Source organism: Neobacillus drentensis (assembly GCF_021560175.1).
Classification (GTDB): domain Bacteria; phylum Bacillota; class Bacilli; order Bacillales; family Cytobacillaceae; genus Neobacillus; species Neobacillus drentensis_A.
The window spans coordinates 5,831,724-5,889,394 of sequence record NZ_CP091110.1; the positions used below are offsets into that span (position 1 = coordinate 5,831,724).

A 57,671-nucleotide genomic window follows, 5' to 3' on the forward strand; every position below is an offset into this window, starting at 1 on the left:
ACCCTGTCCATTTAATACCTGGGAAAGATTTGGTCCAAGCTTCTCTTTATATACAGTATGGATAAAGTTAAAAGTGTCTGTCAGGCCTTGGCTTTTTACAATCCACTTTTTCGAATCGTTATCATATAGAGGGGTTTCTGTGCCATATAGCAGCATTTCAAAGGTTTGCATCGAGGTTGCTTCTCCAGTTGCTTTGCCTGAGTTCATCCATAATGGTGTCACACCAGGCAGCTTGTCTTTTATCGTTCTAGCCGCTTGCAGGATATCATCCCACGTTTTAGGCTCCCATGGAACCGGAAGACCGGCTTTTTGGAATAGATCCTTGTTATACCAAAGTCCCCGGGAATCGGTGTTGTAAGGCACTCCATAAATTTTCCCATCCTGAGCCATTACACCTTTTTTTACACTGTCATTATAGTTGCTCCAGTCGCTCCAGTCCTTGATCTTATTATCAAGTGGCTCTAAATAGCCTGCACTTGCATCTGAATTCACCATAAAGGTATCCTCTGTGACGATGTCAGGTGCCGTATTGGGAGATTTCAGCATTAGAGCAATTTTGGCAAAATAATCACCTTCTGAAACATTAAGCGGAGCAAGTTGAACATCTACCTTAGGGTGATCCTTTTCAAACTGAGGAATGATCTCTTTATTGAGCCAATCTGTTAGCCCTTTGTTTGTTCCTCCCCCAGATCGGTAGGTGATTTTGACTACTTGTTTATCACTGCTGTTTGAGGATGCACTTTGATTTGAACACGCTGAACTTAATAAAACACTGCCGGTGATAATGGAAACAGCCGTAATTTTCTTCAACATCTTTCTGTTCATAACTCTCTCCCCTTTTACCCTTATTTTCATAATAGAAAACGGTTACAAAAGTGATCAAAAAAATAGGATGATTATTCAGCTTAGTAGTTCATTCCTCCCTTAACTTCATTTACCAACTTAATATATCAAAAGCATAATTGATATATTAAGTATATGTCAATATATTAATTGATTTTTCTTTATATTCATAAAAATAAGTACAAAAGCACTATATAACAAAATTAACTCTCTCCTCTTCTTAATTTTCCAAGTATCTATTGCCTTATTTTTTCATAAAACTCTTTTATTTTCATATAGAGAAGAGAGACATTTGTAAAATATATGATAAGCCCAGATTGTAACAATTTGTACTATATGGTATATTTGATATATCAATTATCAGGAGTGAGAACAGATGGAAACTCCGTTATATGAAAAAATTTATTTAAACTTATTAAATCAGATTGAGAAGGGTCAATTAAAACCAAGGGATCAAGTTCCCACTGAGAAAGAATTGGCCGACCAATATCAGGTCAGTAGAATAACTTCTAAAAAAGCGCTTGAGAAATTAGTGCAAATCGGAGCGATCGAACGTATCCGCGGCAAAGGTTCCTATGTATCTCAAACACTTCCAGATTTCGGAACCATGCATCCAAGGACTAATTCAGAACAGAGAGACCTTGAGAATCAAGAAATGAATGAGTTAATAGGACTAATCATTCCTGAATTTTTTAAGGATTGCTTTGGCAGGCAAATAATGAGTATGATTGAGAAACGCTGCTCGGAATTGAAGTTTAACTTATTAGTGAAGCTGACATATGGAAGCCAGGAAGCGGAGGAAGAAGCCATTAACACAATGGTTCAGCAGCAGGTGAAAGGGATCATTATTTTTCCAGTTCACGGGCAGCATTATACAACAAGCTTGCTGCGATTGGTTCTGGAGGGTTTTCCTCTTGTCTTAATCGACAGATATTTAAAAGGAATCCCAGCTTGCGCCGTTTATACGGATAATCATACGGCAGCTCAAAATCTCACAGAATTTTTGTTCTCGCGGGGACATGAGCATATAGCTTTTGTTTCACCACCAGAGGAATACACATCTTCCATCGAAGAGAGAATTCAAGGATTTAAAACTGCTTATTTGCAAAAGGAAATTGCCGTTAGCCCAAACTATATCCTAACAGATATGTTTAGTACATTGCCGACGTTTGATCGATCAGCAGAGTTTGTCGAGGATCAAATTAAGCTGCGGAATTTCATTCAGGAAAATTCGCATGTCACTGCATTTATTGCCTGTGAGTATGAAATTGCCTGTGTACTTGCACAAGTACTAAAATCACTTGGGAAATCGATTCCGGATGACTACGCCATTGCCTGCTTCGACCATCCCGCCTGGTTATATAATGATATGATTTTCACTCACATCAAACAAGATGAGGAGGCAATCGGATCCCAAGCAGTCGAATTACTACTAAAACAAATCCAAGGGCAAACTGTTCCCATACAAAATATGGTAGATTACAAGTTGATCGAAGGAAATACCATATAGAAGCATAGGGACGGTTCTTGTGCTTCGTAGTCAGACCCGTTAGGAGAAAGGCGTGAAGTCTTAACAACTGGCCACAGGGACGGTTCTCTTGGTTACGACCGCAAGAACTATCCCTGTGTTCTTTCAAATCCGTTCTTTTTTATACCTCTAATTAATATAATGACTTAGTTAGCTTATATTCAGAGGTGAACATTTTGGAGATTTTTGGATTGTCTTTTGCGGCTCTTTTGGAGGTTATTTTAATCAATATTGTATTAAGCGGGGATAATGCAGTTGTAATCGCAATGGCATCACGTAATGTTCCAAAGAAGCAACAAAAGAAAGCCATCTTTTGGGGAACATTTGGAGCTATTATTTTGCGGTTACTATTTGCAACAGCGATTGTATACCTACTAGCCTTACCTTTCGTAACTTTTATAGGCGGTCTTCTTCTAGTGTATATTGCCATAAAACTTCTACTAGGTAATGATGAAGACGATCATAGAGAAGGCGGTTCAAGTTTAATTTCCGCTGTCAAAACCATTATTACTGCTGATGCCATCATGTCTCTTGATAATGTCCTAGCTATTGCTGGTGCGGTTGAAGGAAATATAGCCGGTATAATGATTGGAGTTATTGTTAGTATCCCTCTTGTTGTTTTTGGCAGCCAATTCATATTAAAAGCAATGGAAAAGTACCCAATCATCTCTTATGCTGGAGCTGGAATATTGGCTTGGACAGCAGGTGAAATGATGGTTAGAGAACCAAAATTAGAGTCTATTCTTCCAGACGATTTCCATTTATTGATTCCTACCGCTATTACCGTTCTCGTCATATGTTTGGGATATTTATCCAATAGGATAAAAACAGCTAAAGAATGTTAAGAAAAAGTGAATTGGAATATATCTATTTCAACTTTGCCTTATTCATATAGAATTAGATAATGGTTCCCCCGATCATTGACAACCTCAATAGAAGAGAAAAAACAGTTAAAAGAATGGATTGATTCATTTAAACAATGAAAAATCCATTATCGGATAAGAGAAGATTTTCGTAAGGAATGGAAAGATATAGAAAGACAAGGTTAGAGGCGACAATATTTTGTCGTCTTTTTTGTTGGGTAAAATTACTACATAAACCGTCCCTATGACATTTATTGTATGAATAATCTCTTTGTTACAAATCTGACATATTTGTAATCCCAGTGTCATATAATTTATCAATCGCCTAGGAAGGAGGATGAATCAATGGATAATCGGATTTTCTTGTTTCTGACTACCATTTTATCTGGTTTTGCACTTATAAAAGTTCCTTTAGCTGATTCATTCCTTGAAAGTATTTCACCTGTAACAAATGTCCTTGGCATTCTAACCGTTCTTGTCTTCTCACTCGTCTTAATTTATAAAGGTGTAAAAAGTTTATTCCAAAAATAAAGAGGAATCAGATGGGAAGCACTCTATATGGGTGCTTTTCTCATTTATTGCTCTATACACCACATATGCAAACAATCTCACCCGTTCGTCAAACTCCGGGCGTTACCTGATTTGAAACAAGATCTGTCTCTAGTCACAAAAAAAAAGCATGAGACTCCCCTGGATTATGGTAAAAAATTTGGATGTATTTCATCATTTAAAAGAAAACAGCTTAGAGTTTCACCTCTAAGCCGTTTTCATAGAATGGGTCCCCCACCCTTATTTTTTAATTGTTGAGATATATTGTTTCACAACATCATAAACATATTCTTGGTTTGCTGCTGCAGTATTAGGATTATAGGCCCCGCCATTTGTTTTATTGTTAGAGAGGATTCTAATACCTAAGAAAGGTACATCATAAGCATCGGCAATTTGGGCAGCTGCGGCACCTTCCATCTCTTCTACAGATGTACCGTACCTTTCATGAATCCAGTTAATACGGTCCACTTCATTGTTCCAAAAGTCTGCAGACCCAATCGTACCTTCCACAACCTTACCTTTCGTATATAAGTGCTTTACCGCATTAGCTGCTGCAAGTAGATCTTTATCCCCTTCATAGTAACGAACCTTATCGGCATTCGCATCTGCTCCGCTTCCTTCAGAAGCCATTAAGTCCATTGGAATCCATTGACTCGGGTCCATTCCCTCACCAGCATTTTTCGTTTCTGTTTTTAAGGAACCGATGTTGGTTACTCTTTTTCCTAATACAATATCAAATACGTTTAAAGACGGATCATGTCCTCCAGATGTTCCTTGATTGATGATCGCAATTGGTTTATATTTTTCAATCGCCAGCGCGGTAACGGCTGCCGTATTTTCCATTCCCTTGCCTGTTTTTGCAACAATAACAGGATAACCATCAAGTTTTCCTTTATAGAATACAAAGGTTCCTGATTTTTCTACTTTTACTTTTTCTAATTTCTTCGCGAAATTCTCAGCCTCTATTGGCATTGGACCTTCAATAAGAATCGGTCTTGCCGCAGCTTCTACTTTCGTTTCATGTAGTAACGAAGACTTCCAGCCTGCGAGCATTGATAAGAGCAAGATCGCAATCGCTGTCCATGAAACATACTTGTTTAGAAATCCCTTTTTCATTCATTATTCCCCTTTTCTCTTGTTGTGGATGTACTCGTTGTTTTTTCCAAAGAAAAGGGTCTAGAGCGGTAGAACCTTTCTACCTCCTAGACCTACGAAAAGTCAAAGTATCAATAGTTTAGCAAAAAAACCCCTTCACTAAACATACATTGGCAGCCATAAAAAAAGATGGCGTGTTAGACAATACTTTAACTCGTAGTCTAGTTCTTACATTGGGAACCAGGTAGAAACGCTCAGACCCTATTTCTGAGTATATACGAGTAATGCTATTTAACATGATTACCTTACTAGATTAACAAATATTCAATAGATCCACAAGCAAAAGGTGAACATTAATTTAAAATAAAAAACATATTGTTCGTGTTTTATAGGTAAGTTTCGGATGCCGGTTTCTCTACTGTAGTATCTGTTGACCGCTCGTTCCATCTACCACTGGCGTTTTCCGGCTGGCTGGTAGTAAAAACGAATTATAGTGATTTTGGTTTTAAAAAGTATTTTCCGGGTATCTCAATATCGATAACGTTTTAATTTAATCCTATTACAATTAAACGGTAGGAAAAAGTGATACGAGGGGGAAATTTGTATGAAGTTACAAAGATTAATGAAGCTATTCTATCCTGTATTAATGATTTTCACATTGATATTACTGCCCTCACAGAGTTCACAAACATATGCAAAAACGAACATTACGAATCACCCAAAAGTAGAAAACGAAACAGCCTACATACCTTCCTTCAAACAGATTAATGGTAAATGGGTAGGGAAATTTGATTATATCCAATGGTATTTCGGCAAGTCTGCTGATAGAGAGTTTTTTAAGGATTGTAAATGCCAGAAGGATATGGATGGTGCCCCAGACGGCTACTGGATACGAAACGTTAATCCCAAGATACGCACCTTTACCATTTCAAATAATGCCCAATATATCTTACAGACACGTAGTTTATACGAAATCAAATGGAATGAAAAAGTAACTAGAAGTCAGTTTATTACTTTCTTAAATCAGAGGGATAAGCACCATCAGATTCCTTTTCATCTAGAGATAACAAATGGAGTTGTAACAAAAATTACAGAACAATATATACCTTAATATAATAAGCCCATTATTTCTATTAAAGAGATAATGGGCTTATTTATGTTGATCGATTTATTAAAATTATCCAGGCATAACAAAAAGGACAAAATAGGCCCCTTCTGCTTTAACCTATATCTTCAAATATTTTTTCAAATACCTCGCCATATAAAAACACTCCAAACGTCAGATTTTACTCTAACATTTGGAGCGCAATACATAGGGACCTTATTCTTTTACATTCACAAAGAATTTTCCGGCCGCATCTTAACGAAAGTTCTGTTCAATGAATTCTTGTTCTTCCTCGGGTGTAAACAGCCGTGTCGCAACTCCGATGGTCCCACCTTGAAGGGAAAGAATTTCGTTGTGTGCTTCCACCGCGTTTCCAAAATTCCCTTTGTTCCACTCGTTCAAGATCCCTAAATAAACGTCCTTGTTGTCATAATCCGTTTCATCTAATGTTTTTAGCAATTCGTCAATTCTTTCAGGTGTCATTTCGGTTGCTCCGTCCTTTTCATCTGCAGCAACCTTTTGGTGCGTCATACGGTGAACAATCCATTGGAATTCTCTTTCTGTAGGTATGTAAGTACCTTCAGTAATTTTCTTTTCAAGCTCGGCATCGTTTTCGATTTCCGTATCAAGCGAAGTCTCGGCATCAGCTACTATTTTTTCGCTCCCATTGCTAAACGCTTGATATATTAGGACACCGACAATAATGACCCCCAACACCGCAACAGTCGAAAGACCTATCAAAAGCCCTTTTAAAAATTTCTCCATTTACCCAACCCCCCTTTTTATACCTAATTATTTTAATTCTTATATTACGGATTTCAAAACAAATAGTTTCAAAAATATGGGTGGGCCCCTATTTTTCCCCAGCTAGAAATACCATTTTTTTAGCAATGATCCTTCCTTGTGCACCGAGGTAACTACCAGGAAGCCCATTGCCGTACGTCCGCATGGTCTTATTCTTATGAACAATCCTCTTGTTACAAAACTGACATAATTGTAATCCTAATGACATATATTTTATCAATCACCTAGGAAGGAGGAACAACCTATGGATAATCGTATATTCTTGTTTCTTGCTACAATTTTATCTGGTTTTGCACTTATAAGAGTTCCTTTAGCTGGTTCATTCCTTGAAGACGTTTCACCTGTAACAAATATCCTTGGCATTCTAACCGTTATTGTCTTCTCACTTGTCTTAATTTATAAAGGTGTAAAAAGCTTGTTCCAAAAGTAAAGAGGATTCAGATGGGGAGCACTCTATATGGGTGCTTTTCTCATTTATTGCTCTATATAACCACACAATATACAAACAATTAGCTTTAGTGGTCCAATCGCTCCTAAATCTGCCCAACCGAATGAAGTCTTAAGATAGGCAGAACAGTTCCATAAAAAAGAAGCATGAGAACCGTCCCCATGCTTCCACCCATCTACTTCTGTTCTAAAACACTGATAAATTCCTTCATATAATCAGGGAGATCCGGCGGACGGCGGCTTGATACGTGGTGGCCATCTGTGACTACGGGCTCGTCATACCAAATGGCTCCTGCATTTTCCATATCATCCCGTATCCCTGGTGTACTTGTTATTTTGTTTAATATTTGAAAGGGAATTCAGATAGGTTAGAAAGTTGAACAGGATAAAATATTGTGTTTTGTGGGTAATATCAAGTGAGGACTCTTTTGTGGAAGTAGTAAGTGTTTACTACCAAATCTATTATAAAGTAGTTTTGAATATTTCATTCCTTTTTCTTAATATCAGCAGGAGTCACTGGAACTGTTAAAGCGCCAATCATACCTAAACCAATTAAAAAGGCACTATAACCTCCCCCCTTGGTCTTCTTTCTTCAATTAACTAAAGTTTGAGACCCATCACCTTTCTTATGTTTTTCCTTTTTCTTTCCATAAGTTATACATGTGTCTGTATAGTAGCTATATTTATGATGTCTACGGAAATAACAAATAATTCCCTTTAATTTGGATTTGATCATGTAGATTCATGCCTCCTCTGATTGCTATTTAATAAGCTTAGATGAGGAATGTTATCAAACTATAAATAACAGATTAAAAATGACTAAACTCAAATTTAATTTGAATTAAATTGATAGAGAAGTGTATTTTGCTCAGCCAAATGCCATAGGGACGGTTCGAGACCTGTGAAAAAGTCCAATCTTTTCCTTGTTCACATTATTTAAATAATGTGAACATTGTCTTAAATATAAACTCTCGAGTTTTTTAAGAGAAAACAGTAATGGCTCTTAATGGTTCCAGTCTAAATTCACTAGGAATGAGTATAAAGAATTAAACGAAAAAGCCCCACCTTATTGGCAGGACTATTAGTTATATTCGATAATTTGAATTTGATGATTAAGGAGTTAGGATTGGGTCTCCGAAGACAAAATGCATGCCATCGTAATAGTATCCTCCATCGGGCACGAATTCGACGGATAGCAATTTGACATCTGTGACGTCCAGGGTGACCGCTTTCGCATCTTCCTGTGTTTCGAGAGAGCCACTGTCATAGATTACGTTGCCATCGGCATATACCACGATGCTTCCAGTCTCGCCGCTGCCAATTCCCTTGTCATCCATTCCAGCCTTAAAGGAAAGCTCTTTGTACTTCCCGTTTAATTTATATTGCATCGAAGCATTTCCGTCCCAACTGCCGCGGAGATTGACTCCAAGCCCGGTGAGCATCCTTTTGCCGTTCACAAAGAAGTTGCTTTCGTCATCCCACCTGTTGATATAAATGGTATTGTTATAGGAATAGTATGGTAGATTGGTCAATTGTATCGCCCCGCTTATTGGGAACGTTCCAACATACAAGGAATTGCTACTTGTTACGTATTTATAATTTTCATTTTCCCCTCTTAAGGCAGGTACGATGCCGTCAACGGATACATATTGTTTTCCGTTATAGGAAACAAAATCCCCGTTTCCTTCCTTTGACCCGTCAATGTAGATGGTCCCGTTCTTTTGGGAGATAATCGAAGCCAGGCTTCCTTTTAATTTTGTGTTTTCTGCAGCCAAATTGTTGTATTTCGTGGTTAAGCTTTTATCACTGGCTACCAAATTGTTGTACTTCGTAGTTAAGCTTTTATCGCTGGCTACCAAACTGTTGTACTTCGTAGTTAAACTTTTATCGCTAGCGACCAAGCTATTGTACTTCGTAGTTAAACTTTTATTGCTTGCCACTAAGCTGTTGTACTTCGTAGTTAAACTTTTATTGCTTGCCACCAAACTGTTGTACTTGGAAGGATGCTCTTGACTTCCCTTTTGAGTGAACTGATTGTATCCCCGCTCGCAAAGGAAACCGTTGGAACCCCGACTAAAAGGGTTGTCGCGAGTAAGGTAGTTAAGGCTTTTCTCTTCATATTGTTCTCCTCTAGTAAAATAATAAATTAGTACTATGTACATAGGAAAAAATATTATATTTGTGTAACCGATGAGGCTCTTACCGAATCTATTAAGGAAACAAGTACAGTTCCCACTGTGTAAAGGTTCTATTGAAGCTGCCAGCTTACTAAAATTTCATTTTTAACTATCGAACGTCTTTGTCCATTTATAACTATTGTAAATTTTTACCATTCCGCTGATCACACTGGTACTTCCATTCTTCCCAATTTCATTAATCATTATAGAATGACTCCCATCACCAAGATTTACATTATTAAGAGTATATTGATAACCAGAGTTTGAATTTTTCTGCTGTGGATAAGTTCAGGCTACGTCATTACGAGCAATGCCGTTATTTGAAGGGGTAAAACCCACTAATATATTACGTTATGATGAAATTTTACCGCTTGAAACAAAGGAACACTTAGAACATATTCCTCTGTCATTATAAAAGGAATCTATAATCGCATGACGATATTGTCTTAGATAAATTTCCTTATGACCATTTGTTATAGGAAGAATTCACTCCCCCTTGGCAAAGTCTAGGTAAGACTCTATCATGATAATTTTCAGGTTTTTTCCTTATAATTCGACAGAAAAAGTGAAGGTTCTATTTTTAATTTTAAATAATTTATTGGTTACACATCAGATTACTTAAATTATGTCGATTTATGTTTTTAAAAGTCGGAATTATTTGATTTTTTCTTATTACCTCGTTTGCTACAATGGAAAACAGATTGCAACAAACTTACAACATGGAAGGGGCTTATATATGCTGCAGAGTCTATTAGTTACAATAAAGTTGGAAGACACTTTTACCATAAATGAAGAAGATGAGCAAGAATCCGAAGAGTTATATTACAAGTTATGGGAAGATGATCGTTTATAACTAAGATAAATACATATATCCTTTATTCTGGAGGCAACTATGGCGAAAAAACAATGTATTGCTATGCTATTAGCAGGGGGAAGAGGTTCTCGATTAAAAGAATTAACCAAATATATAGCAAAGCCTGCTGTTCCATTTGGTGGAAAATATCGAATCATTGATTTTACATTAAGCAATTGTAGTAATTCTGGTATTGATACTGTTGGTGTTTTAACACAGTATCAACCTCACACTCTTCAAAATTACATTGGTGATGGCAAGCACTGGGACTTAAATCGAAAAAGTGGAGGTATTACCATTCTTCCTCCTTATCAATGTGAGTCAGGTGAAAGATGGTATGAAGGCACTGCACACGCTATTTATCAAAACCTAAGATATATTGAACATTACAATCCAGAGAACGTTCTCATTATATCCGGGGATCACATTTATAAGATGGATTACAATAAAATGCTAGAGCAACATATAAAAACATCAGCAGACGCCACCATTTCTGTCATAAACGTACCATGGAATGAGGCGAATAGATTTGGCATTATGAATATTAATCCCGAATCAAAAGAAATATTAGATTTTGAAGAAAAACCAGAAAACCCTAAGTCAAACCTCGCCTCTATGGGGATTTATATTTTTAAATGGGAACTGCTAAAAAAATACTTAGAAAAAGAAGAAAAAAACCCACTCTCGTCTAAGGATTTTGGTAAGGACATTATCCCTGCGATGATCAATGATAATCGCAAATTACAGGCCTATTGTTTTAAAGGCTATTGGAAGGACGTCGGAACCATTCATAGTCTCTGGGAAGCGAATATGGATTTACTTTCCTTTAAAAGCAATCCTATCTTACAAAATGAAGACTGGTCTATTTATACTCACGAGACTTCCCAGCCGCCAACCTATTTTGACGAAAAAGCTAGTGCACACCAATCTTTGGTAAGTGAAGGCTGTAAGGTATTTGGAAAGGTAGAAAACTCCGTTCTTTTCTATGGAGTTACAGTAGGCAATGGAGCTGTTATTAAAGATTCGGTTATTTTGCCCAATACCATTATCGGTGAAAATGCGGTGATTAACCGAGCCGTTGTTGGTACGGGATCCGTAATTGAAGCTAGTGTTATAGTGGGGGAAGATCAGCCGTTTAGTGAAATTACCTTAATTGGGGATAACCAGACTATTCAAGAGAATATTGATGAAAAAGTGAAGGTAAAAGCGGTTTAGTTAAAAATTCATAACATTTAGAACATAATAAAACTATTCACAAACTTAACTAACAACATTAAAAAACTTCCTTCATTTAAATGAAAGGAGTTTTTTGTGTTAATCCTCTAAACCAAGGCCCTTCTATTTCCGTCTCTGTTTGAAAAGAATGACTTGATAAATTTTAATACCAAAGCAGTCTCCCTTCTTTTGTTTTACTTCCCAATCTATCCGGCTCGGCTACAGATTATCAATCTATTATATTAAAAAACATCAAAGCAATATTCAGTATCGAAAAAAATTCTAATAATTTATAAACACAATAAAACAGAAAACCTCGCTCTTTATTACAATTCAACGCGTTAAACTTTAGCTGAGTGGGGGGGTTGACCCATGAATCATAGCTTATAATCTACTGCCATTTATAGCATTTTTTTAATTGCCACATACAGATTTTAAAAAAAACGTGCTAACTGAAGCTGTGTTAAAACCGTTATTCCAATGAACCATCCAATACCCCAAAGAAGTACCCTCAAAATTAGGCCTCCCCTTACATTTAATCATACAAAATAAGGCGCCATTGAGATCCTAATAGATGAGGAGATTAGAAATCCTTAAATAGAAGCATGAGAACCGTCCCCATGCTTCCACCCATCTACTTCTGTTCTAAAACACTGATAAATTCCTTCATATAATCAGGGAGGTCCGGCGGACGGCGGCTTGATATGAGGTGGCCGTCTGTGACTACGGGCTCGTCATACCAAATGGCTCCCGCATTTTCCATATCATCCCGTATCCCTGGTGTACTTGTTACTTTTTTGCCATTAAGAATCTTTGCAGAAATGAGCACCCAGCCGGCATGACAAATTTGGCCAATTACCTTTTCACTTACATTCATTTCCTGAATGAAGGAAAGTACTTCTGGAAAACGGCGTATTTTATCCGGAGCCCATCCCCCTGGTACTAAAATCGCATCATAATCAGCAGCTTTTATATCGGAATATGCGTAATCGGATTGGGCCGGTACTCCATATTTCCCCTTATATACCTTTTTTGCCTCTTCTCCTGCAAGATGGACGACTGCTCCCTCTTCCCGGAGTCTGTAAATCGGATACCAGAGCTCTAAGTCTTCAAAATCATGATGCAACAAGCTAATAACTTTCTTTCCTTGTAATCGCATATTATCGATTTCCCTTCTAAATTTAATAATCTTCTATCTCAGACAGGCATTAAAAATCATTCCAATTAAACTATTCTTATTAGCAATCTAACATGCATGATGGGCAAGCAAAAGAGAACCGGTAATCCCTGCATCATTCCCTAGCCCGGGACTCACAATGTATTCCGTAAGCTCTGGCAAGAAAACATAATCGTTCAAGAAATCTTGTAAATACTGATAGATAGTAGAAAAGATTTGTTTTTGATTCATTACTCCACCACCAAGAATAATCCTTTTCGGTGATAAAATTAGAATGTATTGCATCAATGCTTGGGCCAGATAGTATCCTTCTAAATCCCATACTTTCGGGTGGTCTACTAAGTCGATCCCTTTTTTGTTCCAGCGTCCCTCGATTGCTGGACCTGCGGCCAATCCTTCCAAGCAATCGGAATGATAGGGACATCTTCCTGGATACTCATCCTGTGGATGGCGTTTCACGAGAATATGACCCATTTCAGGATGTGACCATCCTTGCAGCAGTTTCCCTTGGACAACTGCGCCTGCTCCAACTCCTGTTCCTACCGTAATATACAAACAGCTATCCAACCCCTTGGCTGCACCGTATGTTGCCTCAGCCAATGCTGCGGCATTCACATCGGTATTAAAGCCAATGGGTACAGGAAAAACCCCCTTCAACGCTTGCACAAGTGGAAAATTCCTCCACGCTATTTTGGGTGTAAAGGTAATATACCCGTAGGTTGAACTGTCTTGGTTCACATCAATAGGCCCGAACGAACCCACTCCCATGGCCTCTAGATCATACCTTTTAAAAAAGGCAAACACCTTTGCCATGGTTTCACTAGGTACCGTTGTAGGGATTTCGATCCGTTCAGAAATATTTCCCCTTTCATCCCCAACGGCACAGACAAACTTTGTTCCTCCTGCTTCAATTGCACCTAGCATTCTTGATTCCTCCAAGTATAGAGTATTCTGATGTATGGGTGAAAAATAAAATTGCTTTCCCTGTAAACCTCATCGCTACAGTGATGAAACAAAAAGAATCCACTTTAAAATGATGTGGATTCTTTAAGATTCACGGTTAGCTTTCACTCACACCTATTGATATAACCCGCCAACTAGAACCGGTTCGTCCTGTTTACGTGAGTTTTTCTTATATAGATCTGCTTTTCCTACGGAATTAAAAAGGTTCATTTTTTGGTTAATCACTTTACGTGCTGCCAATATGCACTCGGGATAAATAACATTTGGATCCCAATATTCAGTTGTGCTTAGAATCTCACGAGCTTTTGCAAAATAAGCATATTTCATATCACTAGAAATATTGATTTTACTTACGCCTAGTTTCACAGACTGAGCAACTTCACTATCTGGATTAGAAGAACCACCATGAAGCACCAATGGAATAGTTACAAGCTTATTAATTTCTTCTAAAATATCCATTTGTAATTCTGGCTTGATATTTTTTGGATAAATCCCATGAGCAGTTCCAATCGCAACCGCTAATGTATCAACACCTGTTCGTTCCACAAAATCCTTTGCTTCAGCAGGGTTTGTGTAGGTTACCTTGGTAACTCCACCTTCAACGGAATTTCCCGTACTTCCAATGGTACCTAACTCTCCTTCTATCGATACCCCTACGGCATGGGCAATTTCACTGGCTTTCTTTGTTAATGCTACGTTTTCTTCATATGGGAGCAGTGAACCGTCAATCATGACGGATGTAAAACCACATCGAATCGCCCTTAAAATATCTTCAATGGAACCACCATGATCAAGATGAATGACGAATGGTACAGGACTTTCATAGACACGGTGCTTCACATAAGAGAAAAATTCGTCCGTTAAAAACTCTAATTCTGATGGGTGTATCGCAATGATTGCTGGTGAATTAGCATTCTCTGCCTCTTCCACAACTGCTCTTAAAAATGAACTATCCGCGACGTTAAATGCCCCAACAGCGAATTTATTTTCCTTAGCTACTTTCAATAATTGCTCCATATTTAATAACATAATCAACACACTTCTTTCCTTGGATTTTATTTTACAATGATTTTCCAGAAGATTCTGAAATATTAATGTAATACTTGACTACTTCTTTACCTGCTTCAATGGTACTGTGTATCAAATCAACGTAATTAATGGTTGGATCTCTATCTAGCTGGTACTTGATACTATCAACCTGTGCTTTCATAAAGTCGGAACCAACATTAATTTTATTAATGCCCAATTCAACTGACTTTCTAATATTTTCCTCACCGCAACCAGATCCGCCATGTAGAACGAGTGGAATATTTGTTTCCTGTTTTATTCTTTCCACAATATCAAAGCGAAACTGGGGGACAAAGCCTTCTGGATAATTCCCATGGCTAGAGCCGTAAGAAATAGCTAAAGCATCTACACCTGTTTTTTTAATAAAGTCGATGGCAAGTTCAGGGTCAGTATACATACTATCATTTGTCATGATAGTACTTGCTGCTCCAATGTTCCCAATCTCTGCCTCTACACTTGCGTTGTAGGTTTGAGCAAATTCAACCATATTTCGCGTAATTTCAATATTTTGATCAATTGGGTAAGCTGAGGCATCCATCATGACACTCGAGAAACCATCTTGTAAACACCTTTTAACAAAACCAATATCCTGCCCATGGTCAAGATTGATTGCAACTTCCACGCTTACTTCATTTGCCATTTGAATAATAGGCTTTGTTAATAAATGGCTTCCTAAATGCTCCTTTAAATGATCTTGCAGCAAGTCGATGATAATTGGTGCTCTTAACTCTTGAGCTGCTTGAATGACGGCTTTAGCCGTCTCAAGATTAAAGCAATTAATCGCCATCACTGCATATTTGCCTTCATTTGCTCGTTCAAGCATCCCCTTCATCGAAACATACATTTTGCATCCCCTCCAATCTATTAGATTATGAAATTCTTATACTGGATAAATCGATTTCTTCTTCTACTTCATCATTTGAACCATTTTCACTTTCAACTGCTTCTTTTTTCCACAAAAATAACATGATTCCTGTCACACAAGATCCAATAAATAGGGCAATTGTGAATAACAATGGATGATTCATGGCTGGGACGATAAACATTCCGCCTGATGGAACTGGTGAACCAACTCCCCACATCATCGATAAACCGCCGCCAATAGCAGCCCCTAATGTACAGGAAGTAACAACACGGAGTAAATCAACTGCTGCAATTGGGATAACACCTTCGGTAATCATGCAGATACCCATTGGAAAGGCAATTTTAATATTATCTTCTTCTTTTTTCGTATATTTCTTCTTCCGAAATGCTTTTGCCAAAAGCCATGAAATCGTTACACCAAACGGTGGAACCATAGAAGCCAGGATTTTTACTGCTTCTGGTTCATATACTTTTTCCAGTAATAAGCCATCTGCAAATAATGATGCTACTTTGTTTACAGGTCCACCGAAATCAAAAGCAGCCATCCCGCCTAAAATAGCACCAAAGACAAATTTCATTGACCCTTGCATACCTGTTAAGAAGGAAGTTAATCCATGAGTAGCCCATACAATCGGAACACCTAGGACAAAGAACATTAACAATCCTACTACCAAACTAGAAATTAACGGGACGATCATCATAGGCATCAAACCTTCTGCCCACTTTGGTACCTTTAAATTATTTTTTAGATAGGTAACAAAATATCCTACGATAAAGCCGCCTAACATTCCGCCTAAGAATCCTGCACCTATGGCATTTGCAATTAAACCCATTAATAAACCTGGCGCAATACCTGGACGATCTGCAATGGAGTAAGCAATCGCTCCAGCAATAACTGGTGCCAATAATCCCATTCCCATAACACCAAGTGAGACGAGTGCTGAAGGGATTGAAAAACTCTCTTTATAATTTTCAATAACCGTACCGCCTGTTAAATTTCCGATTGCAATAAGTAGTCCTGATGCAACAACTAAAGGTAACATATATGAAATAGCAGTTAATGCATGTTTTTTAATTTGCAGCTTCTTCAACATATTAGCTCCTCCTTATTGTTTACCGGTTAATTCCAACTCAATTTTTTTATATAATTGTTTTGGTGCTTTAATAGCAATCGTGGTTGGAATTTCAAGTATTCTTTTTCCTTTAAATCGCTCCTTTCCGCTCACTTTAATATCTGCAGCAATAATGACTAAATCAGCATCGTCAATTTCTTTCTTCGTTAGTTCATTCTCTATTCCAATGGTTCCTTGGGTTTCAATACGAACATGATGACCAAATTCTTGGCCTGTCTTGATTAATTTCTCTTTTGCAATATAAGTATGGGCAATTCCTGACGTACAAGCTGAAATTCCAACAATATTCATAATTAACTCCTCCTAACGGTTATTTTCTGATAATAAATTCATAATTTCTTGCTTCGTTTTAACCATTTGAAAGCCCTGAAGAATATCATCATCCGCTAATAAAGTAGCTACCTTCTGCAATAATTTAATATGCACAGTCGTTGAATCTGAATTTTTTACGGCAAATAAGAAGATAACTTCGATTGGTTCACCATCCAATGATTCCCACTCCACTGGCTGTTTCGTTCGGCCGATCGCCAATGATGTTTTGATAACGCTATCAGATTTTCCATGTGGGATGGCTATTCCCTTTTCAAGACCTGTCTCCCCCTCACTCTCGCGATATAACACATCCTTAATGAATTCTTTCTCACTATCTATACAATGATTCATATATAACAAATGCGTTAATTCCTCAATAACTCCTAATTTAGTAGTAGCTTGTAAGTTTAAATCTATTAAATCCTCTGTGATTACTTTGCTTATATCTAATTCTTCCAATTTAGTATCCATTCTCAAATTCCCCCGTTCAAGTTACTTCTGCTTTTTTCCTCTTATAGTAATTACTAATAAACTGATCAATTTTCTGTTTATCATCATCATTTAAAATAGGACTAACCAAAATAGTGGGTTTATCTATTATGCTCTTTATTTTCACTGTTGAAATGACAAGTTCAATATCATCATAATCGTCTTTTTTGATTCGATGCTGAGCAACAATTCTTTTTACTTCTATATTCGTAAACATTTTTTTGATTTTTTCACTTAACAAATGGGAAGTTCCTATACCGCTTGTGCACTCAATTAAAACAGGAATCTTTTTTGAAATTCGGTCTTCAATTGAAATTTGAAAGTACAAAGTAATATAGCCGACTTCTTCATCTGTTAAATTTCTCACAAATAAACCATTTTCATTTACCTCATAGATACATTGTTTAATCATTTTAAACGTATCACGAAAATTTGTTTTAATAGATTCTAATATGGGATTAACGATATATATATTATGGTTCAAACGGTACACCATGGCATGAAGATGATAGGTTAGCTGATCCCTTAATAATTCTTCTTCTTCCAGGTTATGGCCAATCTTTTCAGATACTTTCTTTACCAGCTGTTTGGAAAGTTCCATCACTTTCTCGCTCATGATTTCTTCAGTATCTTGATTCATCAGAAATCTTGAAGTCATTTTGTAAGCTTTTAAAATATAGTACAGCTTCTTAATTTCATAATCTTTCAATCTAACGGAATAATGCAGCTCCACTTTTCGGACAAGTTCAGCCGTAATTAGATAGGCCTTTGATTGTTTCTCCAAAGATTCAAATGATTCTTCCCTATTTATGTGCTGTGAATAATTTATGTGTTTCTCAATAATAGAAAGAAGGCTGCAGAATAAAGTCAAATAGACAGGCTGATCTAAAAGTATTTCTTTTTCCTCTTGAATTTCATGAAGAAACTTCTTTATTTCAAACAGTCTATTATAATGATTTCTTACTTCTTCAATAAACTTTGGTATGTGATATTGGCTAAATGGATCACCTGATTGTTTCAAAAAACTTTCTATAATCACTGACATTAACCTATTGATGGAAAGCTGATGCCCCTCAATATATGTTCCGTTGTTCACCCTTAACAATCTAAGGTCATAGGGTCTTATTTCTGTCTCAATATAGTTAAAATCGTTAATGATCGAACTTTGGCTTACAAAATATCTTTCTGATAACTTCTGGAGGGATGTCTTCATAGGTGCAATAGAAAGAAGATATAGCAATAAATTAATACGCCTTTCTTTAGAACTACCGAAAATGACCTGCTCATCTTTCTCAATTTCCTCATTTGGTGTAAGTAAGTATCCGAGGTTTTCCTTCTTAGTGAGGGTGTAGTTTTTCAAATGATAATCTGATATTTTTTGAATATCCCGATAAATCGTTTTTGTAGAAACAGACAATTGAGAAGACAAATCATAAGCCGTGACATAATCACTATTATTCTGCAATATTTGAATAATCTTATGTTGGCGTTCATTCAACTCATATGCCATTCTCGCGTATCACCTCTTTTCTATGTTTTAATCATAAATTAATGAAAGCGTATCCACAATTACAATTTTTATCGTTTTTCTTTGTCCCTATTAAAGTGAGCAAAACTCAACTTTTTAGAAAAAAATAAGACAGCGCCTAAAAAACTCGGCGCTGTCAACATCATAATCCAGAAAACGTAAATGTTATAGTAGAGGAAAATTCAGTGGTTTGTTCTAGAGTAAAGTGTCTATAGTTATTTCAACTACCACTTAACCTATTTAATATGCTTTACCACTAATAATCAATGTCCATCCACTATATACTTTTGTCGTCCCAACCGTTCGATAGGCTCTTACTTTATAGTAATAAATCCTTCCTCGCACTAATCCACTATTGGTATAAGAGGTAGACGTTGTACTTTTTACTAAACTATAGGTTCCTGATGAGGTTGTAGATCGGTAAAGTTCATAGCCATTTGCACCTAAAACAGGGCTCCATGTTAGTTTAACACTTGTTGAATTTAATCTAGCTGCCTTGAAATTCGTTGGAACAGATGGTACCGACTTTGCAGAAACCACCGCTGAATAATTACCGTATACTTTCGTTTTCCCAACCATTCGGTAAGCTTTTAATTTGTAAAAATACAGTCGATTGGTTGTAAGTCCTGTATTAGTCAAACTTGTCGATGTAGTGGTTCCGATCAATGAATAAGATCCTGAACTAGATGTGGCTCGATAAACCTCATACCCACTTACGCCGCTAACAGCAACCCAACTTATTTTTAAACCATTATAAGAAGAGGAAGTTGCTTTAACTCCGGTTGGCGTGGCAGGTATTGGTTTTGCTGAAACGATTGTAGAAAAATCACTATAAACTTTCATACTTCCAACCGTTTTGTATGCTCTAATTTTATAATAATACGAATAGTTAGTGGCCAATCCTCCATTAACAAAACTTGTCGATGTAGTGGTTCCAACTAATGAATAAGTACCTGTACTGGAGGTGGCTCGGTAGATCTCATAGCCACTTGCTCCACTCACTGCTCCCCAATTTATTCTTAAACTATTAAACGATGATGAAGCAGCAGTAACGGAAGTGGGTGGTACCGGTATTGGTTTTGCAGAGACCATAGAACTAAAATCACTAGAAGCAGTAGGTATACCTGCCTTGTAAGCTAAAACTTTATAATAATAGGTGGTCCCTGTATTTAAAGAAGTATTGGTATACATAGTGCTAATGGTGGTTGCCATTTTTGTAAAAGGACCCGAACTTGAAGTGGATCGATAGATCTCATATCCTGATGCATCACCCACCGCATTCCAGCTTAGTTTTACGCTGTTGTAGGAATCAGATACAGCTTTCACGTTTATCGGCATAGAAAGCGGAGATTTTACAGTGACAATCACCTTATATGCCTTTTCCGTTCCATCCTTTGAAGTGGAAGTTAAAACAATGACATTATCACCTGTTTTGATACTCGCATTACCAACTCCAGTAACAGATGTATTCGAATCTTCTGTGGTTGCTCCGACATTTACGTTAGTAACAGTACCATAAATCGTTAAATGATATTCGGATACATCTGGTGAAAAGCCAGGAGTCAACGGGTACTCTTGTGTTCCTGATTTTATTGAGATTCCAGATAGCCTTGCATTTGATGGATTACTGATAAAAAGTGCATTCGATTGTGAAAATTGGTTTGTATTCCCCACCAGATCCTCAAAATTCAATTCCATATTTACATTTCCATAGGTACCACCACTCGGTATGACATAATAAAACTCAAACGTTTTGCTATCAACTTGAGTCATTTCATACTCTTGATTAAGGGCACCAGTTAACTTTATTTTTACACCGGGCTTTACAGGTTCACTAAACGTAGCCGTAAAGGAGGCAACGTCCCCTGCTTCATACACTTTTTTATCTGATACAAGTGAAGTAATCGTTGGTCTCACCCCATCAGGAGTAAATAAGTTATAAGCATAGAATTTACCATCCCGATTAATGCCTGAATATTTATTACCGGCCAAATCCTCGATATTCCAAAGATATACCCCAAACGGACCTTTTGCATTTTCTTCTATTGTATATTCGTAACTAAATTTAGTCCCATTACTCCCCGTAACTTCTTTCATTTCGTTAACAGCTGAAAACTCCTCATCACCAATTAGTAGTTTCATAGTTGGTTTTACTGGCTCCGTAAAAGTAGCAGTAATGAGTACTTTATCGCCTATTTTCGGGTTTTTAGGCGTTGCTTCCATGCCTACGACATACGGAGGAGCGGCATCCGCTTCAAATAAATTTGCTTGTTGATACTCTTTATACAAACTGCCATTTTGATCATATGCATTAGTAATTCGCGCACTCATTTTCCCATTAAAATTGACAGCAACTGGGTAGGTGTATACGTATTTTGTCCCTTTACTTCCCGTTACCTCTGTCATTGAAACTGAAGGCAGTGTGAAATTTTCCCCCTCTAAAGTTATCTGAACCCCAGGCTTCACACTTTCTGAAAAATTAGCCGTAATTGTAATCTTATCATCAATTTTTCCAAGCGCCTTTGATGCAGTCAGGGATTGTATAGGAAGAGGCTTATTCGCCTTAGAGAAAACAGCTTTTTCAGTATAACTGTCATAGATTGTCCCATCTGCTGTCGTAACCTTCTTTAAGGTAACATCTACCTGGCCTTCAGTATAATTACTTGGGACACAATAATCCAATGTATATTTTGTCCCGTTACTTCCCTCTACCTCTTTCATCTGTGAACCTTGTAAATCCGCACCACCACTTAAGTCAATCGTGAAGTCAGGTTTTACACTCTGATAGAAAGTGGCCGTTAGGGTAATCTTTTCTCCTGCTTTTGTTTGCGATTTTGATGATTCCACGGATTGTAATGGAATGACTTGAAAGGCATTTTGTTTTTCTTCGTTATTTCCAAACAAATCAAAGACGTGGGGAAATTTAATATCTATATGTCCATAATCACTTGGCTTTACAACATAGGAAAAAGCTCGCTCATTTTCGCTTTTCACATCCATCTGACCATCAAAAATAATAGAATCTCCATGTAGAAGTTGGATTTGATTATCCTGAATGTTGTAAGCACCATTGTTCTTTAACGAAATATTGATTGTATCACTCGGTTTTACAATCTTTTTATCTACCGAAATCGTTCCTGTATTAAGAGCTTCATTGTCTGGGTAATTCCTAGCTGCTACAACTGTTCCGTCACTTTTAAGTCCAACAACATGTGTGTAGCCACTGCTGATGGCAATAATATCTTTCCAGCCGCTTACAATCCTTGCCCCAAAGGCAAAATTGCCATTCACTAGAACGGTTCCATCTTGTTTCAAGGCAATCTGATGATCATGATAAGCTGAAATGGCCTTTATATCCTGCCATCCTTGTATATCTGAAATCATCCCATCATTATAATATCCTTTAAATACTAACGTACCATCTTTCTTTAGCCCAACGGTATGGGTGTCACTAGTACTAATTGCAACAATATCTTTCCATACGCTTATATTGGTTTCTTGTGGGCCTCCTTGTCTTTCCCCGGCCTCTACGACAGTCCCGTCACTTTTTAGGCCATACAATTTGTTTTGACCGCCAAAGATCGCGACGATATCTGTCCAATCATTTACATCCCCTGTTAGTCCATAATAATCATACCCAGTGGCAACTACTGTACCATCACTCTTTAAACCCGCTGTATAGTGATCACCTGCTGCGATAGCGACAATCTCTTTCCAGTCACCCACGTTTAGGGTTCCATAATAATCCATTCCCGTGGCCACAACGGTTCCATCTGTTTTTAGACCAACTGTGTGATTAAAGCCGGCGGCCACCGCTTTAATGCCCGTCCAATCATCGACATTAAGCTGTCCATTATCATTATTCCCGGCGGCAACTACGGTCCCATCTTTTTTCAAACCAACCGTGTGAAATCCACCTGCAGATATGGCAGTGATATCTCTCCAATCACTTACATTACGCTGCCCAAGATCACTGCCTCCAGCGGACACAAGGGTTCCATCGCTTTTAAGACCAACGATTTGATTACTTTGAGCTGTTATAGCGACAATCCCTTTCCATTCTGATAAAATCCTTTGGGCATACTTATCCAATGTACCAGTCACAACCAATGTACCATCACTTTTCAACCCAACAGTAAAGGAATTGCTCGTAGAGATGGAAACGATGTCGGTCCAGCCGCTTACATCTAATGGACCATTCCAGTTTCCCCCTGTAGCCACCACGGTCCCATCTTTCTTTAACCCGACCGTATGGTCAGAGGCAGCAGATAATGAAACAATATCCTTCCAATCCGTAACGTTTCCTTGTCCTGAGGAATTATCACCCGCTGCCACAACGGTTCCATCGTTCTTTAAACCAACTGTATGATTATTTCCTGCGGCAATGGCTACAATCCCAGACGTGTTACTGAAATTGGTGCGAAAAGAACTATTATACCCTGCTGAAGCTATAGATCCATCGCTTTTTAAGCCGACAGTAAAATCATCTCCGGCAGCAATGTCAACCATATTCGTCCAATCACTGACACTCGTTGATCCCCAAGAATCACTCCCAGTGGCTACGACAGTTCCGTCGCTTCTTAAACCCACTGTATAATAATTGCCAGCGACAATTTTATTTAGATCCTTCCAATCGCTCACATTCGATTGAAATTGATTGTTATTCCCAGTCGAATAAACCGTTCCATCCGCTCGAATAAAAGAAGTAGTATCATAGTCTGCGGCAATTTTCCCTTCTAACTGCTTTGCCTCTTCCCTAGTTAAAAACACACCGGAGGCTTTTACTTCTTTTATATTTTGAAATTTACCCCCTATTGAAACTGGAATATTCATTATTAACAGGGTAACAACGACCATCAAAATTAGTGCTTTATAAAACCTTATCAATTGACTCTCCCCCTCAAAACCTTAACCTGCCCCATGCTAGTTCCTCCTAGAAATGATACATAATCTTTGGTTCTTTCATCCTCCTATGTAACTAGTACTTTTTCATTATATTATAAAAAAACAGTTGATTTATATGATGTAATTTAATAAATTTCTGGAAGAAATAAAATTATTAATCTTTGTCGCCTGATTAAGACAACCCTTAAGTATGATAAGTGAAATTGAGTTACTTAACACCTTGAATGGTGATTTGCCTTATTAAAAAATAGGTGGTCTAAAAAAGGGATTTCTAAATTAATCTAGAATAGGTAATCATTCACAGCACAGGAGGATATACTCATGCTTTATTTATTTGCAATTATTTTTCCGCCGGTAGCAATCCTTATTAAAGGAAAACCATTTCAAGCACTATTCAATGTACTTCTAACGCTTTGCTTTTGGGCTCCTGGTGTAGTCCATGCGTGGATAGTCATTAATGGTGCCAATAAAGATGCCCGGATGAAAAAACAAGCCCAATTAATTGCAGAAGCACAATCCAAAAGGTTATAAACCATCTCAAGCGAGAGGAGTAATTGGGAGCAGGTACTGCCTACTCTCTTTTGTAAAAACATTTAATAAAGGGTGAGTTCATGAAAAAGGCTGTTTCAACATTTACAGGAATTTTGTTAATGGTCGCATTATTTTCTTTTAAGTACTTTTATCTTGATGCTCCAAAGCATGAGACTTTATCTGAATCTGAAAAGGTATCGGACCAACAGTTGGAGGAAATCTTTAATAAGAATAAAGAAACAATTGAAGAAGTGGACAATGCGGAGGAAGTAGTTGCTCCAGTAGAGAAGCCTAAGGAAGAGATAACTGTCAAGGAACAAAAACCAGCAACTATTACTTTTACAGAAGACGATATAAAAATGGCTATCTTAAGCGGAGATACGAACAAACTTTCATCCTACTTAGAAAATGGATTAGATCCGGATTATATTATTAAAGAAAATACACAATTAAAAGATTCTTTACTAACATTTGCTATAGGTGCAGGACATAATAGCATTATTAAAACTCTATTAGAGCATGGGGCTGACCCTAATTTCATCGATGGTGGAGGAATTCCCGCAATAGCAGGTGCAACCATTTCGCGTAATAAAGAAGCAGTGGAGTTATTACTTTCTTATAATGCTAACCCCAATCTAACGGGTACATATAAAGTCACCGCTTTAGAGGTAGCCTTAAGTCAAGGATATGATGAGTTGGTACCTTTATTATCCCGCTAGTTTTGAATGGACATAGAAACCATGCTATTACAATTTAGGTACGAACAGAAAGTGTGAATTACGAGATGGACCTTATTAAACCAAGGTAACAAGAATTGAAGATTGGGTTGCTGTTGCCACCTTTTTCATATTTCCTATAAGAGGGAAAAATCAATAATTGTTTTTATTTTTTTTAGTAGTTCCTGATTGTTTAACAGTAACAGGACTTTAAACTGAGAATATCTAATAAAATGAAATATATATAATTCATATTTTGAGGAGATAAGGTAAAAATGCAGCTTAATAAACTTGAAATAACAGGATATCATTTCAAAGGATTAAGACAGAAACCTCAGATAATAGTGGGTCTAAGTAGTAAAAACGCCAAATATCTATTTACCTATGGTTTTGTTGGAAATAATCAAATGCAACTTGTATCAATAAAGTATAAAAAAAATGGGATAAGTAATTATACGGAGACAACGCCTGAACCATACTTAGGAGTCGGAAAAGCATTATTTTACTATATTAGATTTAAATATAAAGGAAATAGGCATATAAGTAGATTACGGTTGTTAAACAACCTTCAACAGATTCAACAAATCCCACCAAAATATCTGTTAGATTCTTTGTCAGTGATCTAATCCCAAAATTATATAGCTTCATCTAGTCTACTAAGTTGTTTTAGACTTTTCGCTTTGTACAAATATTTTTATCAGATATTTTAATTAGTACTTAAAGGAGCTTTTGTTATGCATTTTAATCTGAAAGAAGCAACAGAGATTCTGTAGCGTACACCAAAATCATTGGAATATTTTTTATCCTATTTATCAGATGACTGGTTTCAATGTAATGAGGGTGAAGGAACTTGGAATGTTTCTAAGTGATTGGGCACCTCATTGAGGGTAAGAAAAATAATTGGATGCCAAGGTTAGAATTTATCCTTCAGGAAGGAGAAAGTAAATGATTTCCTTCATTTGATCGTTATTCGCACATAAATGAACCAGCTGAAAGGTTACTTGAAAAAAGGTTGTTAGCATTTAAAACGTTTAGAAAGCAAAATATGACAAAGCTTAAAACTGTTAGCAAACCTGTGTTGAATCTCAAATTAACGGGCACTCACCCCAAATTTGGTAAGGTAAAGTTAAGTGAATAACTTTCTACATGGGTTGTCCATAATCTAACTCACATTGCCTAGATTGTACGAGTTATGGCTGAAAGATACAGGACAGACGTGGGGCAGTGGAAAGAATATTTAGACATATTGAAAAAGTAATAGTATTCATGACAGGTAGCCCCTCTTGATCGGGAAAGGCTTTTTTTCATAAAACATTTCTACCCAGGCCTTAGGTCCGAAAATACTGTCATTTATTAACCAGTGAGCTTTCCGCCAGTTTTTTACTGCCCTCTTCGGTTTTATGTCCAGAAATCTCATTAGCTTTTACACCGATAATAATTTGAACCTTGCCACTTATTTCATAACAAAGAGGCTCATCAGCCCCCTCTTTTTAACCAATATCTTCAAATATGCTTTCAAATACCTCAAACGCTTCTGTATCTATATCAGCCATCCAATGAATATATTTGATTTCCTTTCCTGTTAAATCCCTATCTAGCCGATTTGACTACCATCAAAGCCTTCTATTTTACACATATCTGAACCTGACCTTTTATTGAAATTTGGGGTTTATTCGTAAATGGATGAGAGGTCAGACAACCCATAAAAAGAAGCATAGGAACCGTCCCCATGCTTCACCTGCTAATCATCTAATTCATCAGTATTTGTTCTTTGCCAATCTGGTAAATTGCGTTCTCTTTCTTCTATTATTTTATCTCGTTGCCATGTTGGAACGCCGTAAAATTCTTCATCAAGTGCTTTCTTTCTTTGCCAATCTGAATATCCCCAGAAGTTAGGATTCTCGCTTTTTTCTTCCTTTTCCGTGTAAGGATTACCTACTGTTGGGCGATTCGAATCGGTATAGTTTACATCGAAAGGATTATAGGTATTTTCTTTACCTCTCTTTTTCTCTTCGTCATAAAAACTAGTATTGTATGAATGATTATATTTATTGTCATTTTCACTATTGTAATAATGACCTTTCCGATAATTGTTATCAGAATAATAGTCATCCCTCCAGTGAATTCTTGAAACCCTTCCTGTATATTCCTTTTCTACCTTCTTTTCTTTCAATAGATTGTTCATAAATAGTAATCCCATAACGATAGCTACTAACCACGTATCGGAACTGATGATTTCTGGCAAGGTCCAAAAAACATTGGTTTGAAAGTTATTCAATGCAATAGGAAGCACATAAGCAATTCCTAACGAAACCAACGTGGTAAGTAAAATCAGCCATAATCCTGATTCTCTATTTTTTGCAAACAACAAAATACTAGCGGCAGTTACAACGGGAAAGAAGTATAATGCTTGTGGTATTGGTTGAATGCTTTGCATTCCCAATACAAAGGTCATTCCAAACGCAGTAGATACTGATACATCATGTAAAACTAATTTAAGTTTCTCATTTTTAGTTTTATCCATTAGAGAAAACAAAATAAAGAAAATCACCGTTAACAATTCATCTTTATGAAGTGATGCTGGAAAATGATATTGCAGTTTTTCAAAGAAAAAGAATATCACTACATATGTAATTTGTATTGCTGTTGATAAATTCACAAATATTCTTTCAGCAATTGTATCATTAAACTTAAAACAAACTATTCCAGCAATAATCGTTGTAACTAAAAATAAGTAGAGCATCGATTTTAACGGAACATAATAATAGACAAAATTGCTTATTGTAAAGCCTGTAAATAAAGTAAATAATAATTTTTTCGCCATATAATTCCCTTCATCTCTTTCTGTTTTATATTTCCTATATATTGTTAAAGGCACCTTATATCCAAAGTATTAAAATAATTTCCACCAAATACAAGAAGAGCTATTTTCACTCATCTTCTAGAATTACAAACGAAAAAGGATCCAACCTGATTAAAGTCTTGCCTTTAGTTTTTTTCCGATTGACTTGATCCGAACGTATAAAATTTGCCACCTTCACTTGTAATCGTGTACGTATTCTGCCATTCTTCTATCTTTTCCTGATTATTTTCTCTAACCGAAATCTTCTCATTTGTTATGACTTGATATGTATGTTTAAACATTTTGTTAACTGACTTTATTTCTAATTGAGATAGATATTCTTTCTTGTCGTCTTCACTCTTATCATAAATTTGATTTTTCTCATATTCTAAAAAATTGGGAGCCTTTGGATCTATATAGGGCTCTACGATTGAAAAATTACCGGCATTGGCAGCTTGGTAAAAAGCATCATTATATTTCTTTAAATGTTCCTGAATTTGTGTAAAGGTAGGGTCTCCCTTCTTAATCGTTTGGTTGACAGCCCTTGCAGTGGTCTCTGATGGTTTGGTCCGGTAATCTTTATAAGTAATATAACTACTTACAAGCAGAACGACTGTAATTCCCAACACAATCAATTTGTTTCTTCTTTTTTTCACAATAAAAAGAGCTGTGATTCCACCAATAACCATAATAATCGTTGGGTGTTCCAAGAGTAAGCCAACGATTAAAAGACCGACTGCTGCAGCCCAAAATTTTGAAAAACGAAAAACCCCTGCAAGAAAAAGAAATAATAAAAGCCAAACAACTAAATAAATGAATCCTGAGATTAGTTCTATTCCATTCATAACATTCTTCCTAACTTAACTATTTTTAATATATTCAGACTCTAAGAGGAAAAACCTCTCCGATCGTTTCTAGGGACGACAATACCATACCTTCAAGTGAAAGGATTGACTACTCAGGGCCAAATCATACCGCTCTTTCCCTGATCCAAGAATAAAGAAGGCAGCATAAAAGAGTGTCGCAAACCCGCCTATCGGTTTTTTGACACTCACTACGCTACAGATATAAGTGCTTTAAGAACTACTTAATACGGGGTAACCTCATCTACTTCCCCGTTAGGATACATAAAGGAAACCGTCCTATTTTTATCCACAATAATGGAACCTTCTGCTAATCCGTTCGGTCTGCCGATGTTGATCACCCATGACCCATCATAGATAGTTGGAGCTCTGAAAGTATCGCCATTTGCAACCAGATCAGGATAACTTGGTAATCGCTTGGACAATTGTACAGCTTCTTCCGCAGTTATACCATTGATCGATGGTTTAGCAGCAGCGGCTGCCGCCTTTGCTTTAGCCTGTTGTTCAGCTTTAGCAATTTCTGCCTTCTTAATAGATTCATCATTCGAACCTTTTAGTTTAATAGCTTCATCTTTAACTGCTGTAAACTGAGTTAAATCTTCTTTAATCAAAGCATCAAGTTTTTCATTTGATTTTTGGTAGTCCCCAGATTCAGTTAATTTCTTAGCATCTGTTAACATCGTGTTATAAATCTTTTGTTTTTCCTGCATCGCGGTTAACTGTTCTTCTTTTTCCTTCGATTTAGAAGAGATTACTTTTGAACCTTCTTTTACCTTGGTTGATTGGTCAAGCAACTGTAGCGCTTCCTCCGTTTTCCTTTTTGCAGTTAACTCATCTGCTTTTATAATCAATTGGATCTGGTTTAAATAAGCTTTTGCTATCTTATCCTTGTCTTTACTTTCCAATGCTGCCTCGAATAATCCTTCAGCCTTATTAAAATTATCCTCTGCTACTGCATCAAGACCCTTTTGAATAGAGCTTTGATAGACCTCGTCTGTTTTAGAGCTACATCCTCCAAGCAGTAGTAAAGCTCCTAAAGAAACTGCCATTACCTTTTTCATATTATGTACTCCCCCTCGATGTTAATTTCCTATTGTCAAAACTTATATATATAAAAGTTAATAACGAATTAAACGCAAGAAACTTGCTTAAATGATTGCTAGATAGTACCGCTATGGTTCTACTTGTAACTAGCGTATTGCAAAATTCCATCTGCAATATTGGTAAGTAAACTTTTTAAGTAAATTGGGTCTGATAGATTCTTATCTTCAGTAGGATTGGTCATAAAGCCCAATTCCACAAGCGTGCATGGAACCTTGGACCAGTTGAAACCGGACATGTCACCTCTGTAAGAAATCCCATTAACTTTAACGGATGAATTTTTTCTTGTTTCATCCATAATGAACTGGGAAGCTTTTAAACTATCACTGAAAATGGCCTTTGTATAGGGACTATTACTTGCCGGAGTAAGAACCGAAAGACCATGGACATTTCTATCTGTTGAGCCATCTGCGTGAATACGGACAAATAAATCAGCGGCATTTTGATTGGCCACCTCAGCTCTTTCTCTGTTACTCATGTTTATATCATTAGTTGTTCTGGTATAAATAACCTTAACCCCTCTACTTTCCAACATTTGACCAAGAATAAGGGATGCCTCCAAAGTTAACTTATATTCTGGTTTCCCGGTAGTCACCCCGGAAGTCCCGCCAGTTACCTTCATCTTTTCTTCCTTTGCCCCCGGGCCGATTGGCTCAGGAGCAGTATTAGCTCGATTCTGATGACCTGGATCGATCACCACAAGAAATTCACGTGGGACTGACTTTTTTTCCTGAAGTTGATCTGAAACCGCAGAGGCACGGGTGCTATCTGGAACCACATTTTTCTGGGCTGCTTTCTCATGATTGTCAGGTGCACTAGCTTTCCCTTCCTCATTCAAAGAAGCAACAGAATCATTCTTTCCCTGATGAACCTCTTTTTTTACTTCTACTGTTTTGACCTCTTGTTTATTATTAGCTTTTAACACATTGTCCTTCTCTGCTGAAAGGGTCACATAAAAGAATATGGCCACTAGGAGTAGCAGAGAAAGTAGGATAATTCCTACGTTGAATGTTTTATTCCTCACTGCAAGGACCTCTCTCTGCTCTGAATCAATTCAGCATTGGATTTTTCTATCTCACTTAAAGATCCATCAAAAGACGCATCTGGGTGATACCAACTTTTTTTGCTAAAATAGGAGTTCAAATCCTCCGATTTAAAAATATAGCCATGCCGCGCATATATTTCGTTCCTAGCCAATCGAAGGTCTGCTAGCGTCAAGTCGGCTAGATTACTTTCTGTTAATCTTGTATATTCGCTCTCAGATAAGATATAACCTGATCCTTCTTTACTGAGGATAAACTTAGCATTATATTTCTCGGTTTCACTTAACGCACTTTCATCAAAAGAAGGATCCTCATGATACCAACTTTTTTGGTTAAAGTAGGATTTTAAGTCTTCCGATTTAAACACATAGCCATGCCGCGCGTATATTTCGTTCCTAGCCAATCGAAGGTCTGCTAATGACAAGTCGGCTAGATCACTTTCTGTTAATCTTGTAAATTCGCTCTCAGATAGGATATAATCACCTGAATCTGAAGTTGAATCCGAATCTGTACCTGCATCTACTTCCTTAACCGGTTCTGCATCCCCTCCACCAGCCGGTTCCACTACTCCGTTCGTACTTGCCACTTCCTTGTCATAGGATGAGTCTTGGCTACTTCCGGAAGCAAATAGCTTATACCCCCCAGTAAAAACTCCAATAATAAGAAGAGCTGCGGCGATAAGAGGAAATATCTTATTACGCTTTTTTACGGTTGGAGAAGGCGTTGATGGTTGGAACCTTGTCTGTTTACCTTGAGTGACAGACTGTTGTTTGGGATTTTGATTCACAGACACCGAATTCGTTCCCCTTGTGGTACTGGTATTCGTATTGTTCGGTATGGAAACCGTCTGAGTTACTGGGGCGATCTTTCCATTGCTATGCCCTGATGGCAGTGCAGGCATGTCTGGAATACGCTTGTCTAACGCATAGATCCAGCAATCAATCGCCCACTCTACAATGTTTTGTTCAATGGCTGTATTCTGTTGGACTCTTGTGACCAACCGATTATAAAGGGCGTAATCAATCCGACCCCCTGAATGCTTATATAAATCACTGACTACATTTTCTTCCGCTACAGAAACTAAGGCTTTTACTTTTCCTTTGCTTTCACTTGTCAAATCCTGAAGGATCCCTTGCAATCTTTTTGATTCTGAACAAATACTAATTCCATGATTTCTTATTAGGTTTTTTAAAATGTCCTGGGTGGGCTGTTCCATACCTTGCCTCCATCTAATCAGCCAATAATGATGCCTTCTACATTTCTATGAAACTGTATTTTTAATCCATCTTGTAGTGGGGCAGCTTTTTGCGATTCAATTTCCTTTTCCGCTCCGGTTCTGTTAATTCCGATCCAATTTGAAGTCGATTTGTTACGCAGCCCCCAAACAGAAGGATTGTTTGGATTTTGGACAACTTCACCGACAATACCCATCCATTCTTCCTCTGGAGCAGTTGGATCAATGTGGCGCCTTGTAATAACGGTCCCGCGGTTCAACAAGATGTACTGTTGGCCAGCAGTTGTTTTGAGCAACAGTCTTGGGGGTACCGCCACAGGCTTTCCACAATACCAGCAATTTACTTCTTTATTAGCTTCACTCCAAAAGTTTTCCGCTGTATCGTGCTCGCATGGAACTATGCTGTCGCCTAACTGTAAAAACAACTTCCGCCATTGGCTTTCTGTGACACGTTGTTTCGGGTTTTGTAGCCCAACGGTGAAAGCCTGAATAAATTTTTCTTTTAACGGTTCAGGGCAAACTTCCCAACGTTTCTTGGCAGTTGTATAATCCGGATCGTTAGGAAGCTCATTCATCTTTTTGGTAGGGTCAAAAATAAAAACAGGCTGGTGACCATAAATCTTCCTTTTTGCATTAAGATCCCATGAGCGGACACTATACTCCATTTGGCCATGAAAAGGATGATGCCAAATCCATAGCTGAAATAATAAAACCGCTAACGAATGTAAATCAGTATCCGTAGACGGCTTCGCTTCCCCTCGAATAATCTCTGGAGCCATGTACTCCATAGTACCCCATACAAGTGTTTCGGATTCGTTGTTAATCCCGATGTTATCATTATCGCAAATTAAGACGTCCCCATTTTTCGGATCAAACATGATATTCCCGGATGATATATCTCGATAACACCTTCCACTCAAGTGAAGCATTCTGTATGAATCGGAAGTAGCGTAGGAAATTTCACATAGAGCTTTCATGTTTGGGGTAGGTTTTCTTTTTGCCCATACTTCTCCTAATTCAGCAAATCGACTTGTATCTATTAGGTCCATCAAATAACCAAACTGAGAAGATTCATCTGAAACCACGGTATCGATAGGCCAAACGAAACGCTTTCCTGCTTCTCCACTTGGAGCTCCAGCTAGCACGAGATCTCGTATCATTTTTTTCTGTTCCTCGTTCGCTTGTTCATGGTTGTACCACTTTAATGCCTTTATACCCTTACTATGGCCTTCAACGAGGTAGACAGCACCTTGCCCGCCTTCACCCAGCTTCTTTTTAATCGTTAGAAGCTCTCTTGTTGTTTCCGTATACACTTGTTGACCAATTTGTAATGACATACTATACACTCTCCTATATCTCCCTGTCCTTTCTGCTAAACAGAAGATTTATACTTTCCTCATCTGGCTTAGAGCTTAAATGAATAATCGGGGATCCCTCATGTTTTTGTAATGACTCTTCAGCCATTTTGGGCATGTCATCATCCAGTTCCTTGTTCCCCGCTGCCTCTTTTTCAACCGACGATTGTGGGTTAGCCACTTTTACCTCTTTCACATTCCCTACAGGGTTAGGTGATTCGCCCACCTTTGAGCCGATCAGCTCAATGGCGGCTAAGGTAATATCATCTCCACTCCCTCTTTGAGAATAATGAAAAAGAATATTCGATAAGCCTTCATATTCAGAGATAGGCCCGGACTTTTTCAAATTCAAGTAAAGACTATTCATAAACTTATGGAAATTATCATCATCCTCAAAACAATTGGATAAACCATCTGTGCTCAATGCCAAGAATTGAGTTTGGGTAGGATAATCCATCCGAGCAGCTTTCCAAAAACGACTTGCTTCAGTTGAGGATAAGGAATAGGTGGCACTCCCAAGTAAGCTATCATCTTGTAGAAATGGTGTCGTACAGTTTCCTTGACCATCCACTAATACGGCATCGCCATCACCTAATTGACCAATTAATATTTCTTCTTTGGTTACAAGAGCGACTAACAAAGTCGTCCCATATCTTGTGAAAACTTCGGAAGGTTTTTCGATATCAACCCCATAATCAGTTGCGTGATTTAGTACTTCTTCCCGCCATTCCCTAATGAGATGTTTTGGGAAATCATCTCTGAATGATCTAAATAAGAGAGTATGAGAATCTTTAAGTTCCTCGTAAAATCTCCTTAATAGTTTTACAGCTACCTTTGAAGCTAATTCCGAACCATACTGACTCATATCGTATCGCTTGTCCCCATGACCATCAGCAATCGCCATAATAAAGGGATGGTCGCAGCCACCATCGTTTAAAAAAGCGTAAGCATCCTGACAGGGGGTATGATCTTTAACATGTGACGCACCTTGAACACTTGAAATAGTATAATAGCCGAAAACGGTCCTACCGCTTTTACTCATTTGATCTTTGCATTTCATCGTATCGTCCATCATTTCTCTCCCACTCTTTTAAAAAACATCAAAGCCATCGTCTGGTGTTGTTTGGACAGCAGGAGGCGGTGCAGGAAGAACAACATTTTTTTGACTATTATCAGCGCTCACATGGCTTTTCCCGACAGACGCCCCCACTGTTGCTGTAACGCTGGCCCATTTTATGTATTGGATTAATTGTTCAGGTGTCTTCGCTTTCAATACCCCTATTTCATTGTGACTCACGAACTTTAATAATTCCTTTTCGTCATATTCATGCTCTTCACCAATAGCGATAACCAACCTGATGGCTCTTTTGCCCCATGGAAGTGAATTTAACTTTTGAATGGCCTTGTTATAGTCCTCTTCTGAATCTGTGCAAAATCCATCAGATAAGAGAATGCATACAGGCGGCAGCCCTCTTCTGTTCATTTTTTCAATGTCTAATTCATCTGATAACATATCTATAGCATCTGCCGTTGCTGTTAAACCTTGTACATTTAAATCATGCCAAGTGAAATTTTCAATAGGCACAGGAGTTGGTCCAACATGCCACTCTGCACGGTCACTAAATTTAATGGCGCGCATCATAACTTGTACTTCTGGGTGCGAAGCAACGGCGTCTCGAATCTCCGGAAGCACGTCTCGAATGGCTTGATTTAAGATTTGCATCTTAGCTCCTCTCATAGAACCTGAGTAGTCTGCTAACCAAAAAAATTGTAACGTTCTCTTCGCTATATTTCCTTCTAATACAGGCATTGTATTTGTCATAATTCCAGCTCCTTAGTTTTTCTTGCCATAGGTCCTAAGACTACTATTATTTTATAATATTTTTTAATAAATGGAAATTACTAGTTATATAGTTTGTCATCCCATCAGTGCCCTAGGTAAATATATTCAATGGATTGTTTCCTTTTACGAATCGGTTAGGTAGTTCTAACTTGTTCTATTTTATTTTTGTACCATACGAAATAGTTTCGACCCTCGGCAATCCATAGCGCAGATTATTGCAGCATGCATAATTACCACAGGCAGGGCAAACTTAACTTTGCAAAAGGTGCAAGAATCATCGACCGTAATGTACAGCAAGGCCGGATTCTCATGAACCCGGCCTTGCTGTTTATCGTGGATGACGGTTCTCCTGTGTCAAAACCATACCTCTTGGTAAAAGGAGTGAAAAATAGTGGAACAAATTATCCCATTCATTAGCGAAGTAAGATTCCCCATCGTGGTGACCCTCTATCTACTTTACCGAATTGAGTCAAAATTTGACCTAGTGGTCCAATCGATACAAAATCTGCTCGAACGAATGCAGTCATCATGAACTTGAAAAGAGCAATCCTTAAAAGGAGCACGAGAACCGTCCCTATGCTTCCCCAATTTCCGTCCACAAAACTGTCAAACTTTGACGAATTTTGTATACTTTAGTACATGGTTAAAAGGTCCTAATTATATTTAAATAATATCAGAGGAAGTTGCTCCCATGTTTACAATTCATTTTCCAACGAGTGAAATTGGTGAATACATCTATTAAAACCAGGGAAGAACCTGCAGCAAAAGAGGTGAAGGACAATTACATTCTAGTAAACCTCAACTTAGTTGCTCACAAAAAAGGTAACGCTGATTCAAATTAAGTATTTCTAAATAACAAATAGGGAGATGTTTTATGATTATTGATCAGTTTTATTTATTGTATGAGGACGTCATTTTAATGACAGGTGAATATAACCGCCATGGGAGGTTTTGCGCGAGAATCATGATCGGAGGACAAACCTTATTAGTAAACAGGTCACCAATACAGGTAATAGAGGACACATTAAAATACATAGGCTTCGATTTAAAGGGAGCCATCAAAGGTTCCAAATCCTTACTGGGCAATGGCTATATGTGCCCCATCATGGTCAATTTCTATAAGGCCATTTGTCTATTTCCTTATAAGTCCTCAAGGCAGGAAGATTGTGTGTGGTTTAACCCTGATCATATTGTCAAAACCAAGTCCCTTGGCTGTAAAACTGAAGTTGAGCTTAGCAACGGTGTTTCGATTATTATCGATTTAAAGAGGAACTTTTTTATAAACAAGATTGAGGCCGCTCAAAAATTGAAAAAGATATCTAGCGAAAGGGGAAACCATCCTCATCCCCTCTCATACTTCAAAGGATCAGGAGAACAGAATCAAATTACCTGGCTAAAAGAAGGCAAATATAACTTTTCATCTTTAGTTGAATTTAATGGTTAACTGCCTCATATGTCATTTAATTGTCACACAATATATAGATTATATCTGCTCTTATCCGCAGTTATAAAGTCCTATTTGCAGTGTAATAGAATTAGAGATGAATGTATTGCTTTGATTGAATAGATACGTTAGTGAAATGCCTTATATAACGCAAAAATGCAAACGCACTCAAAAATCCGCACAAGAATAATCAATTAAGGGACAAATTCATTACTTACACTTAAGGAGAATAAAATGAAAAATAATCGTATCGCTCTTTTAGGAGTTCCATTGAAGAAATTAAGAAATGACATGAATCTAACACAATGGGGACTCGCCGACCGTTGCTCCATCGACCCTTCTTACATCAGTTTGCTAGAGAACAATATGAAAAGCCCAAAATTAAGCACCGTCTTCATTATTGCTGAAGGTCTTGGTATAAAGGCTTCTGAGCTAGTAAGAGCAATCGAGGAATACATGTAAATGAACGTATTTTATTTATAAATAGCAACTCATATATTTAGAAAGATTAACAAGATCCTTTCATATTTTTCCTTATACCAACTTTCGAGTAGTTTACTACGTGTGAATTCCTCTCCCCTAATTATGTAATTGGGGTAAAAGGGGAATTTCCCATGAAAGAACATGATATATCGTCCATCGGAGAATTAATAGTACAGAAAAGGCGTTCTATGAAAATGTCTCAGGATGAACTGGCATTTAGATGTAAGAAAACAAGAAAAGCGATTAGTAATATTGAAACGGGAAAGAGCATGCCAAGCCTACCGCTCTTTGAAAAAATTGCACAAGCCCTAGGAATGGATGGATCTGAGCTTTATAAAGAAATAGAAGACCTTGGTTTAATTGATGATCTATTTCGAGATGAAAAAGACGAATAACAAATTGGGTTCAGCCCTCACAACAATAAAGTAGTGAGGGACTGAACCCATTACCCTTATGGGCTTATTACAACAGTTTCGCTTTATTTTTCAATGCCTTTCGTAAAAGGTTGGCCTATCTTCTCCTAGATTTACTTTTTTCAGTCCTTTAACATTTTCTTATTTTCTATTTCGCTTTTTACTTCCTCTTCGGCTTTTCTCTTCATTGTATCTTCCATTGCTTTACTAGTGTTAATATAGCTTAACCACAGCACATCTGGCTCGGGTTGAATGAGGGCCTTTAATCATAGGATTTGAAATTTCACCTATAAATAGGAATATATAGTAAAATATACATATACTCATTTAACTATTTTTTCTAAGATTGATGGTAATTATTTGCGATGGTAAAGAGCTTAAAGTCTGAACCTTAAATTTCTAATTTGATACAGTGGTGAAAGCAATTATTCAATTATTAATAGAGTACAAATGGAAAATTTTGATTATTTGTGAAATAACGGCCTGGTTAACTACTTTTTACATGTTATATGCAAGGTACTGGTTAAAATCTATAATTCAGTTTTACATTTTTGGGGCCATTGCAGTGATAACCGGATATGTACCACATCTAACGATCGGCATATTGGATTTTATTCAATTTCAAAAATTAGATGGTTTTACGGTGTTTATCATCCTTTTGTTTATCTTTGGCTTTACCTTTGGAAAGAAAATAGTTACTAAAATAGATATAAAAATACAAAATTGGGTAAATAGACAGAGAGAAAGCTCACAACAAAGAATTCCGTCAGTCGAAATACCTACAAAAACCTTACCTTATATGTTAATATATTACAATATTAACAATAAAAAAGGAAAATTTTGGTGGATTTTGTAAAGATTCAGACACAAAAAGATTTAGAAAGATACTGTGATATATGGCTTCCAGTATAGATTGAGAATGGATATGAATTAGAATCATACTAAAGGGATTGAAAGATTTATTTTCCGGTCAAACTCAGGTGAAGATATAGGTTGTTTTGAATTTAATCCATATTATTTTAATTGTTCTCCTGTTAATGAATATTTCCCTTTTCATCATTTTTCCATTCTTCAAAACAAAAAAGTAATGGAATTAGATAAGTTTGTTATTAAAAGTGAATATCAGGGTTCATTAAAACGATTGTTAGAGGCCTTAAATTTATCTCGATATATGCAATTAATAAGAAATTTGATTATGTGATAGGATTAATAAATCCTCATCTGTACGGGATTGGAACAGAGAGATTTAATTTTCCGTTTAATAAATTAATAGATAGAGAATATAGTAGCAGTAAATACGTTCCTACCATGTTAGAAATAAAAGCTCTTAAAGAATCAAAATTTGGCCAAAGAGCAATGAAAAAATACATACAATTGGTTTAATCCAGCTGTTATTATTCTGAACGCTACGAATAGAATAAGGGGTTTGTCAACGTGCCATCAAAACTTCGATGAGCAATAAGTAAAAAAATCCACAACCCAGAAAAAAATGGGTTGTGGATTTCCAAGTCTTAAGAAAATAACATGCTTAGGGAAGTAGATTTAAAAGAGGTTGAACGAATTAGAACATTGGTAAATCCAAATTGGTAAGGCACAATGACTTTCTGTTAATCATAAAACTGTCTCCACAATGTATAATGAAATATGCACCCTTGCCTCCAAAAGACAAGGGTGCATATTTTATTATACCTTTCTTGGAAAATAACGCATATTCATTTATTTGAATCCATAAAACTATCTAATTCAATGTATATTGCTTCTTAAAGTAATTCTGATATTCTCCACTGATAATTTGCTCCCACCACCACTTATTATCCATATACCATTGAATGGTTTGAGCAATTCCTGTTTCAAACGTATAGGTTGGTTTCCAGCCTAACTTCTCTAATTTAGTAGGATCGATGGCATATCGCTTATCATGACCTAAACGGTCTGCAACAAATTCAATTAGGTTCTCAGACTTTCCTAATGTATTAATAATTGTTTTAACTACTTCTAGATTAGTCCGTTCATTATGCCCGCCGACATTATAAACTTCACCCGTTACACCTTCATGTAGGACCAAGTCGATTGCTGCACAATGATCTTGAACATGAAGCCAATCTCTAATATTCTTTCCATCACCATAAACGGGTACCTTTTCCTCATTCAATACGCGAGAGATCGTTAACGGAATTAACTTTTCCGGAAAATGGAGCGGTCCATAATTATTAGAGCAACGTGTGATATTGATAGGTAGGCCAAATGTTTCATGATAGGCTCTAACTAGCAAGTCAGATGATGCCTTACTTGCACTATACGGACTATTTGGCTGTAAGGGAGTATCCTCTGTAAAGAAGGTTGTCGGATCAAAATCTAGCTCCCCATAGACTTCATCTGTAGAAACATTAACAAATTTAGTCACACCAATTTTCTTCGCAGCATCTAGTAATACTTGCGTTCCTAAAACATTTGTTTTCACAAAAATCTCAGGATCAGTAATCGAGCGATCCACATGGCTTTCTGCAGCAAAATGGGCTACATAATCAAACTTTTCTTTTTCAAAAAGTGCCATGATGGCTTTGCGATCAGCGATATCTGCCTTTACAAAATGATAGTTATTATTGTTTTCGATTTCACGATGCTTGGTTAAATCCCCCGCATAGGTTAATAAATCTAAATTATAAATATCATAATTAGGGTACTTATTTACCATAAATTGAACAAAGTTCCCGCCAATGAAACCTGCTCCGCCTGTTACTAGAATCTTTTTCCTATTCATTATTTCACCTCATGTTGTAATGCTAAAAAGTATTTTAATAAGAAATCATGCCAAATTTGTAAAAAGGTCGTCATAGGCATTATTAATATTTTATTCCGCCATTTGCTACCTTTAGCAGATACTGACCATATCCTGTCTTAGAAAACCTTTCTCCTGATTCCAGAAGTTGTTCTTTTCCAATCCAACCATTAATATAAGCAATTTCTTCAAGAGCGGCGATTTTAATTCCTTGATGTTCTTCAATCGTTTTAACAAAATTCGTAGCCTCTACTAAACTTTGATGTGTACCTGTATCTAGCCAAGTAAAGCCGCGTCCAAGGAGCTCTACCTCCAGTTCACCCATCTTCAAATAAGCTTCATTAACTGAAGTAATTTCTAATTCCCCACGAGGAGATCGTTTCACATTTTTTGCAATTTCAACAATCCGATTATCATAAAAGTATAAACCAGTTATCGCGTAATTAGACTTTGGAAACTCTGGCTTTTCCTCTACGCTTAACACTTTTCCTATCTCATCGAATTCGACCACACCAAATCTCTCAGGATCTTGAACATGGTAGCCAAAAACAGTCGCTCCGCTTTCTTTTTGAGCTGCTTTTTGGAGAATCTTCCGCATACCAGAGCCATAATAGATATTATCTCCTAGGATCATAGCAACGGAGTCATTACCAATAAACTCTTCACCAATAATAAAAGCCTGTGCCAGCCCGTCTGGACTCTCTTGTACTTTATATTGTAGCGAAATACCAAATTGTGAACCATCACCGAGTAATGCTTCAAAACGTGGTGTATCCTCTGGAGTTGATATGATCAGTATTTCACGAATCCCTGCAAGCATTAAAGTTGATAGTGGATAAAAGATCATTGGTTTATCATAAATTGGTAGTAGTTGTTTACTTGTGACCATCGTCAATGGATAGAGACGTGTTCCGCTTCCACCTGCTAAAATTATACCTTTCATTAACAAAATTCCTCCTAATCTAATCTGATTTACTTATTTATAAATGAACCTACTGTAATTAACAACTAGTTTATCTGCCCCTCGTTACGCCAAGAGCTTGGTTACCTAATTCTGCATCATTTGGCATCTACAGCAAAGTCAACTAGGGACCAAAATTTCTTATGAGATTATGCTGGAGGGCTTAAGTTAGGTCGATTCAAACTTTTAACCGCAAGTACATGGTCTGCTATAATATGAGACTTATTATTTTGAATTGTTAATCCATTTGTACGTGAACCATGGGCTCCGTGTCGATTGATAGATAATATCCGTTCTGGGATCTTCACACTTCCGCCTGCACCAATTTCTTGTGTTTAAAGACTTTCTTCCTGACCAATTTTTATTGTTTTCGATGTTAAGCAACGTTTCTTCTAAATCTCTTTCTAAACTATTATACGAAAGAAAGCATCTCTAGTGCATTATTTAACCAAGACACTATTATTACAAGTATCCGATACTATCTTACAACTGAAATGACTTTCGATGGTTCCAACCCATAGGATAGAAAGACTTTCCCTTATCCATCGCACTTTAACGTGCAAAAACTTTATCTGAGAAGGGGACTTACCACTGGTTCTGTAAGGCAAGGGTGTTAATTAGTAGCGCATTCCATTATAAAGGATTGAAGGGATTATACCCTTGCAGCTAATCTAACATTTACCATATTCATCACAGCAGTTTGAATAGCAGCTAACTTCTCCTGGCTGTGTTCCATTGAGTCACCTTTTACCCCAAAGTAAAATTTCGCCTTAGGCTCTGTTCCAGATGGGCGCAGACAGAACCATGAACCATCCGATAAAAAGTACTTCAATACATTTGACGACGACAAGTTAATCTTACTTTCCAATCCACCTGCTTTTCTTACAGAAGTGGCATAGTCCTCCATTGCAGCAACTTCGGCAGCAAAAATGGCCGACTGAACAGCATCCTTATCACGCACAAAATCGCCGATCAGATAACCATAACTCTCCTCATAGCCAAATAAGAAGGTATGCTGACCCGTTTGTTCAAACTCATTGTTCTTTTTACCGATGAATTTGAAACCTGTTAGAGTATCCATTGCTCAATGCCATAAGACTGAACAATTGCACGGCCAATTTCAGAGGTAACAATGGTTTTGATGACCACACCATTTTCAGGAAGTAAGCCTTTGGCTTGTTTTTGAGATAGTAGATACTCCAGCATTAAGTCGCCCATTTGGTTCCCTGTAAGCACCACATATTCACCAGAATGGTTCTTTACTGCTACACCTAACCGGTCCGCATCAGGATCAGTCGCCATTAGAATGTTTGCGCCAATTTCTTCACCATATTTTATAGCGATTTCAAATGTGGCATGCTCTTCTGGGTTCGGTGACTTAACAGTTGAAAAATTGGCATCAGGTAGCTCTTGCTCCTTTACTCCCGTAATATGTTCAAATCCAAACGCCTTTAGCCCAGCACGAACAGGTTTATTTCCTGTTCCATGTAATGAAGAATAAACAATTTTTAAATCATTTGCGACATTAGCTACCACTTCAGAATTCAATTGAAGTGACTTTACATAAGCATTGTCGATCTCTTCTCCAACGTAAGCTAATAATCCAGTGGAAAGAAGGGTCTGCTCTTCTGCTGCTTCAACTGTTAATTCATTTTCAACAGCGTTCACATATTTAATAATAGTATCAGCTGCTTCTGGAGGAAGTTGGCCGCCGTCTTTTCCATACACTTTAAAACCATTGTATTCAGTTGGATTATGACTGTCGGTAATGACTACTCCTGAAAAGGCATGTAAGTATCTAACTGCAAAGGACAATACTGGTGTTGGACGAAGTTCAACAAATACATAAGCCTTAATTCCATAATTGCCTACCGTTTTGGCTACTTCTAACGCGAATTCAGGAGACTTATGGCGAGAGTCATACGCAATCACAACGCCACGCTGTTTTGCTTCCTCCCCTTGTTCAGCGATATACTTAGCCAATCCCTCAGCTGCTCTACGAATAGTATAGATATTTAAACGGTAATACCAGGTCCTAACTCTCCACGCATACCACCGGTACCAAATTCTAAATGTTTATAGAAATGATCTTCTAATAATCTTTTATTGCTCTCTATTTTAAGTAAGGTATCTTTTAAGTCATGTTCTAAATTTTCAAATGAAAGCCATTTTTCTGCATTATGTAACCAAGTCAAAATTGGTTCCCCCTTGTCTAAGATGTAGAAATATTCATTATTTGCAATATATCTGCGACTATCTTATCTGCCTCATGATTATTTAATTTGCTATTCACGTTAATTTCTTTTGTAATATTATTCATAAAGAATTCGTCCAACCGAAAAGACTTAAACTGGTCCCAATCAATGGTAATAATTGATGGTGTTTTGATCTTCTTCCATGGAAGGTCGATTAAGGATTAAAAGAGGTACACTGGCATTAATGGCCTAACCATTCCCCAACCTGCCTTTGAAATAACTAGATCTGATGCCGCAATATAGTTTTGTGATTCCAGATAATCTCTAGGAATTTGAAAAACATTAGCACGGTTTACCTGAACATTGGAAGATACGATAAAGACACAATCAGGGCTGTCCCAAATAGGCAACTCCTCTAATGAATCAACATCTATTTTCATTCCAAGTCCTAAGAAGATAACGTGCTTATAACCATTTAGATTTACTAATTTTCTAATTCGTACAACCTCTTTTAAATCTACTTCCCTTGAATATAAGCCATATTCATTTGTTGTGACGTTCCACTTTTCATTGCTGCAAGCCAAAGATAAGAAATAGGTCATTTTTTGATAGGCCGTTTTAAACGAATGTAACTCTCTATCTTCAATTAAGCCTTGATAGGCAGTATACCAAGTAAAATTAGATAGACCAATAGAAGGAATCCCTAACCGTTGAGCAGCTTCAAATGGCAGCGGTGAAATATCGGAAACCACCAAATCAACCTTATTCACCTGAAGGAACCCTTGCTCCTGCTCAACCTTCTCATCCCAATTACAAACGAAGTTTTTATATTCCTCCAATAATCTTACTCTATCGGGCTGGATTGAATCCTCTACTAAGAAGTAACCCACATCTGTCTTTTTGTCGCGGTAACTTACACGAATAGAATTTAGGGGTTCCTTAATAAAAGACTGCGCAAAGGAATGCGAGACAATAATGTTCACTTCCGGGTCCTTTAGAAGATTCCTTATAACCGCAATACTTCTTGAAGCATGTCCATATCCATAATCAGAAATATAATAAGCAATGGTCTTCAAAAACACTTCACCTCGAAAATAATAAAGAAGGGAGAAGACCTATACCCTCCCCCCTCCTATTAGGATAACCATTGTCTAGTCCCTACTAAACAAGTCCCTAGTGTAAACCTTATCCTTTACCTCATGTAAATCTTCAGATAATCTGTTAGCAACAATCACATCAGATATCTTCTTAAACTCTTCAAAATCATTTATAACTCTTGAATTAAAGAATTGATCTTCATGAAGGGCCGGCTCGTATACAACTACTTCAATGCCTTTCGCCTTAATACGCTTCATAACCCCTTGAATAGCTGACTGCCTAAAGTTATCTGAGTCCATTTTCATTGTAAGTCGGTAAATCCCAACAATCTTTGGACTCCTTTTAATAATCATATCCGCAATGTGATCTTTTCTGGTTCGATTCGCATCCACAATTGATGACATAATATTATTAGGAACATCTGAGTAATTCGCTAATAACTGCTTTGTATCTTTAGGTAAGCAGTAGCCCCCATAACCAAAGGAAGGATTATTATAATGATTACCAATTCGAGGATCAAGCCCTACTCCATCGATGATTTGCTTCGTATTTAATCCTCTAACTTCAGCATAGGAATCTAACTCATTAAAAAACGCAACTCTCATTGCAAGATAAGTATTTGCAAATAGTTTAATTGCCTCTGCCTCTGTTGAATTTGTAAAAAGGACATGGATATTTTCTTTCTTTGCACCCTTCAGTAGCAAATCAGCAAATACCTTTGCTCGTTCGGATTGTTCTCCTACGATAATTCTTGACGGAAACAGATTATCATAAAGGGCTTTACCCTCTCTTAAAAACTCCGGCGAAAAAATAATATTATCTGTTTCAAACTTCTCTCTTACCTTTTCTGTATAACCTACAGGGACTGTTGATTTAATCACCATAATCGCATCCGGATTAATGGATAATACATTTGCAATAACCGCTTCAACAGATCTTGTGTTAAAATAGTTCATTTCAGGATCATAGTTAGTCGGAGTAGAAATAATCACATATTCAGCATCTTTAAATGCCTTATAGTTATCTGTAGTGGCAGTTAAATTTAGCTCTTTTGATGCTAAATATTCTTCAATATCATGATCAATTATAGGAGATTTCCTATTATTGATCATATCTACTTTTTCTTGAATGATATCTAAAGCTATTACTTCATTATTTTGTGCTAAAAGAATTGCATTCGATAATCCTACATAGCCTGTTCCAGCGATTGTTACTCTCATTGTCATTACATCTCCATGTTTTATTAAATAGTTAGGAAATCATATAAATTGTATTATATTTAAAAAAAATTTTTGTTAAATAATTAGTCCATCAAGTAACTATTATACTAGTTCTATAATAATCAGAAACATTAAAATATTACTAATTCCACACACTAGTGACAAAATGTCCTTTCTCCGCCAGACAGACACTGGTTACTAAACCCACGTAACCAGTTCCAGCTACTGCTATTTTCAAATTTTTCAGCCTTTCCTTTATCAAATTCTTATTCTACAAAGCCATGAATCTTACTGCCGTTAATAGCTGCTCACCTTTGAGTACAAATAGGGAAAGATTCAATAATTTCGTTCTTTCTATTAATAAATTATACACTTCCGTTACTGATCAAACAATATGAGTTATTAGGGAAACATTGGCCGATGACAGAAAGTTGCTTTCCTCTCTGATTAGTCCGTAATTCTGAAGTAAAAAGCAAAAATTATATAGGGAGATAGTAAATGTTATTTCTAATAGAGACTGGAAATTTAAAGGAAGCGATGGAGACATCTCAATGTAATTGTATTTCGTATCCAATAAGAACAAATACCGGACGTTTAATGAATAATCACTTGTTATGAAGAAATAATTGATTCGACCCTCCATTAGATGATAAATTAGTTCCGGGTTTGGTTGTTGTGTGTTCCAATATCCCGATGTTTTTCAAAGTTAATATGATATACTGATATACTAGGAAAAATCAAATTGAATGAGGAATCTTATGGCATGGATTAAAAAAACTTATCATTTTATAATTTAAAGCTTTTTTATTTTTTATCCCTTTCTCATTTATCCATGGGTGAAAACTATTACTATGTAAATGCAAAAGCCTATTATTTTATCGGATGCATTCCCGGCTGGTTCATTTGCACCTTATCTCTATATGAATAAAGGAAAAAAAACCAATTTTCAAATCACCTAATTTTAAAAACTGTTGATTTTATTTTTACTCCTAATAGGTTGATCCACATTACACTCCTCCGCGTTATCTCTTGTAGGAGAAGGAACGCAGCAACAGGGAATATGGGTTATGCTTAGTTCCTTTATTGTTTAGTATGGCCTCCAGCTTAGGAAAGTAGTATCTTGGAAAAATTTGTAATTCGATTATCATTAGTTCATTTTTTGCAACTTTATATGGCGTCTGGGTGGGTGTCTCAATTGAGTTTTCACCTGTTGCATTAGGCTTATCTGGAAAAAGAAAAAGATACAGAAATTTGTACTGATTGTTGTAATGGTCTGTATGCTGTTAAGTTAAATTTTTATCAAAAAAATCACTCCAGGTCGATATCCAACATGATGTTCAAAGATCATCAAGAATGAGGATTCAGGAACAGCAGGCTCTTCGAGGTGGTATATTTAGCAGGTTTCTATGCATTTTATTGGCAAACCATTGCTGGTTAAGCACCGGCCCAAACACGTTTCAAGAAATGTTCTAACCAAGTGATCACAGTAAAGTGAAAAGATATTGGGGACGTCTTGTGAGTGGATGGCACAAACAAGACTAGAAAGTCAGAAGAAACAGCTTGAAGGATTTAGATTAAATTTCCACTTTTAAAAATTACCTTCGGAGGCAGATTCATGAAGAAAAAACCATCCCTTTCCAATGAAAACATGCAAAGTGATTATGGTAGAAGGAACTTCGTATATGGGCTATTTTTGGGGATTCTATCTTTTTTGACTGCATTCTTATTTAAAAAAGATAGTGGATTTATGCGATTACAAAAAAATCCGGATTCACAATTGGCCAATAAGGCGGCTCAACTAAATAGTATGTTTATCAATGTTTTATATCCACCATCTCCATTGAATGCACTAAAGGGTGATGGGGCATCTGAAAACATGACAGATGTACAGGCTATATTTAATTCGATTCAAAATACGGGCGGAACGGTATTTTTCCCCAAAGGAACTTACAAATTTTCTACTACTGTTAATGTTTATGATGGTACAACCATTTTAGGGGGAGGGAAAAAACCAACAAATGGACAGCCTACTATTTTAGATTTTACAGCAATCACAGGAGAGAATGCTGGAATCTATATGAATGATGCCAGTGACGTAAACCTAAAAGACTTTTATTTGTATGGCACACAAACAGGAAGCGGTAATGATATTTCTCTAGCAGGAAATTGTCGAAGAATCAATATTGAAAATATTATTTTGAATACGAAAACCACAGGGAACGGTATAGGTACAGGAGAATCCCTTATTGGTTCAAAATGGAGCAATATTGTCGTTGTTGGTGCAGGTACAGGATTCTATTTGAGTCCTGCCAGTACATCAACGAGTTTATATAATTGTTATGCTAATGCATGTACAAATTTCGGCTTTAACATTCAAGGGACATATTGTAGTTTATATTCATGTGGAGCCGATAGTAATGCTCATTACGGTTATGTAGTTAAAAATGGGAATCAAGTCGGCCTTTATTCCTGTGGTGGAGAAGGCAACGGAAGAGAAGCAATACTCCTAATAAATGCAACAGGCATCGATGTTCTAAGTTTTCGTTCTGTTTCTAATAACTCTGGTGCAAGTGGATTTTATCCATCTTTTATGGATATTCAAAACTCGAATCAAATTTTATTATCAAACTGCCAGGATAGTTCACCTAATAGTGCTACATCTTTTTCACTTACATCTACAACCGAAGATAGTGGGTCAAGAATTACAATTATTAATCCTAATTTTGCAAAACCGATCAATAGCAGGCTATTAAACGTTCCACGAATTGACGGGGCTTTTTATCCGAGTACTTTGGCTGCGACTAATGCCCAAAACAATTCAATATTCATAGATTTGGCAGATGGAAAATTGAAATTTAAAGACAAGTCAGGAACTGTAAATTTATTATATTAATTGTAGGCCCCCAATCAAACAACGCATATAAACACGCAGCGCCTCCTGGTACTATGAATGTATCAATTTAAGGGAGGTGCTTTTCATATGCCGCAACAAAAACTAACCATTGTCCGGTTACATTACATACCGAAAACGAAAATACCTCTTCAAAAAATCGAGCAATCACTTCCTCAACCCCGACTTGCATGATCAAAACCGGCAATGTTGAAATTTCCTCATTAATGACGTAGATGAGCACATCATCTAAACGATCATGAAGGAGTTGAAAGATTTGTGAAACACGATTATACAAATGTGAAAAACATTTATATTACATGTGGTAAAACGGACTTGAGAAAAGGAATCGATGGCCTGGCAACACTACTTCCAGATTCTTTCGAACTTGATCCATATGGCGATTCCATTTTCTTAATTTCAGGATGGAGTAAAGATCGCTATAAATGTTTATATTTTGACGGTGATGGTTTCGCCATGCTTTATAAACGATTGGATAAAGGCAAACTCCAATGATCAAAAGTTGAAAATGAAGTACGCAATCTTTCTCAACAGGAGCTTCGCTGGCTCCTCGAAGGTGGGATCGTTTTGGCCTCAATACCAATGATAAGAACCTTTCGAATTGGGTCATTCGTGCATCTCACGATTGGTTATTGCCTATTTAAGAGAGATTTAAAAATTTGATGATGGATAAATCGCTTTTACATATCGATGGACAAATCCTCCACCGATTTGATAGGAAATCTGGTCAAACCAATACTTATAATTGGGTGTGTCGAAGTGTCCCATACCAAGGACCGCCTATAACTCTCTTTCATAGCGCATTATCACGGGCTCAATCTGTCCTTGAAGGTTTCATTGAAGTTTTTTCTGGAACGTTTGTGGATATTGTTGGGCGCATGTTCGTCGTTATTGGCTAAAAGCGGACAGCAAACATGGCAAATTGGTTTGGGATTTTGCGATGATTTATATCGACTCGAAAGGAAATTTAAACATTTGTCTCCGAGTAAGCGTAGAAAAAAACGCCAAAAATACTCTAAGCCGATTGCAGATAAATTCTTGGGATAGGTTGAATCGTCACCATTCTACGGGAAAAATGTCCTCGCGAAAGCAGCCGAATACACATTGAACAGGGCAAATGGGCTCAGAACATTTCTGAAAGATGGACGCATTGAAATTGATAATAATCCAGCAGAAAATGCCATCCATCCACGTCATAGGAAGGAAAAATTGGCTCTTTAGTGTTAGTGAAGCCGGTGCAAAAGCGAATGCCTTCTGTTTGAGTATCGCAGAGACGACCAAGAGTAACGGCATTGATTTCTATGAATATATAAAGGAACTTTTGACAGATCTACCGAATCTCAAATTCCATCAAAACCCTGATATTTTAGATCAATACATGCCCTGGTCAAAAACAATTCAGGCAGAATGTAGCAAATAAGTGAAATAAGCCGTAATTCGATTAAAAAAATCAGAATTTAGGGCTATTTGTGATGCGTACCAGAAGGTACGCTTATTTTTTATATTTCGGGCTTACTATTAATTTATCTTTTAATATTAAAAATGAGGTCGGGGAAGCCAGTGTATATTACAAGCTTCCCCATTCCCTCGGTCTCTTTTTTCGGTAGATTATGTCTTGTAGTTAACTAGCGTGAATAACACCAATTGCTCAATCAACTATTAACAATCCTAGGCTTTCATAAATACTTTTAAATTTCGAAGTGTGACAACTATATCATATCGTTTTATAATCAAGTAAATTCCATAAAATACTGCATATAGAATCACGGAATTCCAAGAATTAATAAACCATGCTATTAGTATAAATATTAATGTCATCACTAGATCCAAGAATATATCCTTAAAGATAGAAATATTTAGTACTTTAGATAAAAATAATTCTGCTAGAACAGATCTAAAGGCCAGAAGGAATACTATTGATACTACCGCAAGATGTAAATTCTTAAACACTATTGTTGTTATAATTGTGATAATAACACTTAAAACAAGAGAGATAATGTTAATTCTTAACATAAACTTTTCTTTTCTTAATGTCTTCAAGTATATGTTAATCAATAGTTCCATTTTCCCATCAAAAACAATCATCGGGAATAGTACAGCCATATAGACTAAACTTTCTTTATAACTTGGCAGCCAAGCTGACAAAATCCCTTTAAGAGGGTAATATATTATCAATGCTCCAAATAATAATACCATCAAGATATCTCTTATCGAGACATACATACTTGCTAATTTCCTCTCATCAGTCCTTCTTAGAATAGGAAACATTACTATCCCTACAGCATTAATAAATAACATCATAAGACTAGATACGCTTAATGTAAGGGAAACCTTACCAAAATTTGTTACACTCCATGAGTGCTCTATTCCAAATCTTACTGTACCTATAATCAAAATGCTTGCAATATTTGCAAACATTAACTTTATCCCCACGCTAATATTCTCTTTAATCTCTTTAAAACTAAAATAAAATGTTGATATTCTACGATAAACTATATCTTTACAACAATACATCGCATATATTAAGGAAATAAATTTACCAATTAAATCAGTTACAATTATTATTTTGTATTCTTTAATTCCTACTAACAAAAATATTATAATCAGAAAGCAATATAATGCTTTCTCCATGACAGTTATTTGTGCGTACTCCTTAATTCGATTTGTTCCCTGTAAAATAAATAACAGCATAGCTCTTACGCCTACAATTATTAGGCAAAGAGATACCATTATTAAAATGGATTTTTTGTCTGAAATGTTCACATAGATTACTGATGAAACTATTAGTATACTAGCTAGTACTATTTGTGAAAAGAGCAACATCCAGAACTGAGAAAAAAACAACCTTTTATCTAAATCTATATACTCTTTACCACCATATCTTAGATAAATTCCGTCATTCCATCCAAATTGAAAAAATCCAACATATGTTGCATAAAATAAATAAAGCTGCCAATAACCATAATCCTTTGCACCTATTAATCTTGGTAATATTATCACCATTAAAGTTGATATAAGAAGCGATATCAAATTTGATGTTATAGTGTATGAAAAATTTTTTATAAAAATAAAAAATCCATTTTTCAAAGACGTTACCTCTTTTATCTTATGTGTTTTTTATAAAATTCCTTTTCCAATATTGAAGTATTAATTTCCGTATACAATAAATCTATATTTTCTTTGATTGACTTTTCATCAACTTTAGAGTAATCTAAGCATTCTAATTTCCTTATAATTTCTTCAGAAAATCTATACTTTAAAATTTCTCCGCCAACAAATATAGCGTATGGAGGTATATCTTTTGCAACGATTGAACCCGCCGCAATAACAGCCCCTTGTCCAATCGTTACACCTGACAATATTAAACATCTTTCACCTATCCAAACATCATCTTTTATAACGATTGGTCCTTTAGTTAATGTATTTTCTTTTTCACCGCAAATATATTTTTTGAAAGGATATGTTGATAATCCTTTATATGAATGTTCCCCACCTAACAAAAACTTAACATCTCCAGCAATTGAACAATATGAACCAATAACTAGTTTTTCATCATTATTCCCATATGAATTTACAAAGAGGGGCCCGTACGTTTTTTTACCAACCAAAACCTTATCAATTGGAAATATACTCATAACAGATGTATAGTTATGTTTATTTCTTTTTCGCCAGGCCATTTTAAAAAGGATTAATCCAAAAATCTTCTTTACTTTTTGAAATACTCTTCTAATCAACACTATCCCTACTCTCACTAATATTATATAAACTTTACACTTTTCTATTCTAATAAACCTTACAAAATCTGAGGTATAATATTGGTGAAGATAAATTCGCAATTTCTAAGATTGAAATTAGAATGGTAGAATAGTCAACATAAATTTTTTTAGGAAGGGTATTTAAATATTTATTAAGGACTCCACATTTTTATTAGGGGCATCCCTTTTCTATCTACGTATATATTTAACTATATTATAAAAAGCTATATGGGTAATTGTATTGATTTCTTTATTACTTCCAATCAAATGAGAGGTTAATAAACTTTAAAATCATTTAATGCATTTTTATTTAATCTTTCATCCCACTCTTTATACTCAGCGGATTGACTCCGAGACACATTTGTCTCTTTGGATCGCTCTATAAATATCATTTTATTAATAGCTATCAACGTAAAAATAGACCAAATGATAGACTGACTATTAAAATAAAAAATTTCTACAAACGAGTGTAATATTACCGAGAGATATCCAATCAGCAAGGCTAATGTCGTACTTGAATATTTAAAAACTTTAAGTTTAAGTAAATGATACAAAGGATACACCAGTAAAATAAAATACACAGGTCCTATAATGACACCTAAATCCCTTATAGAGTTAATAAAAACGTTGTGTGGATCATTTAATAATACAATACCGTTTCCAAAGGGTTGAGATGCAATTTGTTTAATTGCAATTTCAATTAATACATTTCTTCCAGCAGAATTTCCGGTCTCTATGCTATCTTTTATTTTATTAATTATTTCAATTCCCATTATTGTATAATTGAACATGTAGAACGCAACTAAAGATAATAAGAGTAAACTTATTATAGACTTTAGTTTATTTACCTTGGAATTAAACAGCGTGATAATAAAATAAACCATCAATGAGACAGCTATTGATAAAATTGCCCCTCTTGATAAAGTTAAAAAAATCCCTAATATGCTTATAAGAGCAAACATTATCCAGTACTTTTTCCTTGAAATAAATTCATATAAAAAGAAAAATCCTAAAAATATTGAAAGATAATTTGATCCACCCATTAAAGTAACAGATTCACTTTTTAACGCATAAAAAACTTGGTTATCAATTGAACTTAAATTTGAGCCCATGTTCAATATTAACTGGATCACAATACTTAAAAGAAAAAATCTATTTGCAATTTCATATGAATTTATACTTTCTTTCAATAATACTTTCGCAAGTGTAAAAGCAATAAATCCTTCAAATATTGAAATTGCACCAGGAAGAACTGAAATACCCTGATCCGACCAAAAATAGGTCAAAAGAGCATAAGTTCCACATACGAATTGCAATACAAGAAATAATTTTTCAAATACATTTATTTGAATTTTTATGCCATTATTGTAGTTTCTTATAACCATAAGAAAAAATAAGAGAAACAATAAAACTTCTACAAGCTGAATATTATAACCCTTGCTTCCGGACTTAGCTGAATAAATCGTCCCCAGACTTATTGCTATAAAAACCAAAATCGTTTTCCACATTTTTTCCACCTATTTCATATTGCGGTAAGTATCTTTGATCTAACAATCACAGTACATTTTAATAACTAAAAATTTTATATAATTCCGATTTCTAATAAAAAATCTATTGTAATTTTTTCAATTAATTTATTTCATACTTATACATTTTCATCTATACAATGAAAAACATTGTTTAGTAAACTTTTTTAACATTCTTCTATATTCCTTCTTATAGAAACTATTAATTACAAAAGGTATATAATTCAAGAATAATATAAATGTGAATTGTAACTTATTGATTCCTACATATTTCCGTAACATATATAGTGAACTGTAATATCTATGAAATCTTGAAAAAGCGCTTTGTTTTCCTATTGAAACTGAACCTTTATGTAAAACATTCGCCTGTGGTAATACGCATGTTTTCAATTCAGTGTTAATTGCCTTATTTGATACTATCGCCTCTTCAAAATACAAAAATACATTTTCATCTAGAAATCCGCACAACTCAAAATATTCCTTTGTTAAAACCATGCAACAACCAGAAACGAGCCCCTTAAACACTAGCTCACGATCATAATCGTAATCAGTAAAATAAGTTTTTCTCTTTATTCCTTGAAAATCTAAAAAAATGAAAGGTTTTTTGCTAAATAAGTAATTTTTGAATGTATAATTCTTTCTTGGTGAATTTTGTATTGTATTGTTTTCTAGTATTACTTTAGGACCTAAAATTCCGATATTTTTATTACTCTTTAAATATTCGTACATAAAGTCAATAGAATTTTCAAAATAAATGATATCACTATTTGACAAAATTACTGCTTCTGCGCCATCTAAAAGAGCTTGTTTGATTCCTATATTATTTCCAGCAGAATATCCACCATTTTCATTAGAATTTATCAATACAACATCATCGCTATCCTGAAATTTTGAATATAATTGGATATAGGAATCATCAGGGGATTTGTTATCAACAATATATATTTTATAGCGACATTTCGTACTTTTGCGAATAGATTCAACACACTCAATCGTTTCTTCCCAAGTTTTATAATTAAGTATTACAATGCCTATCATCTTATTAACATCCTTTATTAACAATTATTTATAGACTCTAGTAATTATATCCAAAATTTGCTAATGCATCTTTATCTAGTATGCTGTCAACATCCACAATTAACTTTTTACTCATTTAGAATCTCCACAAAATATTCTTGCTATCATATCATAAACATATGATCAGTAACAGCAACAGTCCACTGATCATATCAACAGGAAAAATTGACATCTACTCATGTTTTACGTCCCTAGAATCGACGTTTGGATCAACTACAATCGGATTGATTTCATATGATTAAGATGTTAATAATATCGTATATTCCTTATTATTTACGTGAATCAGGTTAATTTACCTTAAATTATACCCTACAAGTTACAAACTTCTTAAACACGTTGTTAACTAGAATTAATTTCTTAATGGTCACTTAGTTTTTAATGGTTATAATTTACTCACAAGATATTTTTATATAGCTTTATTTCTGCACCACAAGTATTATCTAAAAAATACTTTACATTCTTTTCATAAGGAACCTGCTTTGTTATTTTTTCTAAAATAGGTTTTAAGTCAATTGCCGTATTTCCATTATTAATAAATTGTACATTTTCAAAATCCCCCAAAATTTCATGACAAATCTTAATATCAGATGTAATAAGGGGTAATCCGAATGTTGCCATTTCACAGGACATTACGCCCTGAGTATCTTGGCGAGTTGGTAACAAACCACATCTTGACTTATTTAAAAGATCAATTATTTCTTTGTGTGATAACACATCATTTATCCAAGTAATATTGTCGGATTTTTTTACATAATCAAAAAACTTACCGCGACCAATAAGTAAAAATTTTAAGTCAGGATTATTATGAGCTAATTCATTAACAATATCCAGACAATATGATGGACGGTCCATATTATTACGAATTGTTACAAAATCATATAATTTCTCTACTTCTAATTTATAGCCATTATCCTCGAACACTTGTCCAACACCATTGTGTATAATTGAATATTTACCTTCAAGAATAGATGAATTTATTTTCGTCCAATGCAAAAACTCATTATATATCCACTTACTTACAAAGACAAAATGCGACTTGTAGGCTAACTTAACATAGTATTTATGCCAAATCTTTAGCTTAATACTATCGTATAAATCCTGAAGATTTGTCTTTATAATTGATAACTTCTCTTGAAATGCATATGGTTTCGGATAAGTAGCATTTATCCTAAGCACTTCATGTCCATGAAAGAAAAACACTAATTTAGAGAAGTTTTTCTCGTATTTCTTTAAAAATCTATAGTGATTGCGAATATTTGGGGCATGACAAATTAATATATCATACATTTTTTCTTGGTTATTTTTATAATTCTCCAACGTTATAACAGGTATTCCATCAATAGTATAATTCTCTTTAGCATTAAAATTTAAAACTGTTACTTCTATATTATGATTTATATAGTATTTATTACGAACATGAACATACATTAACGCTATATATCCATCAGGTCTTGGATAGTCAGCAACCAATATTAGTAATTTCATTTCACACCTCATACTGAATTTCAGACAAAATTATTTTCCTATCTTGTAGACTCCGCTTTTTCCCAGAATGGTTTTGCCTTCCCCGTCAATATGTTATAAACTCCTACCCATTGTGCAATAATAGTGACACAATAGTAATATATTAATGTCAAATACTTATTATTTGATTTTGTTATTACTCTAAGTATTGCTAAAAGGTAAAACAGCAATTGTCCAGTAAATGTCATTAAAAAAAACCATGATTCTGTTAATAGTAAAGCGTTAAACATCAATAAGAACAAATGGGAAACCCATAATAAATATCTACATGTCCTATGGCCAAAGTAAAAATAAGTAAACCACTTATACTTAAACATGTTTAGTATCCTTACATCAGGCAAAATATGCTTTAAAATAATCCTATTCATTCTTACTTTACGACCAAACTCATCTTCAATAACTTCTCCGGCCTTCTCATAAGCAATAGCATCATGATTAGCAATTGCCCTTTTACCTTGAAGTGCATATAATGGAGGCATTGCACTATCGTGACATTGTATTGGATCGAAGTCATAGTAATCCTTCGTCCTACAGGCGTATAATGCTCCGTTACCAGCTGTAATTGTTTGTATTCTTCCTTCTATTTGACGAGTAGCTAAATCACCATCCCAGTAACTTGCTTCGGCATTACTTACATCACTAAATTCCTGATTTATAATAGACAATCTCCCAGAAACATAGGCAATATCTTCTGATGTAAAAGCTGCCATTAGTTCGTTTACAGACTCTTTATCCATTATAGAATTGGCATCAGTCATAACTAGGTACTCTGTAGTAACTGTTTTTTGTGCTTCATTTTGAGCATTTGTTTTTCCCTTACGAGCCTTCACCTCATAAAG

Annotated in this window: 48 protein-coding genes, 6 pseudogenes and 1 riboswitch (2 of these 55 cut by a window edge); of the genes and pseudogenes, 17 read left to right on the forward strand and 37 right to left on the reverse strand. The window is 36.0% G+C overall.

The genetic code is table 11. From position 1 onward, the window contains the following. Positions 1–825, reverse strand: partial view of an ABC transporter substrate-binding protein gene (locus tag L1999_RS27495; RefSeq protein WP_235741433.1) — the 5' portion only. Its footprint begins 549 nt before the window's first position; only the first 825 of its 1,374 coding nucleotides appear in the window; it begins with the start codon at positions 823–825; its stop codon lies off the left edge, out of view. 394 nt (positions 826–1,219) lie between these two features. On the opposite strand from L1999_RS27495, the gene L1999_RS27500 reads away from it, so the two are divergent. The 3 genes from L1999_RS27500 (at position 1,220) to L1999_RS27510 (ending at position 3,765) form a co-directional block, all read left to right on the forward strand. Continuing rightward, positions 1,220–2,353: a GntR family transcriptional regulator gene (locus tag L1999_RS27500; RefSeq protein WP_235741434.1), complete on the forward strand. Its 1,134-nt coding sequence runs from the start codon at positions 1,220–1,222 to the stop codon at positions 2,351–2,353. 209 nt (positions 2,354–2,562) lie between these two features. Further along, positions 2,563–3,216, forward strand: coding sequence for a TerC family protein (locus L1999_RS27505; RefSeq protein ID WP_235741435.1), 654 nt, complete (start codon positions 2,563–2,565; stop codon positions 3,214–3,216). Positions 3,217–3,579: 363 nt separating this feature from the next. Beyond that, entirely contained in the window at positions 3,580–3,765 is a 186-nt protein-coding gene (locus tag L1999_RS27510) for a hypothetical protein (protein WP_235741436.1), read from the forward strand. 258 nt (positions 3,766–4,023) lie between these two features. Here L1999_RS27510 and L1999_RS27515 read toward each other — a convergent pair whose 3' ends face one another. Continuing rightward, positions 4,024–4,899 (reverse strand): 5'-methylthioadenosine/S-adenosylhomocysteine nucleosidase, encoded by an 876-nt coding sequence (locus L1999_RS27515; RefSeq protein ID WP_235741437.1) that lies wholly within the window; start codon positions 4,897–4,899, stop codon positions 4,024–4,026. A gap of 176 nt (positions 4,900–5,075) precedes the next feature. Beyond that, positions 5,076–5,179, reverse strand: a riboswitch (purine riboswitch). A gap of 303 nt (positions 5,180–5,482) precedes the next feature. Here L1999_RS27515 and L1999_RS27520 point away from each other — a divergent pair. Beyond that, positions 5,483–5,989 (forward strand): hypothetical protein, encoded by a 507-nt coding sequence (locus L1999_RS27520; protein WP_235741438.1) that lies wholly within the window; start codon positions 5,483–5,485, stop codon positions 5,987–5,989. Between the two features lie 249 nt (positions 5,990–6,238). On the opposite strand, the gene L1999_RS27525 is transcribed toward L1999_RS27520, so the two are convergent. Beyond that, positions 6,239–6,748 carry a DUF6241 domain-containing protein gene (locus L1999_RS27525; RefSeq protein WP_235741439.1) on the reverse strand — a complete coding sequence of 170 codons (510 nt, stop codon included), beginning with the start codon at positions 6,746–6,748 and terminating at the stop codon, positions 6,239–6,241. 283 nt (positions 6,749–7,031) lie between these two features. Between L1999_RS27525 and L1999_RS27530 the strand changes: the two genes are divergently transcribed. Continuing rightward, positions 7,032–7,217, forward strand: a complete 186-nt coding sequence (locus L1999_RS27530; protein WP_235741440.1) for a hypothetical protein — start codon at positions 7,032–7,034, stop codon at positions 7,215–7,217. 193 nt (positions 7,218–7,410) lie between these two features. Here the strand turns inward: L1999_RS27530 and L1999_RS27535 are convergent. From L1999_RS27535 to L1999_RS27545, 3 genes and pseudogenes are all read right to left on the reverse strand, one after another. After that, positions 7,411–7,572: pseudogene (locus L1999_RS27535) on the reverse strand (DJ-1/PfpI family protein); the annotation flags it as partial. 774 nt (positions 7,573–8,346) lie between these two features. Then, positions 8,347–9,174 (reverse strand): NPCBM/NEW2 domain-containing protein, encoded by an 828-nt coding sequence (locus L1999_RS27540; RefSeq protein WP_235741441.1) that lies wholly within the window; start codon positions 9,172–9,174, stop codon positions 8,347–8,349. 20 nt (positions 9,175–9,194) lie between these two features. Continuing rightward, on the reverse strand, positions 9,195–9,353 hold the full coding sequence (locus tag L1999_RS27545) for a hypothetical protein (protein ID WP_235741442.1): 159 nt from the start codon (positions 9,351–9,353) through the stop codon (positions 9,195–9,197). A gap of 950 nt (positions 9,354–10,303) precedes the next feature. On the opposite strand from L1999_RS27545, the gene L1999_RS27550 reads away from it, so the two are divergent. Further along, the gene (locus tag L1999_RS27550) at positions 10,304–11,479 is read left to right on the forward strand and encodes a glucose-1-phosphate adenylyltransferase (protein ID WP_235741443.1); all 1,176 of its coding nucleotides are present in this window, start codon (positions 10,304–10,306) and stop codon (positions 11,477–11,479) included. Positions 11,480–12,113: 634 nt separating this feature from the next. Here L1999_RS27550 and L1999_RS27555 read toward each other — a convergent pair. The 10 genes and pseudogenes from L1999_RS27555 to L1999_RS29930 form a co-directional block, all read right to left on the reverse strand. Next, positions 12,114–12,638 carry a type 1 glutamine amidotransferase domain-containing protein gene (locus tag L1999_RS27555; protein WP_235741444.1) on the reverse strand — a complete coding sequence of 175 codons (525 nt, stop codon included), beginning with the start codon at positions 12,636–12,638 and terminating at the stop codon, positions 12,114–12,116. Positions 12,639–12,725: 87 nt separating this feature from the next. Next, entirely contained in the window at positions 12,726–13,580 is an 855-nt protein-coding gene (locus L1999_RS27560; protein ID WP_235741445.1) for an ROK family protein, read from the reverse strand. A 153-nt stretch (positions 13,581–13,733) separates the two neighbouring features. Beyond that, positions 13,734–14,648, reverse strand: a complete 915-nt coding sequence (locus L1999_RS27565; RefSeq protein WP_235741446.1) for a ketose-bisphosphate aldolase — start codon at positions 14,646–14,648, stop codon at positions 13,734–13,736. A gap of 31 nt (positions 14,649–14,679) precedes the next feature. Beyond that, on the reverse strand, positions 14,680–15,531 hold the full coding sequence (locus tag L1999_RS27570) for a class II fructose-bisphosphate aldolase (RefSeq protein WP_235741447.1): 852 nt from the start codon (positions 15,529–15,531) through the stop codon (positions 14,680–14,682). Between the two features lie 25 nt (positions 15,532–15,556). After that, a complete protein-coding gene (locus tag L1999_RS27575) occupies positions 15,557–16,642 on the reverse strand; it encodes a PTS fructose transporter subunit IIC (RefSeq protein ID WP_235744482.1) in 1,086 nt (361 codons plus the stop codon). A 15-nt stretch (positions 16,643–16,657) separates the two neighbouring features. Further along, positions 16,658–16,975 (reverse strand): PTS fructose transporter subunit IIB, encoded by a 318-nt coding sequence (locus L1999_RS27580; RefSeq protein ID WP_235741448.1) that lies wholly within the window; start codon positions 16,973–16,975, stop codon positions 16,658–16,660. Between the two features lie 12 nt (positions 16,976–16,987). After that, the gene (locus L1999_RS27585) at positions 16,988–17,467 is read right to left on the reverse strand and encodes a PTS sugar transporter subunit IIA (RefSeq protein ID WP_235741449.1); all 480 of its coding nucleotides are present in this window, start codon (positions 17,465–17,467) and stop codon (positions 16,988–16,990) included. Positions 17,468–17,483: 16 nt separating this feature from the next. After that, positions 17,484–18,995, reverse strand: a complete 1,512-nt coding sequence (locus L1999_RS27590; RefSeq protein ID WP_235741450.1) for a BglG family transcription antiterminator — start codon at positions 18,993–18,995, stop codon at positions 17,484–17,486. A 258-nt stretch (positions 18,996–19,253) separates the two neighbouring features. After that, the gene (locus L1999_RS27595; protein ID WP_430540056.1) at positions 19,254–22,397 is read right to left on the reverse strand and encodes a fibronectin type III domain-containing protein; all 3,144 of its coding nucleotides are present in this window, start codon (positions 22,395–22,397) and stop codon (positions 19,254–19,256) included. Between the two features lie 204 nt (positions 22,398–22,601). Continuing rightward, positions 22,602–23,522, reverse strand: a pseudogene (locus tag L1999_RS29930) (RCC1 domain-containing protein); the annotation flags it as partial. 717 nt (positions 23,523–24,239) lie between these two features. On the opposite strand from L1999_RS29930, the gene L1999_RS27600 reads away from it, so the two are divergent. The 4 genes and pseudogenes from L1999_RS27600 (at position 24,240) to L1999_RS27615 (ending at position 26,423) form a co-directional block, all read left to right on the forward strand. Next, positions 24,240–24,449 carry a YqaE/Pmp3 family membrane protein gene (locus L1999_RS27600; protein ID WP_235741452.1) on the forward strand — a complete coding sequence of 70 codons (210 nt, stop codon included), beginning with the start codon at positions 24,240–24,242 and terminating at the stop codon, positions 24,447–24,449. A gap of 80 nt (positions 24,450–24,529) precedes the next feature. After that, positions 24,530–25,168: an ankyrin repeat domain-containing protein gene (locus L1999_RS27605; protein ID WP_235741453.1), complete on the forward strand. Its 639-nt coding sequence runs from the start codon at positions 24,530–24,532 to the stop codon at positions 25,166–25,168. 272 nt (positions 25,169–25,440) lie between these two features. After that, positions 25,441–25,791: a hypothetical protein gene (locus tag L1999_RS27610; RefSeq protein ID WP_235741454.1), complete on the forward strand. Its 351-nt coding sequence runs from the start codon at positions 25,441–25,443 to the stop codon at positions 25,789–25,791. Positions 25,792–25,953: 162 nt separating this feature from the next. Further along, positions 25,954–26,423: pseudogene (locus L1999_RS27615) on the forward strand (DinB family protein). A gap of 483 nt (positions 26,424–26,906) precedes the next feature. Here the strand turns inward: L1999_RS27615 and L1999_RS27620 are convergent. The 8 genes from L1999_RS27620 to L1999_RS27655 form a co-directional block, all read right to left on the reverse strand. Then, a complete protein-coding gene (locus L1999_RS27620; protein ID WP_235741455.1) occupies positions 26,907–27,989 on the reverse strand; it encodes a hypothetical protein in 1,083 nt (360 codons plus the stop codon). A gap of 164 nt (positions 27,990–28,153) precedes the next feature. Further along, positions 28,154–28,852 (reverse strand): TcaA NTF2-like domain-containing protein, encoded by a 699-nt coding sequence (locus tag L1999_RS27625; protein WP_235741456.1) that lies wholly within the window; start codon positions 28,850–28,852, stop codon positions 28,154–28,156. Between the two features lie 242 nt (positions 28,853–29,094). Further along, positions 29,095–29,931 carry a hypothetical protein gene (locus L1999_RS27630; RefSeq protein WP_235741457.1) on the reverse strand — a complete coding sequence of 279 codons (837 nt, stop codon included), beginning with the start codon at positions 29,929–29,931 and terminating at the stop codon, positions 29,095–29,097. 119 nt (positions 29,932–30,050) lie between these two features. Then, the gene (locus L1999_RS27635) at positions 30,051–30,995 is read right to left on the reverse strand and encodes an N-acetylmuramoyl-L-alanine amidase (protein WP_235741458.1); all 945 of its coding nucleotides are present in this window, start codon (positions 30,993–30,995) and stop codon (positions 30,051–30,053) included. Then, on the reverse strand, positions 30,992–32,230 hold the full coding sequence (locus tag L1999_RS27640; protein ID WP_235741459.1) for a YARHG domain-containing protein: 1,239 nt from the start codon (positions 32,228–32,230) through the stop codon (positions 30,992–30,994). Before L1999_RS27640 ends, L1999_RS27635 begins: the two co-directional genes overlap by 4 nt. A 17-nt stretch (positions 32,231–32,247) precedes the next feature. After that, positions 32,248–33,585, reverse strand: coding sequence for a protein kinase domain-containing protein (locus L1999_RS27645; protein ID WP_235741460.1), 1,338 nt, complete (start codon positions 33,583–33,585; stop codon positions 32,248–32,250). A gap of 13 nt (positions 33,586–33,598) precedes the next feature. Continuing rightward, positions 33,599–34,678, reverse strand: coding sequence for a PP2C family serine/threonine-protein phosphatase (locus L1999_RS27650; protein ID WP_235741461.1), 1,080 nt, complete (start codon positions 34,676–34,678; stop codon positions 33,599–33,601). A gap of 15 nt (positions 34,679–34,693) precedes the next feature. Continuing rightward, positions 34,694–35,425, reverse strand: coding sequence for a vWA domain-containing protein (locus L1999_RS27655; RefSeq protein ID WP_235741462.1), 732 nt, complete (start codon positions 35,423–35,425; stop codon positions 34,694–34,696). A 412-nt stretch (positions 35,426–35,837) separates the two neighbouring features. Between L1999_RS27655 and L1999_RS27660 the strand changes: the two genes are divergently transcribed. The 4 genes from L1999_RS27660 to L1999_RS27675 all read left to right on the forward strand — a co-directional run bounded on the left by L1999_RS27660 (position 35,838) and on the right by L1999_RS27675 (position 37,768). Further along, positions 35,838–35,978, forward strand: coding sequence for a YvrJ family protein (locus L1999_RS27660; protein WP_235741463.1), 141 nt, complete (start codon positions 35,838–35,840; stop codon positions 35,976–35,978). A 342-nt stretch (positions 35,979–36,320) separates the two neighbouring features. Beyond that, complete coding sequence (locus L1999_RS27665; RefSeq protein ID WP_235741464.1) at positions 36,321–36,890, forward strand: competence protein ComK; 570 nt, start codon at positions 36,321–36,323, stop codon at positions 36,888–36,890. A gap of 234 nt (positions 36,891–37,124) precedes the next feature. After that, positions 37,125–37,352: a helix-turn-helix domain-containing protein gene (locus tag L1999_RS27670; protein ID WP_235741465.1), complete on the forward strand. Its 228-nt coding sequence runs from the start codon at positions 37,125–37,127 to the stop codon at positions 37,350–37,352. Between the two features lie 152 nt (positions 37,353–37,504). Further along, positions 37,505–37,768: a helix-turn-helix domain-containing protein gene (locus L1999_RS27675; protein WP_235741466.1), complete on the forward strand. Its 264-nt coding sequence runs from the start codon at positions 37,505–37,507 to the stop codon at positions 37,766–37,768. Positions 37,769–39,524: 1,756 nt separating this feature from the next. Here the strand turns inward: L1999_RS27675 and rfbB are convergent. The 6 genes and pseudogenes from rfbB to L1999_RS27705 form a co-directional block, all read right to left on the reverse strand. Continuing rightward, positions 39,525–40,547 (reverse strand): dTDP-glucose 4,6-dehydratase, encoded by a 1,023-nt coding sequence (rfbB, locus tag L1999_RS27680; protein WP_235741467.1) that lies wholly within the window; start codon positions 40,545–40,547, stop codon positions 39,525–39,527. Between the two features lie 82 nt (positions 40,548–40,629). Continuing rightward, on the reverse strand, positions 40,630–41,508 hold the full coding sequence (rfbA, locus tag L1999_RS27685) for a glucose-1-phosphate thymidylyltransferase RfbA (RefSeq protein WP_235741468.1): 879 nt from the start codon (positions 41,506–41,508) through the stop codon (positions 40,630–40,632). Positions 41,509–42,178: 670 nt separating this feature from the next. Further along, a pseudogene (locus tag L1999_RS27690) lies at positions 42,179–43,721 on the reverse strand (phospho-sugar mutase). A 221-nt stretch (positions 43,722–43,942) separates the two neighbouring features. Then, positions 43,943–44,797 (reverse strand): glycosyltransferase family protein, encoded by an 855-nt coding sequence (locus L1999_RS27695; RefSeq protein ID WP_235741469.1) that lies wholly within the window; start codon positions 44,795–44,797, stop codon positions 43,943–43,945. A 75-nt stretch (positions 44,798–44,872) separates the two neighbouring features. Beyond that, positions 44,873–46,039, reverse strand: a complete 1,167-nt coding sequence (locus L1999_RS27700; protein ID WP_235744483.1) for a nucleotide sugar dehydrogenase — start codon at positions 46,037–46,039, stop codon at positions 44,873–44,875. 151 nt (positions 46,040–46,190) lie between these two features. After that, positions 46,191–46,277, reverse strand: a pseudogene (locus tag L1999_RS27705) (hypothetical protein); the annotation flags it as partial. 1,377 nt (positions 46,278–47,654) lie between these two features. On the opposite strand from L1999_RS27705, the gene L1999_RS27710 reads away from it, so the two are divergent. Further along, on the forward strand, positions 47,655–48,932 hold the full coding sequence (locus L1999_RS27710) for a glycosyl hydrolase family 28-related protein (RefSeq protein WP_235741470.1): 1,278 nt from the start codon (positions 47,655–47,657) through the stop codon (positions 48,930–48,932). 67 nt (positions 48,933–48,999) lie between these two features. On the opposite strand, the gene L1999_RS27715 is transcribed toward L1999_RS27710, so the two are convergent. Further along, on the reverse strand, positions 49,000–49,227 hold the full coding sequence (locus L1999_RS27715) for a hypothetical protein (RefSeq protein WP_235741471.1): 228 nt from the start codon (positions 49,225–49,227) through the stop codon (positions 49,000–49,002). Here L1999_RS27715 and tnpB point away from each other — a divergent pair. After that, complete coding sequence (tnpB, locus tag L1999_RS27720; protein WP_235741472.1) at positions 49,209–49,445, forward strand: IS66 family insertion sequence element accessory protein TnpB; 237 nt, start codon at positions 49,209–49,211, stop codon at positions 49,443–49,445. The genes L1999_RS27715 and tnpB overlap by 19 nt on opposite strands. Before the next feature lie 56 nt (positions 49,446–49,501). Then, positions 49,502–50,370: pseudogene (locus L1999_RS29935) on the forward strand (IS66 family transposase); the annotation flags it as partial. 248 nt (positions 50,371–50,618) lie between these two features. Here the strand turns inward: L1999_RS29935 and L1999_RS27730 are convergent. The 6 genes from L1999_RS27730 to L1999_RS27755 all read right to left on the reverse strand — a co-directional run. Further along, positions 50,619–52,037: an oligosaccharide flippase family protein gene (locus L1999_RS27730; RefSeq protein WP_235741474.1), complete on the reverse strand. Its 1,419-nt coding sequence runs from the start codon at positions 52,035–52,037 to the stop codon at positions 50,619–50,621. Between the two features lie 14 nt (positions 52,038–52,051). After that, complete coding sequence (locus L1999_RS27735; protein ID WP_235741475.1) at positions 52,052–52,684, reverse strand: CatB-related O-acetyltransferase; 633 nt, start codon at positions 52,682–52,684, stop codon at positions 52,052–52,054. A 296-nt stretch (positions 52,685–52,980) separates the two neighbouring features. Beyond that, positions 52,981–54,213 (reverse strand): O-antigen ligase family protein, encoded by a 1,233-nt coding sequence (locus L1999_RS27740; RefSeq protein ID WP_235741476.1) that lies wholly within the window; start codon positions 54,211–54,213, stop codon positions 52,981–52,983. Between the two features lie 147 nt (positions 54,214–54,360). After that, positions 54,361–55,269 carry a glycosyltransferase family 2 protein gene (locus tag L1999_RS27745; protein ID WP_235741477.1) on the reverse strand — a complete coding sequence of 303 codons (909 nt, stop codon included), beginning with the start codon at positions 55,267–55,269 and terminating at the stop codon, positions 54,361–54,363. A 432-nt stretch (positions 55,270–55,701) separates the two neighbouring features. Further along, positions 55,702–56,793 carry a glycosyltransferase gene (locus L1999_RS27750; protein WP_235741478.1) on the reverse strand — a complete coding sequence of 364 codons (1,092 nt, stop codon included), beginning with the start codon at positions 56,791–56,793 and terminating at the stop codon, positions 55,702–55,704. A gap of 38 nt (positions 56,794–56,831) precedes the next feature. Then, positions 56,832–57,671, reverse strand: the 3' portion of a protein-coding gene (locus L1999_RS27755; protein WP_235741479.1) for a glycosyltransferase family 2 protein. The gene runs 327 nt beyond the window's last position; 840 of the gene's 1,167 nt are visible here — the last part of the coding sequence; the start codon falls outside the window, past its right edge; its stop codon occupies positions 56,832–56,834.

Bases quoted from the DNA above. Each gene is read 5' to 3' on its own strand.
- L1999_RS27500 (WP_235741434.1), top strand. From the start codon at position 1,220: ATGGAAACTCCGTTATATGAAAAAATTTATTTAAACTTATTAAATCAG.
- L1999_RS27510 (WP_235741436.1), top strand. From the start codon at position 3,580: ATGGATAATCGGATTTTCTTGTTTCTGACTACCATTTTATCTGGTTTT.
- L1999_RS27515 (WP_235741437.1), bottom strand. From the start codon at position 4,899: ATGAAAAAGGGATTTCTAAACAAGTATGTTTCATGGACAGCGATTGCG.
- L1999_RS27520 (WP_235741438.1), top strand. From the start codon at position 5,483: ATGAAGTTACAAAGATTAATGAAGCTATTCTATCCTGTATTAATGATT.
- L1999_RS27525 (WP_235741439.1), bottom strand. From the start codon at position 6,748: ATGGAGAAATTTTTAAAAGGGCTTTTGATAGGTCTTTCGACTGTTGCG.
- L1999_RS27530 (WP_235741440.1), top strand. From the start codon at position 7,032: ATGGATAATCGTATATTCTTGTTTCTTGCTACAATTTTATCTGGTTTT.
- L1999_RS27545 (WP_235741442.1), bottom strand. From the start codon at position 9,353: ATGAAGAGAAAAGCCTTAACTACCTTACTCGCGACAACCCTTTTAGTC.
- L1999_RS27550 (WP_235741443.1), top strand. From the start codon at position 10,304: ATGGCGAAAAAACAATGTATTGCTATGCTATTAGCAGGGGGAAGAGGT.
- L1999_RS27555 (WP_235741444.1), bottom strand. From the start codon at position 12,638: ATGCGATTACAAGGAAAGAAAGTTATTAGCTTGTTGCATCATGATTTT.
- L1999_RS27560 (WP_235741445.1), bottom strand. From the start codon at position 13,580: ATGCTAGGTGCAATTGAAGCAGGAGGAACAAAGTTTGTCTGTGCCGTT.
- L1999_RS27565 (WP_235741446.1), bottom strand. From the start codon at position 14,648: ATGTTATTAAATATGGAGCAATTATTGAAAGTAGCTAAGGAAAATAAA.
- L1999_RS27570 (WP_235741447.1), bottom strand. From the start codon at position 15,531: ATGTATGTTTCGATGAAGGGGATGCTTGAACGAGCAAATGAAGGCAAA.
- L1999_RS27580 (WP_235741448.1), bottom strand. From the start codon at position 16,975: ATGAATATTGTTGGAATTTCAGCTTGTACGTCAGGAATTGCCCATACT.
- L1999_RS27585 (WP_235741449.1), bottom strand. From the start codon at position 17,467: ATGGATACTAAATTGGAAGAATTAGATATAAGCAAAGTAATCACAGAG.
- L1999_RS27590 (WP_235741450.1), bottom strand. From the start codon at position 18,995: ATGGCATATGAGTTGAATGAACGCCAACATAAGATTATTCAAATATTG.
- L1999_RS27595 (WP_430540056.1), bottom strand. From the start codon at position 22,397: ATGATTTCAGATATACAAGGATGGCAGGATATAAAGGCCATTTCAGCT.
- L1999_RS27600 (WP_235741452.1), top strand. From the start codon at position 24,240: ATGCTTTATTTATTTGCAATTATTTTTCCGCCGGTAGCAATCCTTATT.
- L1999_RS27605 (WP_235741453.1), top strand. From the start codon at position 24,530: ATGAAAAAGGCTGTTTCAACATTTACAGGAATTTTGTTAATGGTCGCA.
- L1999_RS27610 (WP_235741454.1), top strand. From the start codon at position 25,441: ATGCAGCTTAATAAACTTGAAATAACAGGATATCATTTCAAAGGATTA.
- L1999_RS27620 (WP_235741455.1), bottom strand. From the start codon at position 27,989: ATGGCGAAAAAATTATTATTTACTTTATTTACAGGCTTTACAATAAGC.
- L1999_RS27625 (WP_235741456.1), bottom strand. From the start codon at position 28,852: ATGAATGGAATAGAACTAATCTCAGGATTCATTTATTTAGTTGTTTGG.
- L1999_RS27630 (WP_235741457.1), bottom strand. From the start codon at position 29,931: ATGAAAAAGGTAATGGCAGTTTCTTTAGGAGCTTTACTACTGCTTGGA.
- L1999_RS27640 (WP_235741459.1), bottom strand. From the start codon at position 32,230: ATGGAACAGCCCACCCAGGACATTTTAAAAAACCTAATAAGAAATCAT.
- L1999_RS27645 (WP_235741460.1), bottom strand. From the start codon at position 33,585: ATGTCATTACAAATTGGTCAACAAGTGTATACGGAAACAACAAGAGAG.
- L1999_RS27650 (WP_235741461.1), bottom strand. From the start codon at position 34,678: ATGATGGACGATACGATGAAATGCAAAGATCAAATGAGTAAAAGCGGT.
- L1999_RS27655 (WP_235741462.1), bottom strand. From the start codon at position 35,425: ATGACAAATACAATGCCTGTATTAGAAGGAAATATAGCGAAGAGAACG.
- L1999_RS27665 (WP_235741464.1), top strand. From the start codon at position 36,321: ATGATTATTGATCAGTTTTATTTATTGTATGAGGACGTCATTTTAATG.
- L1999_RS27670 (WP_235741465.1), top strand. From the start codon at position 37,125: ATGAAAAATAATCGTATCGCTCTTTTAGGAGTTCCATTGAAGAAATTA.
- L1999_RS27675 (WP_235741466.1), top strand. From the start codon at position 37,505: ATGAAAGAACATGATATATCGTCCATCGGAGAATTAATAGTACAGAAA.
- rfbB (WP_235741467.1), bottom strand. From the start codon at position 40,547: ATGAATAGGAAAAAGATTCTAGTAACAGGCGGAGCAGGTTTCATTGGC.
- rfbA (WP_235741468.1), bottom strand. From the start codon at position 41,508: ATGAAAGGTATAATTTTAGCAGGTGGAAGCGGAACACGTCTCTATCCA.
- L1999_RS27700 (WP_235744483.1), bottom strand. From the start codon at position 46,039: ATGAGAGTAACAATCGCTGGAACAGGCTATGTAGGATTATCGAATGCA.
- L1999_RS27710 (WP_235741470.1), top strand. From the start codon at position 47,655: ATGAAGAAAAAACCATCCCTTTCCAATGAAAACATGCAAAGTGATTAT.
- L1999_RS27740 (WP_235741476.1), bottom strand. From the start codon at position 54,213: ATGTGGAAAACGATTTTGGTTTTTATAGCAATAAGTCTGGGGACGATT.
- L1999_RS27745 (WP_235741477.1), bottom strand. From the start codon at position 55,269: ATGATAGGCATTGTAATACTTAATTATAAAACTTGGGAAGAAACGATT.
- L1999_RS27750 (WP_235741478.1), bottom strand. From the start codon at position 56,793: ATGAAATTACTAATATTGGTTGCTGACTATCCAAGACCTGATGGATAT.